This window comes from Stenotrophomonas indicatrix (genome assembly GCA_041545745.1).
In the GTDB taxonomy this organism is placed as follows: Bacteria; Pseudomonadota; Gammaproteobacteria; order Xanthomonadales; family Xanthomonadaceae; genus Stenotrophomonas; species Stenotrophomonas indicatrix_A.
In genome coordinates this window covers 769335-824035 of the sequence record CP168152.1, presented here as the reverse complement: position 1 = coordinate 824035, position 54701 = coordinate 769335, and the positions used below count along the sequence as shown (strand labels likewise).

Sequence of the window (54701 nt, the reverse complement as noted above, 5' to 3'; positions counted from 1 at the left end):
TCGGATAGGTCACCGGATGCTTGGTCAGGAACGCCTGCATCTCCGGCGCCTCGATGTCCTCGTAGGCCAGGCCAACCACTTCGATGTTGCTGCGCATGGCATGCAACGCCGACAGCTCGGGCATTTCCTTGCGGCAGGGCGCGCACCAGGTCGCCCAGAAGTTCACCACCACCCACTTGCCACGATGCGTGGCCAGATCGTAATCGCTGCCATCGACCGCCTTCATCTTCAGCGTCGGGAACTCGGCAGTGACACGCTCGGCGGGCGTGTCCTCCACCGGCGCCGGGGCGGCCGGGGTCGGAGCCTGCGCCGGCGGCTGGCTGCTGGCCGGGGTCGGCTCCTGCGCGGGTTTGCAGGCGGCCAGGGCCAACAGCACAGCCAGCAGCAACGGGGTCTTGCAGGTCATGGGGCGTCTCCAGAATCAAGGTAGATATCGCTGACGCGACGCTTGAGGCGTTCACGCAGCGGCAGGCGCAGCTCATCCAGCGCAGCCAGTGCGGCCCGGCCGAGGCTGTCATCGCGATAGGGCAGGTGTTGTTCGGCCACCGGAATACGCAGCTGCGTGCATTCGTACAGATCGCCCAGGCTGACCTGCTCCAGGTCGCGGGCCAGCAGCCATTCGCCGCGCTCATCGCGGCGCAGCAGGCCGATGCCCTCCAGGTTGCAGGCAAGGTCCTGCAGCAACGAGTCGGTCAACATCGGCTCCAATCGCAGGATCTCGTCGTCGGCCAGGCCCTTGCCTTTGGCGCGTGCGTGCTGGAAGCGCCCGAGCAGGCGCAGCAGGCCATAGAACTCGTAGCCCTGCGGCAGGCGCAGTTCCACCGGCTGGTAGCGGAAGGCCGCCATCGACGATGCCAGCGACGCGCCCAGCAGCACGGCCACCCAGCACAGGTAGATCCACAGCAGCAGGATCGGCACGAAGGCCACCGTGCCATACAGCTTCTGGTAGGACTGGAAGCTGCCCAGGTAAGCACCGATGCCCCACTTCACCAGCTCCAGGATCACCGCGGCGAGAATCGCGCCTGGAACCGCGTGGCGCCACTTCACGGTGTGGTGTGGCACCACCCGGAACATCAGGGTGATGCAGACGAATTCGATCAGGATCGGCGCCAGCCGCAGCGCGAGATCGGCCAGCCAGCGTCCCTCCTGCGTGCCGAACAGCGGCATCGCAAATACCCGCGCCGACACGGCCAGTGACGCGGCGGCGAGCATCGCGCCGAGGGTCAGCACCGTCCAGTAGACCAGGAAGCGGGTCAGCCGCGGCCGGCTGCTGCCGACGCGCCAGATCTGGTTGAAGGTCTCTTCAACACTGTTAAGGGTGATCAGCAGCGAGATGACCAGAGCGATGAAGCCGGCCGCAGTGAGCTGCCCCGCGCTGGCCGAGAACTGCCGCAGGTAGCCTTCGGCAGCGCGCGCGGCATTGGGCACGAAGTTGGAGAAGACGTAGTCGCTGAGCTGGTCGCTCCAACGATCGAACACCGGGAAGGCCGAGAGCACGCCGAATACCACGATCGCCAACGGCACCAGCGCGAACACCGTGGTGTAGGCCAGCGCGGCGGCAGCCTGGAACAGGCGGTCGTCGAGGAAGCGGCGCCACAGGAAGCGGCCGAAGCTGGCGGCGCGTGCGCGATCCCGCGCGCGCTCCATCCACAAATTGAGCGTATCCAAAGGTTCCATCGGCGAAAGGGTACCCGATGCGGAATCGATGCAGGATAGCCATACTGGCGTCCACACGATGAGGAGAGCTGGGCGCGATGGGCGAAATCCTGGTGCTTTACTACAGCCGCGGCGGTTCGGTGGCACGGCTGGCGCGCCAGATCGCGCGGGGCATCGGCGAGGTACCGGGCATGACTGCGCGGCTACGCACGGTGCCGCCGGTGGCCGCCGTCACCCAGACCGCGCAGCCGCCGGTGCCCGACGATGGCGCCCCGTATGTGAGCGTGCAGGACCTGGTGGAATGCCAGGGACTGCTGCTGGGCAGCCCCACCCGTTTCGGCAACATGGCCGCGCCGGTCAAGCATTTCCTCGACGGGCTCGGCGCGGAATGGGTGAACGGCACGCTGGCGGGCAAGCCGGCCGGGGTGTTCACGTCCACCGCGTCGATGCATGGCGGCCAGGAGTCGACCCTGCTGTCGATGCAGGTGCCGCTGCTGCACCACGGCTGCCTGATCGTCGGCATTCCGTTCACCGAGCCGGCGCTGAGCCACACCACCAGCGGCGGCACGCCGTATGGCGCCAGCCACGTGGCCGGTGCCGCCGACGACCCGCAACCAACCGACGATGAGGCGGTGCTGGCACGGGCGCTGGGCCGGCGCGTGGCCGACATCGCGCAGCGGCTGGCGCGATGAGCGCCGCGCCGCGCACCGTGCTGCTGCTGGCCTTGATGGGGCTGGCGGCGCTGTTTGCCGGCTGGTTCATCAACGACAGGCACTGGCTGGCCACCCAGCTGGTGTTCACGGCACCACCGCTGGCGCTGGCCATCGCCCTGCGGCTGGGCTGGCGCAAGGCCGGGTTCTGGGCGGCAGTGCTGGCCCTGGGCTGGTTCAGCCACGGCGTGATGAGCGCCTGGAGCCATCCCGAGACCCGCTGGCTGGCACTCGTCGAAATCGTGCTGGCGCTGCTGGTGATCTTCGCGGCCAGCCTGCCCGGCCTGCGCGCCCGTTTCGGGCGGCGGCGCTGACGCTGCGCCCGGTGGGCCGTATCATCTGCGTTCCCGGCCCCGCGCCGCTGTACCTGCCTTGGTTTCGCGCATGCACATGATGGAAGAGCTCCTGGTCGTCACCACCGGTGGCACGATCGACAAGATCTATTTCGACGACAAGTCGGACTACCAGATCGGCGACCCGCAGATCGGCATGATCCTGCGCGAACTGGGGGTCACGTTCCGTTTCAACGTGATTCCGATCCTGCGCAAGGATTCGCTGCACATCAACGACGACGATCGCGAGCTGATCCGCGCGACGATCGCTGCGCAGCCCACCCGCCACGTGCTGGTTACCCATGGCACCGATTCGATGGTGCAGACCGGCAAGGTACTGGCGACGATTCCCGACAAGACCATCGTGATGACCGGTGCACTGAGCCCGGCGCGTTTCCGTGGTTCGGATGCGGAGTTCAACATCGGCTGCGCGATCGGTGCGGTGCAGTCGCTGCCGTCGGGGGTGTTCATCGCAATGAACGGTCGGATCTTCGATCCGCAGCATGTGCGCAAGAACGTGGCGGCGAACCGGTTCGAGTCGGTTTGAGGGATTGAGGCGCGCTGTCGCGCGTCGGCGTTTCGGTTGCTGTAGTGGTGAGAGGCTCAGGCTCCCATCGCAGGACACGCCGTAAACCCATCCATGGGGGCTCGATGGCGCCATCCATGGCGCCAACGGTCCTGCGATGGGAGCCTGAGCCTCTCCAGACAGTTGCCGATGCGCGGCCAGCAAGGTCAAGCGCAGAGCAAGAGCAAATGCACTGCTGCACATTGCTTTCTTTGCTTCGCCGCCCCTTAAAAAAAACACCCCGGCCGAGACCGGGGCGTGCCCATGGAGAGGGGCTTGGGCTCAGTACTGGGCGTTGAGGCTCACGCCCGAGAAAGTGCTGTAGGCCTTCACCCGCACGTACCAGGTACCGGCAGCAGGGCTGTTGACGGTGCAGGTCTCGTTGTTGCCGCTCAGGTACGGGCGGCAGGTGTAGACGGTGTCGGTCGGGGCACTGCCCTGGCGCAGGTACAGGTCGGCATCACCGCTGCCGCCGCTGATCGCCACGCGCAGCTGCGAACGGCCTGCCGGTACGTTGACGGTGTAGCTGAGCGATGCACCACTGGCTGCACCCAGGCCCGTTACCGGCACGTTGTTCTGCAGCTCGTTGCCACCCGGGTTCGGATTGCCACCGCCATTGATCGCGGCTGCCACGGCGGCATCGGCGTCGATGATGCCGGCGCCGCAACCACCCGAGCAGGCCCCTGGCAGCGGACGCGCGGTGCTCTTGATGATGCTTTCCACCTGCGCCGGGCTGAGCGGGCTCGGTGCCACCGACTGCATCAGTGCCACCACGCCTGCCACGTGCGGCGCCGCCATCGAGGTGCCGTTGTAGGACGCGTAGCTGGCGCTGCCCGGGGTGGTAGTGCCGCTGTTGAGGGTGGACAGGATGCTCTGGCCCGGTGCGGAGATGTCGATGCCGGTGCCGTAGTTGGAGAAGCTGGCACGCGCCCCAGCCGAGGTGGTCGCCGCCACCGCGATCACGTTCGGGCAGTTCGCCGGTACCGCGCTGGAGACGTTGGTGTTGCTGTTGCCGGCAGCGACCACCACGGTGGTACCGCGGCCGACTGCGCCGTTGATCGCGTTCTGGTAAGTGGTCGAGCAGCTGCCGCCACCGCCCAGCGACATGTTGATGACCTCGGCCGGGTTGGCGTTGGCCGGCACACCGCTGACCGTGCCACCGGAGGCCCAGACGATGGCGTCGGCGATGTCGGAGGTATAGCCGCCGCACTTGCCGAGCACGCGCACCGGCACGACCTTGGCATTGAAGGCAGTACCGGCAACGCCGGTGCTGTTGTTGGTCACCGCGGCGACCGTGCCGGCCACGTGGGTGCCGTGCCAGCTGGAGTTCGAGCCCGGGTAACCGGCCTGGCACTCGTTGTCGCCGTACCAGTCACCCTCGTCGTTGGGATTGCTGTCCCGGCCACCACCATCGCGCGCCATCGCCGCGTCGCTGATGAAGTCATAGCCCGGCAGGATGTTGGCGTTGAGGTCGGCATGGTTGGTGATGCCGGTATCGATCACGGCCACGACCACGCCGGTGCCGGTGGCCTTGTCCCAGGCCGGGCGCACGTTGATCGACGCGTTGGACGTGCCGAAGCCCCACTGCTCGCTGAAACGGGTGTCGTTGGGGGTCAGCGTCGCGCGCATGATCTGGTCGACTTCGACGTATTCGACGTTCGGGTCGGCGGCAAGCTTGCGCATCAGCAGTTCGGATTCGGCCTGGTCCAGCGCACGGTCGGTCCTGACCACGGTGGAGCCGACGGCAAGCTTGCGGACCTGCTGCAGGCCCAGCGCGCGGCCCTGGCTGCTGGCGATGCCGGCAGCGGCAGTCTTCAGCGAAGAGGCGAGCGCGGTGGTGTTGGCCACCGGCGCACTGCCGTCGCGGTACTTCACGATGAACCGCTGATGGGTCGGCGCGGACTGCAGGCCGCTGAGCTGGACATCACCGGCCAGCGCAGGCGTAGCCAGCAGCAGCGATGACAGGACGGACGCGCCAAGGACCACCCACACACGACGCACACGCGGTTGCGTTACCTGGGACATCGGATTTCCCTTCTAATGGTAGGAATGCCGGAATCGGCAGAAGCACCGGCCTGAACCGTGGGCTGGCTTGCAATGGCGAGGTTCGGGTCCGGCGAGCCAGCGGATCCCCCTGACCATCCGCTGTGTTGATGACGCTAGTGGCTCAAACCGGACACCACAAGATTTTCAGCGTCTTTTCAGCAAGATGAAATGTTGGATCTGAGACTTTCCGGGTCGAGGGTTTGTGAAGGTGAAGGAACTTTCGCGTCACCTGCACGGACCTGACTGCGGAATGTCCTGTCCCGCCATGTCTTTGCCGACATCGGCGTCGGTAGATTGGGGTCAGATCCCTTTTCCTATGGAAAAGGGATCTGACCCCGGGCTCACAACGCAGAAAGCCCGTCACCAGGACGGGCTTTCCAGGAAGGCAGCCGGGCATGGCCCGGCTCCAACATCCAGCGCAGGCGATCAGCCCAGCTTGACCAGCCAGCCATGACGGTCCGGCAGGCGACCGTACTGGATGTCGGTCAGTTCCTTGCGCAGCGACATGGTCACTTCACCGGCCGGCGCATTGATGTCGCCCACCGAGAAGCCTTCGCCCTTGAGCTGGCCGATCGGGGTGACCACCGCAGCGGTACCGCAGGCGAACACTTCGGCGATCTCGCCGGAGGTCACGCCCTGCTTCCACTCATCGATGGTGACCTTGCGCTCTTCGACCTTCATGCCGCGGTCGCGGGCCAGCTGCAGGATGCTCTCGCGGGTGATGCCTTCAAGGATGCTGCCGGACAGTTCCGGCGTGACCAGCGTGCCGTCCTTGTAGACCAGGAACACGTTCATGCCGCCCAGTTCTTCCAGGTACTTGCCTTCGACCGGGTCCAGGAACAGCACCTGCGAGCAGCCCTGTGCCTGCGCCTTCTGCTGCGGCAACAGCGAGGCGGCGTAGTTGCCACCGCACTTGGCCGCACCGGTGCCACCCTTGGCCGCACGCGCGTATTCGGTGGACAGCCAGATCGACACCGGGGCGACGCCCTTGGCGAAGTACGGGCCGGCCGGGCTGGCGATCACGTAGTAGCCGGCCTTGTGCGCGCCGCGCACGCCAAGGAACGCCTCATCGCCGATCATGAACGGACGGAAATACAGGCTGGACTCGTCGGCCGACGGCACCCAGGCGCTGTCGACGGCGATCATCTGCTTCAGCGATTCGACGAAGATCTCCACCGGCAGTTCCGGCAGCGCCAGGCGCTGCGCCGAACGCTGCAGGCGACGGCCGTTGGCATCGGGGCGGAAGGTCCAGATCGAACCATCGGCATGGCGGTAGGCCTTGATGCCCTCGAAGATCTCCTGGCCGTAGTGCAGCACGGCCGCGGCCGGATCCAGCTGCAGCGGACCATAGGCACGCACGTTGGCGTTGTGCCAGCCGGTGTCCTTGTCCCAGCGCACTTCCACCATGTGGTCGGTGAAGTGCAGGCCGAAGCCCGGCTTCTCCAGGATCTGGGCGCGCTCTTCAGCGCTGCGCGGGTGGTCCGAACGGGTGACGGCGAAGCTGGGAATGGACTGGGACACCGGAGATTTCCTGTTCTGGTTGCGGGTAATGCCGGGCCCGCGTCACTGCGGGCCGTGGGTCAAAGCATGCCGGTTTCGAGGCGCGCAGCCTCGGACATCATGTGCTGGTTCCACGGCGGATCGAAGACCAGCTCGACGTCGGCCTCGGCCACCGTCGGGATCATTTCAAGCTTGCTGCGCACATCGTCGACCAGGATGTCGCCCATGCCGCAGGCAGGTGCGGTCAAGGTCATCTTCACGTCGATCTCGCGCTGCCCTTCGTCCAGGTGCTTGATCTCCACCTCGTAGACCAGGCCCAGTTCGACGATGTTCACCGGAATCTCCGGATCGAAACAGGTGCGCAGCTGCTGCCACACCAGTTGTTCCACCTGCTCGTCGCTGGCATCGTCGGGCAGCTCCAGCGGCGCCGGCGCCTCCTTGCCGATGGCATCGCCATCCTTGCCGGCGATACGGAACAGATTGCCCTCGACGAACACCGAATAGCTGCCGCCCAGCGCCTGGGTGATGTACCCATAGCTGCCGGCGGGCAGGGTCACGGTGTCGCCCTGCGGGACCATCACGGCCTCACAATCGCGTTCGAAGTGGACAGGTTCGCTGCTACGGGAATACATGGGGACCGATATGGGGCTGCGGCATAAGCCACGCAAGCGGCCATTCTAGCGTAGGCGCCCCGCCCTCGCCGGTGCACTGCGGCAAACCACAGTATCCTGTGGGCGACCTTCAGGAGCTTCGATGTCCTCCAATGCCGCACGCGCCAGGACCGTTACCTGGCTCTGGCCCTTCATGTTGTTGCTGGCGCTGGCCACCGCCCCCCTCGCCTGGATGCTGATCGCCCTGTTCACCGGCCGTCCGGTCGGCTGGATGGCCGTGCTGACCGCCCTGGAACTGGTGTTCATGCTGCGCTTGGGCACGCTCGGTCCCGGCAAGCTGCGTATCGCCTTGGTCGTGCTGGGCACGCTGCTGGTAACCGCAATCTCGAACTGGGCCATCGCCAGTGCCTGGATGGGCGGATCGATGGGTCTGAACCCTTGGGACGCCTCGCTGCGGATGGGACCGCATCTGGCCTGGACGCTGATCACCCTGGCCAACGGTGTGGTCGAATGGCTGTGGCTGGCGGTGGGCGTGGCCGTAGGCGCCTGGCTGGCGCGTTGATCGCGCCGGTGATGCCCTGGTAGATCCACGCCACGCGTGGATGGGGTGGTTGAATCCGGGGTCAGAGCCCTTTCCTGCAGAAAGGGATCCGACCCCAACCTTCAATGCCCGCCGTCGAGCGCCTTCAGCTCGCTGACCAGCGACGCCGCTGCCTCGGCACCATCTCCGTACAGCATGCGGGTGTTGTCGGCGTAGAACAGCGCATTCTCGATACCGGCAAAGCCGGTGCCCTTGCCGCGCTTGATCACCACCACGTTGCGCGCGTTGACCACGTCCAGTACCGGCATGCCGTAGATCGGACTGGCCGGATCGGTGCGCGCCACCGGATTGACCACGTCGTTGGCACCGATCACCAGCACCACGTCGGTGGTGGCGAATTCGGGATTGATGTCGTCCATGTCCGCGATCAGGTCATACGGCACACCCGCTTCGGCCAGCAGCACGTTCATGTGCCCGGGCATTCGCCCGGCCACCGGGTGGATGGCGAACTTCACCTTCACCCCGCGCGTGATCAACCGCTGCGCCAGCTCCCAGATCTTGTGCTGGGCCTGGGCCACGGCCATACCATAGCCGGGCACGATCACCACACGTTCGGCAAAGCCCATCATCGCGGCCACGTCGGCCGCTTCGATGGGCTTCTGCGAACCGGATATCGCCTGCGCTTCACCACCGGCGCCAGCGCCGAAGTTGGAGAACAGCACGTTGCGGATCGGCCGGTTCATTGCCTTGGCCATCAACCGGGTCAGCAGGATGCCCGCTGCGCCAACCATCATGCCGGCGATGATCAACGCCTCGTTGCCCAGCACGTAGCCTTCAAACGACACCGCCAGGCCAGTGAACGCGTTGTACAGCGAGATCACCACCGGCATGTCGGCGCCACCGATCGGCAGCGTCATCAACACACCCAGCGCGAGTGCCAGCACGAAGAAGGCGACGATGGCCCAGGTGCTGAGCGTGCTGGCAGCGATGATGCCCAGCACCACTACGGCCAGCGCCACCAGCAGGTTCATCACCTGCTGGCCCGGCCAGGTCACACGCTTGTCGAGGCGGCCATCGAGTTTGGCCCAGGCAATCACCGAGCCGGACAGCGACACCGCACCGATCGCTGCGCCGACCACGGCCAGCACCAGCACCGTGCCGGACGGCTGGCGCGCGGCCAGGTCGGCCAGCGCCTGCGCGCTCCAGTGGGTGGTATCGCGGTTGACCAGGAAGGCATAGCGCAGCAGTTCCACCGCACCGATGGCCGCCGCCGAGCCACCGCCCATGCCGTTGTACAGCGCGACCATCTGCGGCATGTCGGTGACCGCGACCTTGCCCGCCGACCACCAGGCCAGGCCGGCACCCAGCAGCAGTGCCACCAGGATCAGCGGCACGTTGTGCAGTTCGGGCAGGAAGAAGGTCGCCACCGTGGCCAGCAGCATGCCCAGCCCCGCCCAGCGGATACCGCTGCTGGCGGTCATCGGCGAGGCCATGCGCTGCAGGCCGAGGAGGAACAGCGTGGCGGCGACCAGGTAGCTGGTCTTGACCAGCCAATCGAGCAGTTCGACGGTGCTGATGTTCAAGCCTGCGGCTCCTTCGGTTCATCGTTGCCGGTCTTGCGCACGCTCGGCTTGAACATTTCCAGCATGCGCGCGGTGACCACATAGCCACCGGCTGCATTGCCGGCGCCGAGCACCACGGCAAGGAACCCCAGGATCTTCTCCAGCGGTGTCTGCGCGTGCCCCAGCACCACCATCGCGCCGATCAGCACGATGCCATGGATGAAGTTGGAGCCCGACATCAACGGGGTATGCAGGATCACCGGGACCCGGGAAATGATCACGTGGCCGGCAATGGCGGCCAGCATGAAGATGTACAGCGCCACGAACCCGTCACTCATCGGCAACGCTCCCGCTCTGTCTTCGTCGCCCCATCATAACCACGGGCTGAACCCCGCGCGCGTCCCGGTCAACCACGGCCGCGCTCACGCGTTGTCGATGGTGACCCCTGCCGAGGAACCGTACCCTGTGCTGGTGAGCAGCCCTGCCCCCTCAACCACCGATGCCGACGCCGTTCCGGCCTCGCTGGAAGCGTTCCTGGCCAGCGTCGGGCCGCGCGCCTTCCGCTTCGCCGAGGCCGGCCTGCGCCAGCGTGATGACGCGCTGGATGCGGTGCAGGACGCGCTGCTGCGCATGCTGGACTACGCCGACAAGCCGGCAGCCGAGTGGGCGCCGTTGTTCTGGAGCATCCTGCGCCGGCGGGTGATTGACCTGCAGCGCCGTCGCCGCTTCCGCCTGCCGTTCTGGCGCGACAACCAGGACGCCGACGGCGGCGAGATCGACTGGGCCGACCCCGGCCCGGACCCTTCTCAGGCACATGAGCAGCGCCAGCAGTACCAGCAGCTGGTGCAGGCACTGCGCGAACTGCCCGCCCGCCAGCGCGAAGCCTTCACCCTGCGCGTGCTGCAGGATCTGGACGGCGCTACCACCGCCCGCGCCATGGGCTGCAGCGAAGGCGCAGTGAAGACCCATCTGGCGCGCGCTCGACAGGCGCTGCAGAATCAACTGGAGATGCACCCGTGAACCGCCCTCTGCCATCCGATGACGCCCTGCGCAGCCTGCACGCGCAGTCGTTGCAGGCGCTGTCGCCGGCCACGCTGGCACGCCTGCGTAGTGCCCGTCACAGCGCTGTCAGGGCGCACGCCGGTCGCTGGCGCTGGTGGCTGGCCAGCGCCTGTTCGCTGGTGATCGCGCTGGGCATCGGCGTCCAGTTCGTCGGCCCGGACGAACATCAAGGCGCTGCCACCGCGCCGATCGTGGCGGCGGAAGAAGACAATGGCGTGCTGTACGACGAGAATCCCGATCTGTACCTGTGGCTGGGCGACAACGACCTGGCGATGGAGTGAACCATGTTGCGATACCCCTCCCTGCCCCTGCTGATCGCCCTGACCCTGCTGCCAGCTGCACCGACACTGGCGCAGGCCACCGCACCGGCGCCTGCCACGCGGCCGGCACCTGCTGCCGTGCCTCTGCCGAACTGGGAACAGCTGAGCCCGACCCAGCGCGAAGCACTGCTGGCTCCGTTGCGCGACCGCTGGAACAGCGCCGATCCCGCGCAGCGCCAGCGCATGCTGTCGCACGGCCAGCGCTGGCAGTCGATGAGCCCGGAGGAACGCGACAAGGCCCGCCGCGGCCTGCGCCGCTTCGAACACATGAGCCCGGAACAACGCGAGCAGGCCCGGGCGTTGTTCGGCCAGATGCGTGACCTCAGTCCGGCCCAGCGCGATGCCATGCGCGAGCGCTGGTCACAGATGACCGCGGACGAACGCAGGGAATGGGTGCGCGACAACCCGCCGCCGGCGAAGCCGCGGTAACCCGCTATATGCAGGCGAGACCGGGGTCAGATCCCTTTGCCTGCGGCAAAGGGATCTGACCCCATGCCGATCATGCCTGCCAGCGGGTCTTGGCCAGCAGTTCGTCTTCCCAGTCGAAGCCAAGCTGGCCTTCGCGCACGAACAGGGCGACGAAGTTCATCAGGTTGCGCGCATACATCTCGCTGGCCTGGGTTGCGCCCAGGCTGGCCAGGCCCAGCGGGCCGTCGATGGTCACACCCTGGTGCTCGATGCATTCGCCGGACTGGGTCAGTTCGCAGTTGCCACCACTCTCGGCGGCCAGATCGACGATCACGCTGCCCGCTGCCATGCCTTCGACCATCGCGGCGGTGACGATCGTCGGTGCCCGCCGTCCCGGCACGGCGGCAGTGCAGACCACCACGTCCACGCTGCGCAGATGGTCGCCGAGACGACGCTGCTGTTCGGCGCGCTCGTCATCGGTCAGCGCCCGCGCATAACCGCCCTCGCCCACCGCACTCACCCCGAGATCGAGGAAGCGCGCACCGAGCGACTGGATCTGTTCGCGGGTTTCCGGGCGCACGTCGAAGCCCTCCACCTGCGCACCCAGGCGGCGCGAAGTGGCAATGGCCTGCAGGCCCGCGACACCGGCGCCGATCACCAGCACCTTGGCTGGACGCACGGTACCGGCCGCCGTGGTCAGCATCGGAAAGAAACGCGGCGCACGTTCGGCAGCGATCAATGCCGCCTTGTAGCCGGCCATGCCCGCCTGCGAACTGAGTACGTCCATCGCCTGCGCGCGCGTGGTGCGCGGCAGCTGCTGCAGCGGGAACAGGTGCAGGCGGTCATCCGAAGCCAATGCGGCCAACGCCGGGTCAGCCGCCGGGGTCAGCAGGCCGACCACACTCGCGCCCGGCTTGAGCTGGGCCAGCACCTCGGCGGGTGGCGCCTGCACGCACAGCAGGATGTCGATCTCGGCCCAACGGGCGGCGTCGAAGGCGCGGGCACCTGCGTCGTCGTAGGCGGCATCGGTGAAGCCGGCGGCCTGACCCGCACCGGGCTGGTACCACACGGTGATGCCCAGCGCACCGAGCTTGCGCGCCGTCTCCGGCGTGAGCGCAACGCGTCGTTCGCCCGGCGCGGTCTCCTTGATCCCCAGCAACACCACGGCCATGCAGATTCCCGCTGATCGGTGAGTGGGTCCGATCCTAGCAGGCGTACGCGGCTCAGTGCAGCGTCGCACCACCCGGGTCGAGGCGGTCAAGCACGCCCTGCATGGCGCTGTCGAAGGCGCCATCGTCGATGTGGGGACGCAGGCGACCCAGCCGCACCATCACCGCCAGTTCCTCGGGCGAGGCCACGCAGAAGCGCACGCCACGACGGTTGACGAACAGCAGGCGTGCGGAAATCGGGCTGATCCAGGACAGCTTGCCGGCCTGCACCTTGCCGTCCTTGTCGACGAAGTCCAGCCAGTTGCCGATCTCCATCCGCCGGAAGCGATCGGCATCGGCGTTGTCGAAATCGTCGGTATTGAAGGTACTGCCCAGCTCCACTGCCGGCGTTTCCGGTGCCGGCGGCGCCGGCAGTACCACCTGCGGCAACTCGGGCAACGCGCGCTCCAGCTCCGGTCGCGATTCGGCGATGCCCTGCAATGTGTCGTGCAGCGCATCGACGGCTGCGGTGGCTGCATCGCCATGCACGCCGACGCTGGCAAATACCTTGGCCAGCAGCGGCTGCCAGGCCTGCAGCCACGGCTTGCCGACAATCTGCCGGCGCGCCTCGGCCACTTCCTCCAGCAGACCATCGGCCAGGGTCAGCGCTTCGGCCACCGAGGCACCCTCCTCGCCCTCGCGCAGCAGCGCCAGGGTCAGATGGTGCTGCCAGGGCTGGCGCAGGAATTCGGCGATCGCCGGCGGCAGGGTGGCGTCGCCGATGCGGCGATCCAGTTCTGCACCGGCACGGGTACGGGCCATTTCCAGCTTTTCCTGGCCGCGCTGGGTCTCGGCGGCCCGACGCTCGGCGATTTCCACGCGACGGCGGTGCTGTACCAGGAAATCGCGGAATTCTTCTTCCAGGGTCAGGAAGATCGCCAGGTTCTCGTTGAACTCGGCGACCAGCCGCTCGATGATTTCTTCGACCTTGGCCATCAGCATGCGTTCGGCCTGGCTTTCGCCGGTGTTGCCCTCGCAGGCCTCGGCCAGCGAGTTGAGCAGCTTGCGCGCCGGGTGGGTCTTCTGCACGAACATGCGGCGATCCAGCATCGCCACTTTCACGAACGGAACCACCAAGCGGCCGATCAGCTCACGCGAGCGGCCTTCCAGTTCACGCTCATCGAGCATCACGTCGAACAGCATGCCGACCAGGTCGATCGCATCCTCGTCCTGCGCGTCCAGCCGGGTCTGGCCCGGGTCGACACCCAACCGGGTGGCGCTGGACAGCACTTCGCTCTTCAAGCGCTGCGCCAGGGATTCGCCGTCCTCGCCGATCGCCGCGCGCAGGGTCGCACTGGGCGTGGCCTGCAGCAGCGACAGTACGGACATCATTTCGCGCTGGCTCAACGGGCGATGCTGGCCGACCGCGACCTGCGCCGCAGAGGTTGCGTCCTCGCGCACGTGGCGGGTCTGCTGCAGCAGTTCGTGCAGGGCTTCCAGCAGCATGCCCTGCTGGCCGGGATAGGCTTCACCGGACGGGTTCTCTTCGCCACCCGCGTGTTGCTGCATGTGGCCACGACGCTCCGACCAGCGCGCGGCAAACCGCTGCGCCCAGGCCGGTGCGGCCTGTTCGTCGTCATTGAATTCGTTGTCGAAGCCAGGTGCCGTGCGCTGCTCGACCAGATCATCCAGGCCATGCGCAACGTGCTGCGTCGGCGCCGGCGCCAGTGGTCGGCGCGGGGCACCCATCTGCGACATCACCCCAGCCGCGGCCAGGTGCTCGTCCAGCTTTTCGTAGATGCGGCCCACCGGTGCGCGCATGTCGCGCTCGCACAGTTTGATCAGCACCAGGTGCACTTCCGGGGCCAGCTCACAGCCGGCGAAGGCTTCGTGGATGGCCACGCCCAGATGCTCGGGGCTGATCGGGTTGCGGTCGGCGTCGAGGTCGATACCGCCGCCCAGCCAGCCCAGGCGACGGTCAAGCCGCGCCAGCACCGGCTTGAAGTCGCGCAGCAGCACGGTGGCGAAGTTGCGCACCGCCAACCGCGATTCCAGTACATGTTCCGGCACCAGGCTCAGGCCATCCTGGGCCTGTCCGGACAGGGTCAGCTCGGCAGAGACGGGCTCGCCTGCAGCCAGGCCGGCCCAGGCATGGCCAAGATGGCCGGCGAAGGCACCGGCAATCTCCTCACGGCGGCGGCGCAGCTCGCGCATCGCGTCCAGGAACAGCAACTGCGACGAGCCGGCATTGCCGGCACGGTCGAACAGGGCATCATCGAAGCGGGCCAGTGCCGCGCCAAAGGCCTGGCACAACGCCGGCAGGACGATGTCCCGGGCAAGCTGGAGCTGGGCCGGGTCACGGCCCGGCGATCCCATCGGAGTGGGCGCGCTCATCATTCGGGAAGGCTCCCCACCTTCTCTGGTGCGACAGACATCATGGACATCACGACGGCCGGTACACCCCATGCACCGGTCCCTCGATGGTAGGCCGGCCAGCCCATCACGGACAGTGAAACAGTCCTCACTTCAAACCTCATGAACGGCGGCCCGGCAATATTACGTATCGTAAGCCGTGCAGGGCCTGCGAGGCGAGGGGACGCGGGGCTCCGTGATCCGCCAGTGGCATGATGTTCATCACAGTTTGCTATTCAGGGGTCTGACGCGACACAAACGGCGTCATCTACCTCCCCGACTATAATCAGCGACCCGTGATGACCGGTTCAGACTCCATGCCCGACCCTGCTGCCCTGCTTGCCCTGGATGCCCGCCGCTCGGTGCCCTCGCGGCAGCTGGGCGAGCCCGGTCCAGACCCGGCCACCCTGCAGCGGATGCTGACCTCGGCGGTGCGCGTGCCCGACCACGGCAAGCGCGTACCGTTCCGCTTCCTGAAGATCGCCGGCGATGCACGTCACACTCTGGGCGACTTCCTGGCCACGCGCAGCCGCCAGCGCGACCCGCATGCCGGCGAGGCCGTGTTCGAGAAGGACCGCCAGCGCTTCAGCCATGCACCGCTGGTGATCGTGGTGGTGGCCAGCCCCCGCCCGGACCCGAAAGTGCCCGCGCAGGAACAGCTGATGACCGCCGGCTGCGTGTGCTTTGCCCTGTTGCAGGCCGCCCAGGCACTGGGCTTCGGCGCGCAGTGGCTGACCGCGTGGATGGCCTTCGATCCCGCCGTGCATGCCCATCTGGGGCTGACCGAGGGCGAAGGCATTGCCGGTTTCATCCACATCGGCACGCCCAAGGCCGAGGTGCCCGAACGCGAGCGCCCCGATGCCGCGGCCCTGCTGCAGGACTGGACCGGCCAGTGAGCGCCGTGATTCCCGTGGCGATACCGCCGCCGCTGTATCTGGTCGACGCCAGCATCTACGTGTTCCGCGCCTGGCATTCGCTGCCGGACGAATTCCAGGACAGCCAGGGCTGGCCGACCAACGCCGTGCACGGATTCGCCCGCTTCCTGCTCGACCTGCTTGAGCGCGAGCGCCCGCGGCACATCGCCATCGCCTTCGATGAAGCGCTCGACAGCGGCTTCCGCCACCGCCTGTACCCGGCCTACAAGGCCAACCGGGACCCGGCGCCGGAAGCACTCAAGCGCCAGTTCGTGCACTGCAAGGCGCTGTGCGCGGCACTGGGCCTGGCGGTGCTGGCCCACCACGATTACGAAGCCGACGACCTGATCGGCAGCGCCCTGCATGGCCACCGCAACAGCCATCGCGGCGTGATCATTTCCGCCGACAAGGACCTGTCGCAGTTGCTGCTCGACCATGACGAGCAATGGGACTACGCACGCAACCAGCGCTGGGACGTGGCCGGGGTAAAGGCCAAGCACGGCGTGCACGCGCACCAGATCGCCGACTACCTGGCGCTGTGCGGCGATGCGGTCGACAACATTCCGGGCATCAGCGGAGTCGGCGCCAAGTCGGCAGCCGTGCTGCTGGCCCATTTCGGCAGCATGGACGTGCTGTACGAACGCCTCGACGAAGTGCCGTTCCTGCGCCTGCGCGGTGCGGCGCAGATGGCGGTGCGCCTGCGCGAGCAGCGCGAGCACGCCCAGCTCTGGCGCCAGCTGACCACCATCGCCCTGGACGCTCCATTGGAAGGCTGCCAGCCCGGCATGCCGCGCCAGGTGGCCGATGCGGAGCTGCTCGGCGGCCTGTGCCAGACCCTGCGATTCGGCCCCATGACCCGTCGCCGGCTGTTCAATGCCGCCGGCATTTCCGACCCCGTTCCCACTTCTCCCACTTCCAGCGAGCCCGCATGAGCCAGCGCAACACCGAAGCACCGCGTGTCGTCTACGAAGGCAAATACCAGCGCATGGTCGTGCGCGGCAGCTGGGAGTACAGCGAACGCACCCACGCCGGGGGCCTGGCCGCGATCATCATTGCCGTCACCCCCGAGGACAAGGTGCTGTTCGTCGAACAGTTCCGCGTGCCGCTGCAGGCGCCGACCATCGAGATGCCGGCGGGGCTGGTCGGCGACATCGATGCGGGCGAGTCCATCGAAGTGTCCGCTGTACGCGAACTGGAGGAGGAAACCGGCTGGACCGCCGAGCACGCCGAAGTGCTGATGATCGGCCCCACCTCCTCCGGTGCCAGCAGCGAGAAGATCGCCTTCGTGCGTGCCACCGGCCTGCGTCGCATCGGCGAAGGCGGTGGTGACGAGAGCGAGGACATCACCGTGCATGAGATCCCGCGCACGCAGGCGGCTGCCTGGCTGGTGCAGAAGATGGCCGAAGGCTATGAAGCAGATGCCAAGCTGTGGGCCGGCCTGTGGATGATCGAGCACCACCTGGACGGCCGGCCCCGTGGCTGACGCCGGCCTGCACGCGCTGCCGGCACTGCTGGGCGCCGACGATCCGGCGATCTTCAGCGTGCACCGTGCGCAGGGCGCCTCACCGTTCCTGCTGCTGGCCGATCATGCCGGCCAACAGGTGCCGCGTGCACTGGCCGATCTTGGATTGCCGCAGACCGAACTGGACCGGCATATCGGCTGGGACATCGGCATCGGCGGCACCACCCGTGCCCTGGCCGATCGGCTGGATGCGTGGGCGATCGAGCAGACCTATTCGCGGCTGCTGATCGACTGCAACCGCCCGCTGGTTTCGCCCACGCTGATCCCCGAGGTCAGCGACCACACCGTGGTGCCGGGCAATGCCGGGCTGTCGCCAGTGCAGCGGCAGCAGCGTATCGATGCGATCCACGCGCCCTACCATGCACGCATCGACGCCGAACTGGATGCGCGCCGCGATGCGGCACGGCCGACGCTGCTGGTGATGATGCACAGCTTCACCCCGGTGATGAACGGCGTTGAGCGCCCTTGGCATGCCGGCGTGCTGTACCACCAGGACACCCGTTTTGCCCACGCCCTGCTGCAGGCGCTGCGCGATGAAGGCGATCTGGTGGTGGGCGACAACGAACCCTATTCCGTCAACAGCAACAGCGATTACGCGGTACCGGTACATGGCGAAGGCCGCGGTCTGGTGCATGTGGAACTGGAGATCCGCCAGGACCTGATCGCCGATGACGCCGGGCAGCAGGCGTGGGCGGAGCGGTTGGCGCGGATTTTCAGCGCGTTGCAGCCAAAGTTGTTGGCGTTCGGATGACGTCATCCACGCATGGCGTGGATCTACTGGGTAGTGCCGGCGCATCCATCCAAGGGAACGGCTTGTAACCGCGAACCTGCAGCGGTATGCCGATGCCGGCGAAATCATCCTTGATCGCCTGTGCTCGGCGCCGATCCAGCATCTCCCCCAGCACCAGCGGCAGCGCGCGGCAACGTGCCAGCGCTTCGCCCACCGGAATATCGAGCAGGCGCGCCACGCGCTGTGCCGCAACCTTGATCTGTTCGTCCGCACATCCCTCCAGCGTCAACCCGAATGCGGCGAAGATGCCCGGCCCGACACCGGCTGCGCACGCAGCGGCCTGTTCGGCAGCACCCGCTTCGCCCAATGCTTCATCGACACCGTCCACCTGCAGGAAGGCGTCGTACTCTGCGTAGTACGCCAACGCTTCGGCGTAATCGTGCAGGGAAGAAAGCGGGCGCTGGCGCTTCTGCACATCCAGGACGTCAGCGAACGTGGCCGGTTCCAGGTAGGTCGACAGCCCCAGCGCCTGCGCGGCCTCGGGCACCTCACCATCATCATCGAACGCGGCGTCTTCATCGGCCGGCAACCAGAAGCGCGCCTGCAGCAGGTCGTCGTCGGTGGCGTGCACCCAGCCGAAGGAGGCATACACCTCATCGTCATCGTTGCAGGCTGCGAACGCGTGCAGGGTCTGTTGCAGGTCCAGCAGCTCGATCATGCTTCGTTGCTCAGGCAAGCGGTCGTCGCCGAGTCTACCCGTGCCGGACGCAGGCCCAGCGCGATGACCACGCCGAGCGCGGCGAACAGCGCGGCGCCGTACTGTGCGTTGACCATACCCTGCAGGGCATCGGCACTGGTCGCTGCCTGCGTACCGCGCGCGGCATTGGCCACCATCACCAGTACCGCCAGCCCCAACGCGCCGCCGATCTGCTGTGCGGTGGCGGCCATGCCGGACGCGACACCCTGCTGTGGACCCGGCACGCCCTGCCCGGCCACGATCCACATCGCCGTCCAGCTCATGCCCTGGCCGACGCTGAGCACCACGATGCCCGGCAGCAGCGGCCAGTAGCCGGCGCCGTGCGGCATCGCCAGCGCCACTGCGGCGATGCCGACGGCACCGGCGGCGAAACCCCAGGCCAGCACCTGCCGTGGCGAACGGCGCTGCAGCATGCGCTCGGCAATGCGGATGCCGAAGGTGCACACCAGCGTCGGCAGCAGGAAGGCCATGCCAGCCTGCAGCGGGCTCCAGCCGTAACCATCCTGGAAATACAGCGCCAGGAAGTAGTACTGCACGCCATAGCTGCTCATGAACGCGAAGGTCAGGCCGAGTGCCGCACGCAGGCCAGGCAGGCGCAGCAGTGCGAATTGCATCAGCGGATCACGGCTGCGCTTTTCGATCTGCACGAAAACCGTCAGCAGTACCGCTGACAGCAGCAGGCAGATGAGCGTGGCCGGCGCCGTCCAACCCCACTCCGGCCCCTGTACCAGGGTGGTGACCAGCAGGCTGCCGCCGGCAGTGACGGTGAGGCAGCCGGCCAGGTCGAAGGAACGGCCGCGCACGCGCGGGCCATCGGCCGGCAGCCACGCGCCCGCAGCAACCGCACAGGCCGTGGCCAGTGGCACGATCACCGCCAGCACCGCCGGCCAGCCGAACGCCTGGGTCAGCACGCCGCCCAGCAGCGTGCCCAGCGCCAGGCCCGCGGCACTGGCCATGCTCCAGATCGCCAGCGCGCGGTTGCGCACCGGGCCTTCGGCATACAGGGTATTGATCAAGGCCAGGGTGGCCGGGAACAGCAGTGCCGCACCGATGCCCTGCGCCGCACGCGCCACGATCAGCAGCGTGGCATTGGGCGCCAGCGCGCCCAGCAGCGAGGCCAGCGCGAACAGCAGCATGCCCAGCCGGTAGAAGCGGCGCCGGCCCAGCAGATCGGCCGCACGCCCGCCCAGCAGCAGGCTGCCACCGAAGGCCACGGTGTAGGCGCTGACCACCCACTGCAGCTGCTGCGCATTGATCTGCAGCGCGCGGCCCATGTCGTGCAGGGCAACGAAGATGATGGTGGCGTCCAGGGCGATGATCAGCTGCGCGGTGGCCAGCAGGGTCAGCGCCCAGCGCGGGTATTTCAGGGGAGGCATGCGGCGCCCGGTTCGGAGGGGGGACGGCAGTCTCATTGATGCCGGTGCATCAATAAACCCCCTTCGCGCGATTTCTGTCATGATTTTTGGCATGAATGGATCCTCGATGGACCTCAATGCGGTGCGCATGCTGGTGCAGGTAGCCGAAGCGCGCAGCTTCACCGTGGCCGCCGGCCAGCTCGGCCTGAGCCAGTCCGGGCTGTCACGCGCGATCGGCCGGCTGGAAGCGTCGCTGGGAGTGAAGCTGCTGCAGCGGAACACCCGCAATGTCGCGCTGACCCCGGATGGCCAGCAGTTCGTCGAGCAGGTGGGACCGTTGCTGTGCGGCATGGAAGACGCCGAGCGGCTGCTGGCCGACCGCCCCTGCACGCCCTCGGGCGTGCTGAAAATCAGCGCGCCCTCCATGTTCGGGCGCAAGGTGCTGGTGCCGTTGCTGGGTCCGTTGCTGGAACGGCATCCGCAGCTGCAGGTGGAAGCGGTGCTCAGCGACCGCCTGGTGGATCTGGTGGAGGAAGGCTTCGATGCAGCGTTGCGCACTGGCACCATCGCTGACCAGCGGATGGTCGCGCGTCCATTGAAGCCACTGCGCTGGGTGACCGTGGCCAGCCCGGCCTACCTGGCCGCGCAGGGCGAGCCGGCCGATGTGGCGGCATTGCAGGACCATGCCTGCCTGGCGGTGCGCAACCTGCGCAGTGGCCGGTTGGTGGACTGGCAGTTTCTGCAGGACGGGCAGCTGCGCGAGGTCACGCCGCCGACGCGGATGGTGTTCGACTGCGGCGATCCGTTGGTCGAAGCAGCGATCGCGGGCATCGGCATCGTGCAGGTGATGGATTTCGCAGTGGCCGACGCGCTGGCCGATGGTCGCCTGCAGCGCGTGCTGCAGCCGTTCGAAGGCCGCAGCCGCGCGTTGTCGTTGATCTACCCGCCTTCGCGGCAGCATTCGCCGAAGCTGCAGGTGCTGGCCGAGGCGTTGCTCGCCGGGGATTGGTAGATCCACGCCGTGCGTGGATGAGGTTCAAGCGCAGGAGCAGCCAGGCATGGCCTGGCGCTACTGGCCGTTACTCGATTGCTCATGCACAAGGCCGCCGTGCATAGGCCGGCGCTCCCTGATTCAGCCCAATTGGAGGAAGAACGCCCCGGGGCGTGCTCCGAGAGCAAAATCAGGCTGATCCTGAATGAAGAGGTACGCCATGCCATCGGACAGGACGCCTTTGTGCGAATGCAGAATGTCATCGATGTCCGCCCCATAGAGCATCAGGCGACGACGGCCCCCCTTCCAAGTCAAGGGCGACTGCAGCCATGCGTCAATTCCATCCAGCTTGGAATCCAGGTTCTCGTCGTCGTCAGGCTCCAGACACTCGACACGCTCGATCCGACCGCGCTCAAGGGAGTCGCTCATGCATCGACTTCTCGATGCAGCGCCACGGCGGTATGCGAGTACAACAGCCTCACTGGTTCCCTCCCCAGCCCGTAGCTGACGGAGGTGCGTGTGACGCTGGACATCGACCGGAATGAAGATGGAGAACCAGAAGTCTTCGGCGATCTCCTGCGAATAGAACCAATGGGCCGGAATTGCCATCAAGTGAAAGAGCGCACGACCTTCAGCGCAGGTTGGCCAAGGAATGTGCTCTGGAAGAAAAGCACCACCGCCAACATACGCATCTGTGCGAGATGGCTTTTCCGTGGTCAACAGCAGGCGGGTGTACATGGTGGTGTGGCCGAGGGATGCACGGGCATCCACGGTGCCAGCCACCCTCCTCGCGGTTCAAGGTTAATAGCGTCAGCCTTGAACAATGGAGAAGGCCGGTGCACCCATCCCATCATCGTGGCGGCAGAACGGAATGCCGCCGGGCATGGCCCGGCGCTACCGGTAAGGCGTTGCCGGCCAGCGGCCGGCACTACCAGCGATCAGGCGAAGCTATCGGTGGCGCGCACCAGCGCGTCGACGTTCTCGGCTTCGAACGCCGAATGCCCAGAGGCCGGGGTGATCTCCAGCTTCGCCTTCGGCCACACCTTGGTCAGGTCCCAGGCGTTGGCCAGCGGGCAGACCACGTCGTAACGGCCGTGCACGATCACGCCCGGGATGTCGGCGATGCGGTGCGCGTCGCGCAGCAGCTGGTCTTCCACTTCGAAGAAACCGCCGTTGACGAAGTAGTGGTTCTCGATGCGGGCGAACGCCAGCGCGAAATGCGGGTCTTCATGGCTGTTGATGAAGTCGTCGTCCACGTGCAGGAAGCTGGTCGCGCCTTCCCACACCGCCCAGGCCTTGGCCGCATCCAGGCGCGTTGCTTCGTCTTCGCTGGTCAGGCGGCGGTGGAAGGCCGAGATCAGGTCATGACGCTCCACCGCCGGAATCGGCTTGAGGTAGTGCTCCCACGCATCCGGGAACAGGCGGTTGGCGCCTTCCTGGTAGAACCATTCCAGTTCCCAGCGGCGCAGCATGAAGATGCCGCGCAGCACCAGTTCGGTCACGCGCTGCGGATGGGTTTCGGCATAGGCCAGCGCCAGGGTCGAGCCCCAGCTGCCACCGAATACCTGCCAGCGATCGACCTTCAGGTGCTCGCGCAGCGTCTCGATGTCGGCCACCAGGTCCCAGGTGGTGTTGTCCACCAGATCGGCGTGCGGGGTGGAACGACCGGCGCCGCGCTGGTCGAACAGGATGATGCGGTACTTGGCCGGGTCGTGGAACTGGCGCATCTTGTCGCTGCAGCCGCCGCCGGGCCCACCATGCAGCATCACCACCGGCTTGCCGTCCGGGTTGCCGCACTGTTCGAAGTACAGCGTATGGCGGTCATCGACTTTGAGGGTGCCGACGTCGTAAGGGGTGATGGCGGGGTACAGCGTACGCATGCTTGCAGCTCCGTGGTGGTGCCCTGCCCTTGGCAGGAGAACCTCCATTCTAGGCCGGTCGCCGGCCCAGGGTGACCCGGTCGCGCTGCTCCAGGTCCTGCACGGTCTGCACGTCGCTGTAGCCGGCCTGCTCGAACAGCGCGCCGATGGCATTCCCCTGGTCCCAGCCGTGTTCGATCAGCAGCCAGCCGCCGGGCTGCAGATGGTCGCCGCCGCCGGCGACGATGCGGCGGATGTCGTCCAGCCCATCAACGCCGGACGCCAGTGCAGTGGCCGGCTCGAAGCGCAGGTCGCCCTGTTCCAGGTGCGGGTCAGCGCTGGCGATATAGGGGGGATTGCTGGCGATCAGATCGAAGCGTTCGCCACGCAGCGGCGCATACCAGTCGTCGCCCCCTTCGGCAAAACGCACGTTGCCCAGTTCGTGGCGCGCGGCGTTGCGGGCCGCCACCGCCAGCGCAGCGGCACTGGCGTCGGTGGCCAGTACCTGCGCCTGCGGCCGCTCGCTGGCCAGGGCCAGCGCGATGGCACCGCTGCCGGTACCGAGGTCGGCCAGCTGCAGCGCGCGGTCCGATGGCAGGCGATCCAGCGCCAGTTCCACCAGCAGTTCTGTCTCCGGGCGCGGAATCAGGGTGGCCGGGTCGACCTCCAGGTCCAGCGTCCAGAAGCCACGGCGGCCAGTCAGATAGGCCACCGGTTCACCCGCAAGGCGGCGGTCCAGCAGGGCCGCGAAAGCGCCCTGTTCGGCGGCCGGCAACGGATCGGTGGCATGCGCGAACAACCAACTGCGTGGCCGCTCCAGCACATGCAGCAGCAGCAGCTCGGCTTCATGGCGTGCCTCGGCGCCCGGCAGGCGGGCGCTGGCGTCTGCCACGACCTGGCGCAGGGACGGTTGGGAATCGGCGGGCATCGCAGGTACTGGCACGGGCGGTGGGGCCGCAATTGTAGGGTGTGGAGACCGTTCAGGTACGCGTGGACGGGATAAGGGCGGGCTATCGACCCGTTTCCGCAGCCAATGGCGATTTCCCTTGTCATACAGCGGGTTGCAGGATGCGGGCGGCATGATTCATTGCCGGCTCAGCGCACATCAATAGACTGTATCTATCAAATAGATGCAATCAATGCATTGTCCTTATCGAAACGGAACCAGTAACCTAGGTCCTGTCGATTCACCCACTCCCCTTCACCCAGAGGAAAAACGATGTCCCTGATCAACACCCAGATCCAGCCGTTCGAAGCCAACGCTTACCTGAATGGCGAGTTCATCAAGGTCTCCGACAGCACCCTGAAGGGCCAGTGGTCGGTCCTGATCTTCATGCCGGCAGCCTTCACCTTCAACTGCCCGACCGAGATCGAAGACGCCGCTGACCATTACGCCGAGTTCAAGAAGGCCGGCGCCGAGGTCTACATCGTCACCACCGACACCCACTTCTCGCACAAGGTCTGGCACGAAACCTCGCCGGCCGTCGGCAAGGCCCAGTTCCCGCTGGTCGGCGACCCGACCCACCAGCTGACCCGCGCCTTCGGCGTGCACATTGAAGAAGAAGGCCTGGCCCTGCGCGGCACCTTCATCATCAACCCGGAAGGCGTGATCAAGACCCTGGAGATCCACTCCAACGAGATCGCCCGTGACGTCTCCGAGACCCTGCGCAAGCTGAAGGCTGCCCAGTTCACCGCCGCCAACCCGAACCAGGTCTGCCCGGCCAAGTGGAAGGAAGGCGAAAAGACCCTGACCCCGTCGCTGGACCTGGTCGGCAAGATCTAAAGCAGTACCGGCCTGCCGCAGCCCCACGCTGCGGCGCGCCCTTCATCCCCGTGCCGGTCCCCCCGCCGGCGTGGGGGTGAACCCAAGACAGCCAACGCGCGCCAGCCTTGGCCAGCCAGCCCCTTCCACGGTCGCTGTCTTGGGTTCACCCCTACCCCCTGCTGGTCCGCTACCTTCTACAGCGGTGCCACGCCCTCGTTTTGCCTGAAGCCAGGAGAAGACCATGTTGGACGCCAACCTGCAGTCGCAGCTGAAGACCTATCTGGAGCGCGTGACCCGCCCGATCCAGATCACCGCGCATGCCGATGACGGTGCCAAGTCGCAGGAGATGCTGGACCTGCTGCAGACCCTGGAAAGCCTGTCGGACAAGATCTCGCTGCAGGTGCTGCGTGATGGCCAGGGCCGCGTGCCGTCCTTCGACCTTGGCGCGCCGGGCCAGGACATCCACCTGACCTTCGCCGGCCTGCCGATGGGCCACGAGTTCACCTCGCTGGTGCTGGCACTGCTGCAGGTCGGCGGGCATCCGTCCAAGGCCACCGCCGAGCTGATCGAGCAGGTGCAGAACCTGGAAGGCGACTACAGGTTTGAAACCTACTTCTCGCTGTCCTGCCAGAACTGCCCGGACGTGGTGCAGGCGCTGAACCTGGCTGCGGTGCTCAACCCGCGCATCCAGCACGTGGCCATCGACGGTGCGCTGTTCCAGCAGGAAGTCGAGCAGCGCGAGATCATGTCGGTGCCCACCGTCTACCTCAATGGTGCGGTGTTCGACCAGGGCCGCATGACGCTGGAGCAAATCGTGGCCAAGCTGGACACCAACGCCAGCAAGCGCGATGCCGAGAAGATCGCCGCCAAGGAGGCCTTCGACGTGCTGGTGGTCGGCGGTGGCCCGGCCGGTGCCGCTGCAGCGATCTACGCTGCGCGCAAGGGCATCCGTACCGGCATCGCCGCCGAGCGTTTCGGTGGCCAGGTGCTGGACACCATGGCGATCGAGAACTTCATTTCGGTGAAGGAGACCGAAGGCCCGAAGCTGGCTGCGGCGCTGGAGCAGCACGTGCGCGAATACGAGGTCGACATCATGGACCTGCAGCGCGCCAGCGCGCTGGTGCCGGCCGGTGAAGATGGCCTGGTGCAGGTGCAGCTGGAAAACGGCGCGGTGCTGAAGTCGCGCTCGGTGATCCTGTCCACCGGCGCCCGCTGGCGGCAGATGAACGTGCCCGGCGAAGACCAGTACCGCAACAAGGGCGTGGCCTACTGCCCGCATTGCGATGGCCCGCTGTTCAAGGGCAAGCGCGTGGCAGTGATCGGTGGTGGCAATTCCGGCGTTGAAGCCGCCATCGATCTGGCCGGCATCGTGTCGCATGTGACCCTGCTGGAATTCGATTCCAGCCTGCGTGCCGACGAAGTGCTGCAGAAGAAGCTGCGCAGCCTGGCCAACGTCACCGTGCTGACCAGTGCGCAGACCACCGAAGTGCTGGGCGACGGCAGCCGTGTCACCGGCCTGGTCTACAAGGACCGTGTCGGCGGCGACTCCCATCGCGTCGAACTGGAAGGCATCTTCGTGCAGATCGGCCTGCTGCCGAACACCGAATGGCTGAAGGACACCGTGGCTCTTTCGCCGCGTGGCGAGATCGTCATCGATGACCGCGGGCAGACCAATCTGCCGGGTGTGTTCGCCGCGGGTGATTGCACGACGGTACCCTACAAGCAGATCATCATCGCGATGGGCGCCGGTTCGACCGCCGCACTGAGCGCTTTCGATCACCTGATCCGCTCCTCGGTTCCCAAGAGCAGCGGTGCGGTGGCCGAAGCGGCCTGATCCAACGTTCCCAGGCCATCGGGAGCACCATCAACCGGCCGGGCAACGCCACGCCGGTGCAGTACCCCGAGAGGTCTGAGGATGAACCTGCGTGACCTGAAATACCTGGTGGCCCTGGCCGATCACAAGCACTTCGGTCGGGCCGCCGCCTCCTGCTTCGTCAGCCAGCCGACGCTGTCGACCCAGATCCGCAAGCTGGAAGAGGAACTGGGCCTGCCGCTGGTGGAACGCGCGCCGCGCAAGGTGATGCTGACCCCCGCCGGCCATGAAGCGGCCGCGCGGGCGCGGGTGATCGTGGCCGAAGTGGAGCAGTTGAAGGAAGCAGCGCGACGCAGCCGCGATCCGGAAGCGGGTACCGTGCGCCTGGGGATCTTCCCCACCCTGGGCCCGTACCTGTTGCCGCACGTGATTCCGCGCCTCCGCACGCGCTTCCCCGAGCTGGAACTGCTGCTGGTGGAAGAAAAGAGCGATGTGCTGCTGGAGCGCCTGCGCGAGGGCAGGCTCGACGCCGCACTGTTGGCGCTGCCGGTGATCGACGACCAGCTGCATGCCGAATTCCTGTTCGAGGAGCCTTTCCTGCTGGCCGTGTCCGGCCGCCATCCGCTGGCCACGCGCGAGCATCTGGACGTGCAGGAACTGGCCACGCAGAAGCTGCTGCTGCTGGAAGACGGCCACTGCCTGCGTGACCAGGCGCTGGAAGTGTGTCGCCTGTTCGGCGCCAATGAAAAATCCGAATTCCGTGCCACCAGCCTGGAAACGCTGCGACAGATGGTCGCCGCCGACGTGGGCATCACCCTGCTGCCCAGCCTGTCGGTACAGCCGCCGGTGCCGCGCTCGAACAACATCCGCCTGATCGACTTCGTCGGCGAGGGCCGTCCCAGCCGTCGCATCGCCATGATCTGGCGCCGCAGCTCGGCGATGAACGAGTTCCTGATGGAGCTGGCCGAGCAGTTCAAGCGCCTGCCCGATGCGCTGTTCACGCTGGAGGCGTTGGCCCCGGCAAACGGCGATGCTGCCACCCCGTCCACGCCGGTGCTGAACGGCTGAGACACCGCAGCCGGGCCTCGAAACCGCCGGGAGTCGATTCCGGCCGCATTTGTCCCCACAATACAGTCAGGCGGCGCCAGCAGGTGCCGCCTTTTGCATGGCTTTCAACCAAGGAGCGTCACCATGAACACCGCCAGCGGCCTGCCGCCGTCGATCACCGTTTCCACCCTAGACATGGACCGCCTGGACGCCATGCTCGAATCTCCGACAAACAGCCAGACGCCCGCCGCGCGTGCGCTTGCCGACGAACTCAACCGGGCGACCGTGTTGCCGCCAGACCAGATTCCCGAAGGCATCGTCATGATGCATTCGCGCGTGGAGTGCGAAGATGAAGTGTCGGGCGAGAAGCATGTCCTGACCCTGGTCTTCCCCCGCGAAGCCAATGTCGATGAAGGCAAGGTGTCCGTGCTGGCGCCCGTCGGCAGTGCCCTGCTTGGCCTGGCCGTGGGCCAGAGCATCGACTGGACCGCCCCGGGCGGCCGCAAGCTGCGGCTGCGCGTGAGCGCGGTCCACAACGACCGTCCCTGATCTGCGCTGCGTACCGCGCGCGATCGGATTCCCCGCAATTCCCCGCACCAGGAGCCGTAATGAGTACCCCGTCCAAACTGTCCCAGCTGCGCGAACTGTCCGTGGTGGTTGCCGATACCGGTGACTACGAGGCGATCAAGCGCCTGCAGCCGGTGGATTGCACCACCAATCCGACCCTGGTGAAGAAGGCGCTGGACCTGCCGGTCTATGCGGAACTGATCGAGCGCGAACTGGCCTGGGGTCGCCAGCAGGGCGGTGACCGCGAGGCCGTGGTGCACGCGGTGGCCGACCGCCTGACCATCGGCGTCGGCGCGCTGCTGAGCACGCTGGTACCGGGCCGCGTGTCCACCGAAGTGGACGCCGACCAGGCCCACGACACCACCGCGACCGTGGCCAAGGCCCGTCAGTTCATCCAGATGTACGCCGATGCCGGCGTGCCGCGCGAGAAGATCCTGATCAAGATCGCCGCGACCTGGGAAGGCGTGGAAGCCGCGCGCGTGCTGCAGGCCGAAGGCATCGACTGCAACCTGACCCTGATCTTCAACCCGACCCAGGCGCTGGCCTGCAGCGAAGCGGGTGCGTTCCTGATCTCGCCGTTCGTCGGCCGCATTCTTGACTGGTACGTGGCCAACGGCCAGACCCCGGCGAACATCGACGAGGACCCGGGCGTGGTGTTCGTGCGTGGGGTGTATGCCGAATTCAAGCGCCGCGGTTCGCCGACCGTGGTGATGGGCGCCTCGTTCCGTTCGACCGCGCAGATCGAAGCGCTGGCCGGCTGCGACCGCCTGACCATTTCGCCGGACCTGCTGGAGAAGCTCGACGCCGACCACGGCGCGCTGCCGCGCAAGCTGGTGGCCGGTGCTGCTGAGGCGGTGCAGGTGACGCCGATCGACGCGGCGACGTTCGCTGCCGACCTGGCGGCCGATCCGATGGCAACCGAGAAGCTGGCGACCGGTATCGATGCGTTTGCCAAGGATCTGGAAGCGCTGCGTCAGCGGATCCGCGAGGCACTGTGAGGGTTCCAGCCAACGGCTGAGCCCCTCGTGGCGGGGGGCTCAGAGCAAAAGCCGCGCTTGGCCGGGCGGGTTGGGTACGCGGGGGACGCCGTGAATCCGTCCCTGGAGGCTTGGCCGCCGCATCCATGCGGCGGACACCCCCGCGAACCCAACCCGCCCGACCTCTGACAGTTTCCTGCGGCGGTCCGCCACGGAAGAAAGAAAAGAAGTGCAAAAGCGGGTCGCGCGCTACGCGTGCTCACAAACAAAAAGGACGCGGCGAATGCCGCGTCCTTTTTGTTTTCTTTCAGGTCGTCAGTAACCCATGCTCTTACCCACCGTCACCGGGAAACTGTCGGGGGCGGGGCGGTGTGGGTTGGCAGGACCGTTGGCGCCATGGATGGCGCCATCGAGCCCCCAGGGACGGGTTTACGGCGTGTCCTGCCAATCCACACCGTCCCGCCCAACCCACAGAAACCCAGAGCCGCTTTGGCTCTGGCTTTGGATTTCAGCCGTTGACGTTGCCCGCCGCAGGCGGACCACCGCGCGTCAGCGCGGCACCTCCATATCCAGCCCGATCGGGCAGCTCACGCCGGTACCGCCAATGCCGCAGTAGCCGTTCGGATTCTTCGCCAGATACTGCTGGTGATAGTCCTCGGCGTAGTAATACGCCGGTGCCGGATACACGATCTCGGTGGTGATCGGGCCATAGCCGGCCGCAGCCAGCTGCGCCTGGTAGGCCTCGCCGCTGGCCAGCGCCGCCGCGTACTGGGCCTCGTCAGTAGCGTGAATCGCTGAACGGTACTGGGTGCCGGTGTCGTTGCCCTGGCGCATGCCCTGGGTCGGATCATGGCTTTCCCAGAACAGCTGCAGCAGGCGCTCCAGACTCACCACCGCCGGGTCGAACACCACCTGCACCACCTCGGTGTGGCCGGTCAGGCCCGAACAGACCTCTTCATAGGTGGGGTTCGGGGTGATACCGCCGGCATAGCCCACCGTGGTGCTGTACACACCCGGCTCGCTCCAGAACTTGCGCTCGGCACCCCAGAAGCAGCCCAGCGCGAAGCGGATCTGCTGCAGGCCGGCGAAACGGTCCTTCAGCGGATGGCTGTTCACAAAGTGCTGGTTGCTGTGCAGCGGCAGCGGTTGCTCGCGGCCCGGTAATGCCTCTTCCAGGCGCGGCAGGCGCTGCTTGAAGGCCCCGATGCCGAGGATGCCCTGTCCGATTCCCAACATGATGCGCTCCTACGCCGGAAGGCCGGCAATGTCGTCGGCATCTGAAATGGGGTCGCCGGGGGCGTGGCCCAAGTCCAGCGCGGCGACGATGTCCTCGGCCTGTGGCCGCGCGGCGTCGGGGATACCGACCCGCAGCACCCCGAACAGCGGCAGCTCGCCCATGCCGCCCAGCAGCGACTCGCCGAACACGAAGGCCGGGATGCCGGCGTCTTCCAGTGCGTGCTTGACCAGGTGGGCGTCGAACAGATTGTCGGCCTTGTACACAATGTGCATGGGGCGGCTCCGTGGGACAGGATTCCAGCATACGCCCGGGGGCTGAATGGGCCGCTGCGCTCGCCGGGCATGGCCCGGCGAGCGTAGCGGCAACCCGGGCAGCCCTTCCCGGTAAGCGTTAGACTGGCAATCTTTCTGCCTTACTTTCGCCGACTCATGTCAGAGCACACCCCCGCCAGCCCCGAGACCCCCGCCGACAGCCACGAAAAGCGCGATTTCATCCGCCAGATCGTGCGCGAGGACCTGGCCAGCGGAAAGCACCAGGCGATCAAGACCCGCTTCCCGCCGGAGCCGAACGGCTACCTGCACATCGGTCATGCCAAGTCGATCTGCCTGAACTTCGGCGTCGCCGGTGAGTTCGGCGGCGTCTGCAACCTGCGTTTCGACGACACCAACCCGGCCAAGGAAGACCCGGAGTACGTGGCCGCGATCCAGGACGACGTGCGCTGGCTGGGCTTTGAGTGGAACGAGCTGCGCCACGCTTCGGACTACTTCCAGACCTATTACCTGGCCGCCGAGAAGCTGATCGCCGACGGCAAGGCCTATGTGTGCGACCTGTCGGCCGAGGAAGTGCGCGCCTACCGCGGCACCCTGACCGAACCAGGTCGTCCCTCGCCGTACCGCGACCGCAGCGTCGAGGAAAACCTCGACCTGTTCCGCCGCATGCGTGCCGGTGAATTCCCCGATGGCGCGCGCACCGTGCGCGCCAAGATCGACATGGCCAGCGGCAACATCAACCTGCGTGATCCGGCGCTGTACCGCATCAAGCACGTCGAGCACCAGAACACCGGCAATGCCTGGCCGATCTACCCGATGTACGACTTCGCTCACGCGCTGGGCGATTCGATCGAAGGCATCACCCACTCACTGTGCACGCTGGAATTCGAAGACCACCGCCCGCTGTACGACTGGTGCGTGGACAACGTCGACTTCGCCCACGATGACGCGCTGACTCAGCCGCTGGTCGACGCCGGCCTGCCGCGCGAAGCAGCCAAGCCGCGCCAGATCGAGTTCTCGCGCCTGAACATCAACTACACGGTGATGAGCAAGCGCAAGCTGATGGCGCTGGTCACCGAACAGCTGGTGGATGGTTGGGAAGACCCGCGCATGCCGACCCTGCAGGGCCTGCGTCGCCGTGGTTACACCCCGGCTGCGATGCGCCTGTTCGCCGAGCGCGTGGGCATCAGCAAGCAGAATTCGCTGATCGATTTCAGCGTGCTGGAAGGCGCGCTGCGCGAAGACCTCGACAGCGCCGCACCGCGCCGCATGGCCGTGGTCGACCCGGTCAAGCTGGTGCTGACCAACCTGGCCGAAGGCCACGAAGAGCAGCTGACCTTCAGCAACCACCCGAAGGACGAGAGCTTCGGTACCCGCGAAGTGCCGTTCGCACGTGAGGTGTGGATCGACCGCGAGGACTTCGCCGAAGTGCCGCCGAAGGGCTGGAAGCGCCTGGTTCCCGGTGGCGAAGTGCGCCTGCGCGGCGCCGGCATCATCCGCTGCGATGAAGTGATCAAGGATGCCGACGGCACCATCACCGAACTGCGCGGCTGGCTGGACCCGGAGTCGCGTCCGGGCATGGAAGGCGCCAACCGCAAGGTCAAGGGCACCATTCACTGGGTCAGCGCGGTGCACGGCGTGCCGGCCGAGATCCGCCTGTATGACCGCCTGTTCTCGGTGCCGAACCCGGACGACGAATCGGAAGGCAAGACCTACCGCGACTATCTCAATCCGGAATCACGCCGCACCGTCACCGGCTATGTCGAGCCGGCTGCTGCCACCGCTGCGCCGGAACAGTCGTTCCAGTTCGAGCGCACCGGCTACTTCGTTGCCGACCGTCGCGACCACACCGAAACCAAGCCGGTGTTCAACCGCAGCGTGACCCTGCGCGACACCTGGTCGGCCTGAGGACCTGCGCGGGCGCCAGGACGGCGCCCGCACGACCGCGACCATGATCACCGCCCTGTCCACCCTGCTCTGGTTCATCTCACAGCATCCGCTGCTGACGTTCTTTGCAGCGATGGTGCTGGCGGGGCTGGTCTCGTGGTGGCGGCGCTTTCCGGGCTACGCCATCGTGGTGTTCCCGCTGGCGATGCTCAACATCTTCCTCGGCAGCTTCCTCAACGCCACCTTCCTCAATGCGGTGGGCGAGCGTGGTGAAGCGGTGATCGTCAAGGCCGAGGAAACCAACTCCACGCTCAACGAACAGTACATCTGGCGCTACGAAGCGGTGCTGCGTACCGCCGAGGGCCGCGATGTGGAAGTGGTGTTCCACACCAACACCGCCTCGCTGTGGCCGCTGGAGAACGCGATCCGGATTCCGGCACAGGACCAGCCGTTCGTGGTGAAGTACACGCCGGGCTTCCCGCGCAACTTCGTCATCCTTACCAACGAATCCCCGCACGGCATCGCCCAGGCCCGTGCCAGCGCGCGCGCGCGCGTGGAAGTGGCAGCACGCAAGCTGCATTTCAGCCCGGGCAATGCCGATTTCCGCGCGGACTATCGTCGCGAGCTGGAAAGCTGGCTGCGCGACCACGGCAATGATCCGCAGCAGCAGTCCGATGCGCAGCGATATCGCGCCGAACTCGACGCACTGTAGCGCCAGCCCTGCCTGACAGGTGTGTTCCTCCCCTGCAAACCAAGTGCCTCCGATGACCAAGACCGCGTCTCCCCTTCTGCCGCTGCTGCAACAGGTCCTGCTGGGCCGTGACATCGCCTGCACCGTCGAGGGCGACGATCTGCTGCTCGACAGCGGCCTGCACCTGACGCCGCACAGCGTCTCCAGCAACGAACGCGACAACGGCGGCTGGCAGACCTCCACGGTCATCGAGACCCGTCACGCCGGCCTGTTCGCCGATGGCCTGTTCGAATACCAGCACGCCAATGGCGCGACCGAACAGGAGGCGTTGCTGTCCGGCTTCGACACCTGGGTACGGGTGGATCTGGCGACCCTGCAGGCCGCTGTCGGTGCCGAAGACGCGCCGGATCTGCCGATGATGGGGTTGACCTACCCGACCGGCGACGAAGGCGAAGAACACGAGCGCACCGTGGTGCTGGGGCCGCTGGCCCATTACCGCGCCAGTGAACTGGACGGCGCTGCCGCGTGCAGCGAGGACGACCACGGCTCCTGCCCCTGCTGCCTGTTCACCAAGAGCATCGATGCTTTCGACGACCTGCTGAAGGCCCACCACTTCCTGGCCATCCGCCTGTTCGCGTCGCGCGACGAGCAGGGCCAGTGCGAAGCCGACTGCCGGGTCAACGGCCATGACTTCGCCCCTGCCCTGCCGCTGCTGCGCGCCTATGCAGCACGCTGGCCGCAGGCGGGGCTGGAATTCCGCAAGGAGTACGTGGTGATCCGCACCGGCTCACCCTCGCCGGCCTGAATCCAGCGCGCACGCCCGGTACATGCCACTGCCGCTACACTGCGCGCCGACATCTGTTGCACCTGTTCCTTTCACTCCCAACGAGGCACCCCCGCGATGCTGTACGCGCAAGTCCACCTGACCCTTCCCGCCTGGATCCACGACCAGATCGACCTGGATCGTCGATATCCGGGCGACGAGGCCAAGGTCGCGCTGGCGATCGAGCTGTCGCGGCACAACGTTGACCACGCCAGTGGCGGCCCGTTCGGCGCCGTGGTGTTCGGGCCGGATGACAAGGTGATCGCTGCCGGCGTGAACCGGGTGATGCCGCACTCGACCTCGCTGGCGCACGCCGAGAACATGGCCTACATGCTGGCCCAGCAGCGCCTGCAGACCCCGCGTCTGAACGCGGTGCTGTCGCCGATCACCCTGGCCACCAGTTCGCAGCCGTGCTGCCAGTGCTACGGCGCGACCGTGTGGGCCGGCATCGATCGCCTGCTGATCGGCGCCAGTTCGGCCGACGTGGAAGAACTGACCCCATTCGATGAAGGCCCGCTACCGGCCGACTGGGTGGGCGAACTCAACAAGCGCGGCATCGAAGTGGTGCAGGGTCTGAACCGCGATGCTGCGCGCAGCGTGCTGCGTGCCTATGGGGAAAGCGATGGCGCCCGTTACTGAGGCCGGCATCGGCCTGCTGTGCCTGTGCCGGCAGGGCTTCGAGCCCGAGCTGGCCGGCGAACTGCAGTTCCGCGCAGGTGCCGCCGGTTTTGCCGGTTACGCCCGTACCCAGCGCAATGATGGCTATGTGCTCTTCATGTGCGACCAAGCCGCGGCGCTTGCACCGCGACTGCCGTGGCGCGAGCTGATCTTCGCCCGCCAGAAGCTGGTGGTGCTGGCCGAGCTGCCGCAGCTTGACCCGGCCGACCGCATCACCCCGATGTTGGAGGTGCTGGCCGATGCGCCGCGCTTTGGTGATCTGTGGGTGGAGCATCCCGATTCGGACGCCGGCAAACCGCTGTCCGGGCTGGCGCGTGCGTTCGGCAATGCCCTGCGCCCGGCGCTGCGCAAAGCCGGCAAACTCAGCGACAAACCCAACGCACGCCTGCCGCGCCTGCACGTGGTGTTCGTCGACGGCACCCATGCCTTTGTCTGCGTGGCCAACCCGGACGACAGTGCACCGTGGGCATTGGGCATTCCGCGTCTGAAGCTGTTGCCCGACGCACCCTCGCGCTCGGCATTGAAGCTGGACGAGGCACTGCTGACCCTGCTTGCCCCGGAAGAACGCGAAGCGCTGGTTCGTCCGGGCATGCGCGCGGCAGACCTCGGCGCGGCGCCGGGCGGCTGGACCTGGGTTTTGACCCGCCAGCACGTGCATGTGCTGAGCATCGACAACGGCCCGCTGCGCCAGCATGTACTGGACACCGGCCTGGTCGAGCACCTGCGCGCCGATGGCTTCCATTGGCATCCGGAGCAGCCGCTGGACTGGATGGTCTGCGACATGGTCGAGCAGCCGCGTCGCGTCGCCGAACGCATGGCCACCTGGTTCCGCGAGGGCTGGTGCAGGCACGCGATCTTCAACCTGAAGCTACCGATGAAGAAGCGCTGGGACGAGACGCGCCTGTGCCTGGACCTGTTCCAGGACCAGGCCGGCAAGCCGCTGGTGGTACGTGCCAAGCAGCTGTACCACGACCGTGAGGAAATCACGGTGCTGGCGTCGCCGCTGCGCTGATGAACGCCACGCGCATTTTCCTGCTGCTGTGTACCGCGTTGCTGGCCTCGCCCGCACTGGCACAACCGGTGCGCCCGCAACCGGCACAGAGCGCTCCGCTGCGCGATGACAGTGGCGTGGTCCGCCAGCAGTCACTGTCGGCCGGCCGCGTGACCGGCAGCGTCGACATCGTGGTGCCGCTGGGCGAAACCCCGGTAACGGTGCGTTCGGTGGCGCCGGCCAGCGTGGTCGGCCAGTACCGCATCCATTTCGCCGAGCTGGACGTGGACGGTAATGGTTCCATCAGCCGTGAGGAGGCGCAGGTGAATCCAGCGCTTTCCGATGAGTTCAACGCCTTGGACGCCAAGCGCCGCGGCAAGCTGGACCGCGCCGACCTTGCCGGTTGGCTGGTGGATTGACGCCGCTGCGGTAACGGTATCCACGCATGGCGTGGATCTACCGACGGCGGTAGCGCCGGGCCATGCCCGGCGGGATCCATGAACCGCGCTGCGCGCTCGCCGGGCCTGGCCCGGCGCTACCGGCGGATGATCCGGGGCACGCGCGCCAACCAAGGTTGGCGTCTACCAGAAGCGATTCGGCGCGGGCCCGCATCACCCGTGGTTGGTAGTTGCCAACCTTGGTTGGCACCCAGCGGTCATACCCCTGCGGCGCGCTTCCAGAACGCCTGTACGAGCGGCGGCCACTTGCCCACGCAGCCCAGCGCGCGGCCACGCGCCAGCGTCAGGTGCATCTCGTCGTTGGAGAACAGACGGTTGATCGCTTCGAAGCTGTAGGCGGCGATCTGGTTGTCGCTGCGACGCTCGCGCGCCCAGCGCTGCACGCGCTGCGGCGACAACCGGGGTTGCCCTCGCCGTTCGGCAGACGGCGCCAGCCAGTGCTGCAGGGCGGCGACGTCGCGCAGGCCGAGGTTGACGCCCTGCCCGGCCAGCGGATGCACCACGTGGGCCGCATCGCCCAGCGCCAGCACGCGACCGGCCACGTAGTGGCGGGCCAACTGCCGGCGCAGCGGGAACGCCGCGCGCGGCGAGGCCAGCCGCAGTTCGCCCAGGCGCGCGGCGAAGGCGCGGGTCAGTTCACGATTGAATGCGTCTTCGTCCAGAGCCAGTACGCGTGCCGCCTCGTCGTCTGGCAATGTCCAGACGATGGAGCTGCGGCGCTCGGCCACCGGCAACAACGCCAGCGGGCCGGTCGGCAGGAAACGCTGCCAGGCCGTGGCCTGGTTGGGCAGCTCGCTGTCCACATAGGCGACCACACCGCGCTGCAGGTAGTCGTGGCGTTCGACGTCGATCCCGGCCAGTCCGCGCAGGGTCGATTCAGCGCCGTCGGCAGCTACGGCCAGTGCGGCTTCGATGCGACGACCATCATCCAGGCGCAGGCGCACACCGTGCTCGTCCTGTTCAAGCGCTTCCACGCGCGCCGGGCAATGCAGCTCCACGCCAGCTGCCGGCAGCGCCGCCCACAGGCGATCCTGCAGCAAGCCGTTCTCGACGATGAAACCCAGCTCGCGACGGCCGAAGCGGTCCGCGTCGAACAGCAGGTCGTCGCCACCGGCCGCGTCCCACACCTGCATGCGCCGGTACGGCCAAGCGCGCGCCTGCGCGATCGTCGGCCACACGCCGAGTCGCTGCAGCAACTGCACGTTGTCGGCGGCGAAGGCGAACACCCGCAGATCCGGCTGTGCGGCCTGCCACGGTGCAGGCTCGCGTCCCTCGACCAGCGCCACAGCAAGGCCGACATCGGCCAGAGCCAATGCACAGGCGGCACCGACCACACCGCCACCCACAATGACCACGTCCAGGCGTGCGCGCCGGTTCATGCGGCTTCTCCGCGGCACAGGCGCGGCACGTCGCCACGGAAGCCCATCGCACCACCAACCAGCATCGACTGCACCGAGGCACGCTGTGCGGCCACCAGGCCCAGGCTGCGCAGGGGGCGCAGCAACGGCGTCGGATTGCTGGTCAGCCGGGCAAGGCCGCCGGAGAACGCCACCGTCTGTCGTCGATCTTCTTCGCGGCGGGCCACGTAGGACCGCAGCAGTGCGTCGCTGCCGGCATCGCCCTCCACTTCCAGCAGTTCGGCCAACGTCAATGCATCGCGCAGGCCGAGGTTGAAACCCTGCGCACCCAGCGGGTGGATGGTCTGCGCGGCGTTGCCCAGCAGCACCGTGCGCTCCCCCACCAGCGCGCGCGCCAGTACCTGGATCAGGGGATAGGCGCTGCGCGGACCAGAGTCGAGCAGGCGACCCGCACGCCAGCCGATGGCCTGCTGCAGGCGCTGCAGCCAGGCGGTGTCGTCCAGCGCCATCACTGCCTCGGCCTGGTCACGGGCGACGCCGTGCACGGTGCCGAAATGACGGTCGCCACGTGGCAGCAACGCCGTCGGCCCGGTATCGGTGAAGCGTTCCCACGCGGTGCCGTCGGGCGCACGCTGGCTGCGCACGCGGGCCACGAACAGCGTCTGCTGGAAATCATGGCGATCAACTTCGATGCCCAACGCATCGCGCACGCCGCTGCTGGTCCCGTCGGCACCGACCACCAGCCGTGCCAGCAGCACACGCTCGCCGCTGTCATCGGCCACCCGCACCTGGCGGTAACCGTCAATCACATCGCCCATACCCAGGAAACGCATCGGCCGGTAGCGGCGCAGTCGTGGCAGTTCCTGCAGCCGGCTTTCCAGCGCCTGGCCGAAATCACGCGCGACCACCACCTGGCCGAACCATGGCCGGTCGTAATCTGCTGCATCGAGCTGGACGCGGCCGAAATCACCGGCGCGGCTGACATGGATGCGACGGATCGGGCCAGGCGCCATCGACAGTTTCTGCATGACCCGCAGCGCGGTCAGCGCGTTGATCGTGGCGGCGGCAAAACTGAGGTTGCGCTGGTCGAACACCGCCGGTAGTTCCCCGGCCGGGCTGGCTTCGAGCAGGCCCACGTCGCGGCCCAGGCGGTCCAGGGCGATGGCCAGGCTGGCCCCCACCAGACCGCCACCGACGATCAGCACGTCATGTCGTTCACTCATGGGCGCATGATACGCGCTCGCCGCGCCGGCATGCCCCACGCCGCCCCGCCTGCGCCAAGCCCCGCGCCGGGCTAGAATGAAACCTGAATCCGCTCCGGCCCACCGCCATGTCCGACTCCGCCCCCCGCGCCTTCGTCCTGTCAGTGCTCGTGCTGTTGCTGGCGGCGACCCGCGTCAATCACTTCGCGGCAATCCCGGACGCGTCTTGGGCGGTGTTCTTCATCGGCGGCTTCTACCTCGCCCGCTGGACCCGCTGGGCGTTCCCGCTGCTGATGGTGTTCGCGGTGCTGGTCGACTGGATCGTGATCCGCAGCAGCGGCCTCGATTTCTGGCAACACTACTGCGTGTCGCCGGGCTACTGGCTGCTGTTGCCGGCCTACTTCGCCATGTGGGCCGGTGGCATGCTGCTGGGCCGCAACTACCGCAGCGCGCAGTGGTCGGTGCTGGGCAAAGGGGCCTTGCTGCTGTTGGCGTCGGTGGCGCTGTGCCATCTGCTGGCACAGGGCGGTTTCTACTGGACCAGCCAGAACGTGGCCGAGCCGACCGTGGCCGGCTGGGCACAGAACTACGCCCAGTGGTTCGGCCCCTACCTGCGCACCACCGCGATCTACGTGGCCCTGGCCGCCGCACTGCAGCTGGCCGTGGAGCAGGTGCTCAAGCTCCTGCAGGCCCGCCGCGACATCCATCACTGAGCCACGCCATGGGTCATCGCCTCTCGCGCATCTACACCCGCACCGGCGACGACGGCAGCACCGGCCTGGGTGACGGCAGCCGGGTCGGCAAGGATGACCTGCGTGTTGCGTCCTACGGCACCGTCGATGAAGCCAATGCCACGCTCGGCCTGTTGCTGGCCGTGCCGCTGCCGGAGGACGTCCGCGCGCTGGTCGTGCATCTGCAGCACCAGCTGTTCGACCTGGGCGCCGAACTGTGCGTTCCCGGCCATGCCGCGATCCACGCCGCCGATGTGTCGGCGCTGGAACAGCAGTTGGACCACTACAACGCCGACCTGCCGATGCTGAAGGAATTCATCCTGCCGGCCGGTGGCGAGGCCGCCGCGCGCTGCCACCTGGCGCGCACCGTGGTCCGCCGCGCCGAGCGCGACACGGTGGCCCTGGCCCGCGTTGAACCGGTGCGCAGCGAAGCGCTGCAGTACCTCAACCGGCTGTCGGACCTGCTGTTCGTGCTGGCCCGGGTGCTGGCACGGGCCGATGGCCACGGCGAAGCGCTGTGGCAACCACAGCATCGCCAGCGCTGAGCCGCCATGCTGGTCTTCACCCACCCCGCCTGCCTGCTGCACGATCCGGGCCCTGGCCATCCTGAATGCCCGCAACGCCTGCAGGTAGTGCTCGATGCGCTGTACGAGGCCTTCCCCGGCCAGCTGGAGTGGCGTGAAGCGCCGCCAGCCAAATTCGGTGAACTGACCCGGGTCCACGACAGCGCGCTGCTGGATCTGGTGCTGCAACCGCAGACCGCACCGCTGCGCCAGCTGGACATGGACACCTGGACCTCGCCGGGTTCGGCCAGTGCCGCGGTGCATGCCGCCGGCGCAGGTGTCGCGGCCGTCGATGCAGTGATGCTGGGTGAGGATCCGCTGGCCTTCTGCGCGGTGCGCCCGCCTGGCCACCACGCTACCAGCAGCACCGCGATGGGCTTCTGCCTGCTCAACAACATCGCCATCGCCGCCGCCTACGCACGCGACCGCCACGGCCTGGAGCGGATCGCGGTGGTCGACTTCGATGTCCACCATGGCAACGGCACCCAGGACATCTTCCAGCACGACGCCCGGGTGTCCTACTACAGCACCCACCAGGCCGGCCTGTTCCCCGAGTCCGGCCTGCGCCGTGACCGCGGCGCCGGCAACCTGATGAACATCCTGCTGCCGCCGGGTAGTGGTGGCTTCCGCTTCCGTAATGTCTGGGCCGACGAGATGCTGCCGGCGATCGACGACTTCCGCCCCCAGCTGCTGCTGATCTCGGCCGGCTTCGACGCCCACCTGCGCGATCCGCAGGCCGACCTGATGCTGGAGACCGACGATTTCGCCTGGATCACCCGCGAACTGCACGCACTGGCACGCCGCCATGCCGCCGGTCGGGTGGTATCGATGCTGGAGGGGGGATACGACCTGCAGGCCCTGGCCGAGTGCAGCGTGGCCCATCTGCAGGCACTGATGGCGACGCCTTCCGGCAACGGGCCTGGATGAACCCGAACCGGCAATCGGGGGAGGCCTTCATTGCCCCTATGCAAGGGATGGGGCAAGCTACCGTCCGTTTTCGCCCGAATCCGAACCGCGTGCGCCGAGCCCTCCGCCTGCTTCCCCTGCCCCTGAGCATCGCCGTCTGCCTTCCGGCATGGGCTGATGACAAGCCGCTCAACTGGGGCCTTTGCCCGGCCACGGACGTGATCCCTGCGTTCACCGACGCGCCGACGCCGGTGCCCGGCCAGGACAAGGCTGCCGCCAGCGCTGCGCGCGAACAGCAGCCCACCGACATCGAGGGCGACCAGCTGCTGGGCACCACCACCGTGCCGCAGTACCAGGGCAACGTGGCGCTGCGCCGGGGCGACCAGTTCGTGGGTACCGACAAGCTCAGCTTCGATACCGAAAGCGGCAACTACGTCGCCGACGGCAACGTCCGCTACCAGGATGCCTCGATCCGGATGGTCGCCAAGCGCGCCGAGGGCAACCAGGAAAGCGACACCCACAAAATCACCGACATCCAGTACCAGCTGGTGTCCCGCCGCGGCAATGGCGAAGCCGAATCGGTCGACCTGCAGGGCGCGGTCGGGCAGATGCACCGCTCCACCTACACCACCTGCGACCCGTCGCAGCCGGTATGGCGGCTGACGGCGCCGGAAATCGAAGTCGACAACGACGAAGGCTTCGGCACCGCCCGCAACGCGGTGCTGCGGATCGGCAAGGTGCCGATCCTGTGGGCACCCTACTTCAAGTTCCCGATCGATGACCGGCGCAAGACCGGCCTGCTGTTCCCGCAGCTGGGCATGTCCGGCCGCAACGGTTTCGATTACGCACAGCCGATCTACTTCAACCTGGCGCCGAACTACGACGACACGTTGACCCCGCGCTACATGAGCCGGCGCGGCCTGATGCTCGACAACGAGTTCCGCTACCTCTACGAAGGTGGCCGTGGCGAACTGCTGACCGCGTTCATGCCCAACGACAAGCTGCGCGACCGCGACCGCGGCCGGGTGATGTTCGGCGGCTACCACAACCTGGACGACCACTGGCAGGCCCGCGCCAACCTGGCCTGGGTCAGCGACGAGCGCTACGTGGAAGACTTCGCCAACCGCCTGGTGGGCGTCACCGCGTCGAACCTGCAGAGCACCGTGGGCCTGTACGGCACCGGCAAGAACTGGACGGCCGGGATCATGGCCGACCGCTGGCAGCTGACCGACTACACCCTCAACGAGAGTGCGCTGGCCTACAACCGCCAACCGCGCCTGTACTTCAACTGGGACAAGTCGGTGCTGCCGTGGCTGGAGACCGGTGTCTACGCCGAGGCCGTGCGCTTCACCCACGATGACATCAATTTCAAGTACGGCGCCGATGCGGGACCCGACCTGCAGTACACCCGCAATGGCAGCCGGCAGACCGACGGCATCGGTGTCAGCGGCGGCTCGCGACTGGACCTGAAACCCTACGTGTCGTTCCCGATCAGCGGCGCGGCCTGGTATGTCACGCCGACGCTGGCCTACCGCTATACCGGTTACCAGCTGGACCGCGGCCTGGTTGATGGCGTGAACGGCATCCGCGGCCAGATCCTGCGCTCGCAGGGAATCGACCCGGCCACCGCCACCCCCGAACAGCTGCGCGGCAACACCTCGCCCAGCCGCAGCCTGCCGATCGCCAGCCTCGACGCCGGCCTGTTCTTTGATCGTGAGACGAAGATCGGTGGCAAGTCGTTCCTGCAGACCCTGGAACCGCGCCTGTTCTACCTGCGTACGCCCTACCGCGATCAGGACGAGCTGCCGATCTTCGATACCCGCGACTTCACCTTCAGCTGGGGCCAGCTGTTCCGCGATTCGCGTTATACCGGCGCGGATCGCCAGAACGACGCCAACCAGCTGACCATGGCCCTGAGCACCCGCTTCATCGACCAGACCACCGGCAAGGAACGCTTCTCGGCCTCCATCGGCCAGATCCAGTACTTCGACGAATCGCGGGTGAGCGTGGTCCCCGGTGGCGCGCCGGTGGAGAAGGGCAAGTCGGCGTGGATCGCCGACGGCAACTACATGATCAACGACCGCTGGACGTTGGGCGCCACCTACCAGTGGGACCCCAAGTACAAGCGCGAGGATCTGGCCAGCGTGCGTGCGCGCTACCTGATGTCCAACGACGGCGTGGTCAACCTGACCTACCGTTACCGCATCAATTCCGGCGCCCCGGCCAATGCCAACAAGCACGACCGTACCCTGCTGGAACAGGCCGACCTGTCGTTCCTGTACCCGCTGAACGAGCGTTGGAGCCTGGTCGGCCGCTACTACTACTCGATCCAGGACAAGGAACCGCTGGAGATCATCGGTGGCGTACAGTGGGACAGCTGCTGCCTGGCCGTGCGCGCCGTGGCCCGCCGCTACGTGCGCAACCGCGAAGGCGAAATGAACAACTCCATCCAGCTTGAGTTCGTGCTCAAGGGCTTGAGCTCTCTTGGCCAGGACACGGACCGCACTTTGCGCCGTGCTATCCTCGGCTACAACCGTGATGACCTCTATCTTGTGCCGCCCAGCAACACCGGAGCGACCCGCGATGACTACGATCCGAATCTGATCCCATGACCAAGAGCTTCCCCGTTCTCCTCGCATCGCTTCTGGCGGTGTCCAGCGTGTCCGCCCCCCTGCAGGTTCTTGCGCAGGAGGCCCAGCCGTTGGACCGCATCGCTGCTGTCGTCGATGAGGACGTGATCCTGCAGAGCGAGCTCCAGCGTGCGATCGCCAACATCAAGGCGCAGTACGCCGGCCGCGAGGCCCAGCTGCCCCCTGATGACGTGCTCAGCCGCCAGGTGCTCGAGCGCCTGGTGCTGGTCAAGCTGCAGGTGGCCCGTGCGCAGGGCAGCGGTATCCATGTCGGCGACCAGGAACTGACGCAGGCGATGAATGCCATCGCCCAGCAGAACGGTTCGACCCTGGATGCCCTGCGTCAGCGCCTGGCCAATGACGGCATCGACTTCAACGATTTCCGCGCCTCGGTGCGTGACGAGATCACCGTGCAGCGCCTGCGCCAAAGCTTCGCGCAGAGCCGCATCAGCGTCAGTGAAGGTGAAGTCGATGCTGCCCTGAAGCAGCAGGCCGATGCCGGCAACCAGTTCCACCTCGCACACATCCTGGTCGCGCTTCCCGACGGCGCCACCGCCGAGCAGATCGCCACCGGCCAGAAGAAGGCTGACGGCGTGAAGGCGCTGCTGGACAAGGGCGAACTGGACTTCAATGCGGCGGCCGTTCGCTATTCCGACAGCCCCAATGCACTGGAAGGCGGCGACCTCGGCTGGCGCACCCTGGATGAAATCCCGGCGGCGTTCGCACAGACGATGCAGCAGATGAAGGCCGGCGAAGTGGTTGGCCCGATCCGCGGCCCCAGCGGCTTCCAGCTGCTGAAGCTGGTGGAAGTGCGTGACGCCAGCGCGGCGGCAGGCACCCACACCGTCACCGAGTACCACGGCCGCCATATCCTGGTGCGCGTGGACGATGCCCAGTCCGACGCGGCCGCCAAGGCCAAGATCGATACGCTGCGCGCCCGCGTTGTCGGCGGTGCCGACTTCCAGCAGGTGGCCAAGGAATCGTCCGAGGACACCAACAGCAAGGGCCAGGGCGGCGATCTGGGCTGGTTCCCGGCCGACGCATTCGGCCCGGCCTTCGGCCAGCAGGTGGAAGGCATCCAGGACGGTGGCGTCAGCCAGCCGTTCCGTACCGATGCGGGCTGGCACATCGTGCAGCGCGTTGCCACCCGCCAGACTGATGCGGGCAGTGACAACCAGCGCGCCCAGGTCCGCGAGACCATCGGTCGCCGCAAGCTGGAAGATGAGTACAACCGCTTCCTGCAGGAGCTGCGTGGCGAAGCCTTCGTCAGCTTCCGCAGCGGTGACCGGGCGGAAAATACCGCCACGCCTCCGCAGTCCTGAGCCATGCTCCCCGAGCTCGCTCTGGTACCGGGCGAGCCCGCCGGGATCGGCCCGGAGCTGTGTGTCCGACTGGTCCAGCAGCCGCGCGATGATTGCCGGCTGCTGGCATTCGCCGACCCGGACACCCTGCGCGCGGCCGCTGTCGCGCTGAACCTGCCCCTGCAGCTGCTGCCCGAGGACGCGCATGCCCGCGTCCCAGGCGACCTGCGCCTGCGCGCCGTCGCCAACAGCACCCCCAGTCGTTTCGGCCATACCGACCCTGCCAACGCAGGCGCAGTGATTGCTGCCCTGCTGGGTGCTGGCCAGGCCTGCCTGTCCGGTGAACTGCACGGCGTGGTGACCGGCCCGGTGCACAAGGCGGTGATCAACCAGGGCGGTATCGCCTACAGCGGCACCACCGAACTGCTGGCCGACCAGGCCGGGGTGAAGGTGGTGATGATGCTGGCCAACGACATCGTCCGCGTTGCCCTGGCCACGACCCACCTGCCGCTGCGTGAGGTCGCCGATGCGATCACCGCCCCCGGTCTGGAACACACCCTGCGCACCGTGCATGCTGCGCTACGCCGCGAGTTCGGCCTGGCCGCACCGCGCATCGCCGTGCTTGGCCTGAACCCGCATGCCGGCGAAGACGGCCATCTCGGTCGCGAGGAACTGGATCTGGTCATCCCGCTGCTGCAGCGCCTGCGCAGCGAGGGCATGGACCTGATCGGTCCGCTGCCGGCCGATACCGCGTTCCTGCCAGCCAAGCTGGCCGGCTTCGACACCGTGCTGGCCATGTACCACGACCAGGGCCTGCCGGTGCTGAAGTACTCCGGCTTCGAGCAGGCGGTGAACCTGACCCTGGGCCTGCCCTATCCGCGCGTGGCGGTGGACCACGGCACCGCGCTGGATCTTGCCGGCCGCGGCATTGCCGATCCTTCCAGCCTGCAGGCCGCCACGACGCTGTGTGCGCGGCTGGCGCGGCAACGTACACTGAGCACATGACTTCCCCGCATTCCCCCTCCGGCCCGGTGTTTTCCGCCCCGGCCAAGAAGCAGCTCGGCCAGCACTTCCTTGCCGACCGCTACTACATCGACAAGATCGTGATGGCGGTCAATCCCAGGGACGGCGACCGTCTGGTCGAGATCGGCCCGGGCCAAGGCGCCATCACCCTGCCGCTGCTGCGCGTGCACCCGAAGATGACGGTGATCGAGTTCGACCGCGACCTGATCGCGCCGTTGACCGCCGCCGCCGAACCGCTGGGCGAGCTGACCATCGTCAACCGCGACGTGCTGCGGGTGGATTTCACCGAGCTGGCCGACGGGCAGCCGATCCGCCTGGTTGGCAACCTGCCCTACAACATTTCCTCGCCCATCCTGTTCCATGCGCTGGAACACGCTGCGGTGATTTCCGACATGCACTTCATGCTGCAGAAGGAAGTGGTCGATCGCATGGCCGCCGGTCCCGGCAGCAAGGTGTTCGGCCGCCTCAGCGTGATGCTGCAGGCCTACTGCGAGGTGACCTCGCTGTTCGTGGTGCCGCCGGGTGCGTTCAGGCCGCCGCCGAAGGTCGATTCGGCCGTGGTGCGTCTGATACCGCGCGACCCGGCCAGCATCAACATCAAGGACCACAAGCGCTTCGCCGACGTGGTCAGGGCCGCCTTCGGCCAACGCCGCAAGACCCTGCGCAATGCCCTGAACAACGTGGTCAGCGCCGAGCAGTTCGTGGCCGCCGGCGTGCGTCCCGATGCCCGCGCCGAACAGCTGGACGTGGCTGAATTCATCGCTTTGGCCAATGCCACCTGATTACACTGCCGGTATGGAAGACGCTGACGTTTATGCCATCTCCGTCGAAGTCGCGCCGCGCTTCCTCGACGACCAATCCGCGCCGGAAGACGGTCGCTATGCGTTCGCCTATACGATCCGCATCCACAACCAGGGCCGCGTTGCCGCGCGCCTGGTCGCACGCCATTGGCGCATCACCGATGCCAATGGCCGCGTCGAGCATGTCGATGGCGATGGCGTGATCGGCGAACAGCCGCGACTGCGTCCGGGTGAAGACTTCCATTACACCTCAGGTGTCATGCTCGGCACCGAGCACGGCACGATGCAGGGCCATTACGACATGGTGGCCGACGATGGCACTGAATTCGCCGCGCCGGTCGCACCCTTCGTGCTGGCCATCCCGCGCACCCTGCACTGACACGGAGGCCGAACGATGAGTGTATGGGCGATCGGCGACCTGCAAGGCTGCTATGACGTAACCCAGCGCCTGCTGGAAAAGATCCGGTTCGATCCGGCGCAGGACACCCTGTGGTTCTGCGGCGACCTGGTCAACCGCGGCGGACAGTCACTGGAAACGCTGCGGCTGGTGCATTCGCTGCGCGAACACAGCGTGGTGGTGCTCGGTAACCACGATCTTTCCCTGCTGGCCGTCGGTGCGCGTACCGAAGAGGAACAGCGCAAGGTCAACCCGGATCTGCTGCGCATCGTCCAGGCCGAAGACCGGGATGTACTGCTGGACTGGCTGCGCCTGCAGAAACTGGTGCACGTGGACCGCGAACTGGGCTGGATGATGGTGCATGCCGGCCTGGCGCCGAAGTGGACCACGCAGATGGCCGAGAAGCATGCGGCCGAAGTCGAGGTGCAGCTGCACGGCGCCGGCTACCGCAAGCTGTTCCGCAACATGTACGGCGACAAGCCCAGCTGGGCGCCCAACCTGACCGGCTACGAGCGCTCGCGGGCAATCATCAACGTGCTCACGCGCATGCGCTACTGCACCTCGCGCGGCCGTATCGGCATCGAGGACAAGGGCACGCCGGGCACCCAGGAACAGGGGCTGTATCCCTGGTTCGAAGTGCCGGGCCGGGTCGAGCGCGACCTGAAGGTGGTCTGTGGTCACTGGTCCGCGCTCGGCCTGACCATCACCCAGGGCATCCACGCGATCGACACTGGCGCTGTATGGGGTGGCAAACTCACCGCGATCCAGCTCGACACCGATGAGCTGCGCGTGGTGCAGGTACCGGGACGCGACGTGCCGGCACCCGTCGCCAACGCGCGGCCGCCTGCGCGGCCCGCACACGAGCGCACTGCAGGGCAAGGCAAGGACGGCGGCCAGGGCAACGGCAACGCTGCAACGGCTGGCGCCCCCGGCAACCGTGGTCCGCGCCGGCGCCGCCGCCGTGGTGGTGGTAGCGGTGGCGGCAACAACAACAACGGCGCGCCTCCTTCGGCATGAAGCCGGGCAACCGCGCACCATGGACGGTGCTGCTGCTGACGCTGGCCCTGGCCAGCGGCTGCAAGCCAACGTCGTCGCCAGCGACCGCCGGCGCTGACAAGTCCGCCGCCTCTGCAACGGCACCGACACTCTCGCCACCGTTGGTCGCAGCCGCGCGCGCGCAGATCGGCATCACCACCCGCTACGACCCTGCCTATCAGGTGCTGGCCTACCCCGGTGGCGACGTGCCCGCTGATCGCGGCGTATGCACCGACGTAGTGGTCCGCGCCCTGCGTACGCAAGGGCTGGACCTGCAGGTCCGCGTCAACGAAGACATGCGCGCTGATTTCAGCGCCTATCCGGCGCTGTGGGGACTTTCACGACCGGACCGGAACATCGACCATCGACGCGTGCCCAACCTGATGCGCTGGTTCGATCGCCAGGGCTGGCAGCAACCGATCAGTGCCCGCGCCAGCGATTTCGCTGCCGGCGACATCGTGGCCTGGAAGCTCAACGGCAACGGCCTGCTGCACGTGGGTATCGTCTCCGACCGGCACCTGGCCGATGGCACCCCGCTGGTACTGCACAACATCGCGCGCGGTACGCGGGAAGAGAACCTGCTGTTCCAGCACGCGATCATTGGGCATTACCGGATGCCGCAAACGATCCTGTAGCGCCGTGATCAGCGGCGCACGTAATGTACGAAGCGGAACGCGTAGGCGTGGCGTTCGTCAGTCGGGTGCGGCTCGCTGCTCACTTCCTGCCAGTCCTGCGCGTCCACCTCGGGGAAATGGGTGTCGGCGGGGACTTCGGCGTCGACCCAGGTCAGATACAGGTCGCTGGCCTGGTCCAGCAGCTGATGGAAGATCTCACCACCGCCGATGATGCACAGTTCGCTGGCACCCTCGCCTTCCGCAATCGCTTTCGCCTCGTCCAGCGAGGCCACCGCACGCATGCCCTCGAACGGCACCTGGCCGCTGCGGGTCAGCACCAGGTTGGTCCGCCCCGGCAGCACGCGGCCGATCGATTCGGCGGTCTTGCGCCCCATCAGGATCGGCTTGCCCAGGGTCAGTGCCTTGAAGTGCTTGAAGTCGTCCGGCAGATGCCAGGGCATGGCATTGCCCTGGCCGATGCCGCGATTGCGATCCAGTGCAACGATCATTGAAAGTTTCATGGTGCGGCCTCCTCAGCCGGCATCGATCTGCAGGCGTCTACAGGCCTCGTTGGCGGCACCGGCCGCGCGCAGCGCCGCAGCCAGCGCCGGGTTCGACGTGGAATTCTCGTCCAGGCCTTCGAGGATCTTCTGCATCTGCGCGTCCTCGATCTCCTTCAGGCCCGGTCCCGACAGGATGTCGCTGGACAGCGTGGCAACGTCGGTGCTGCCGCTGCGCGCCAGGAATCGCTGCAGATCCTTGCTGGAATAAACCATCGCCAGGCGCTGCTCGAGCTCATGCTGGTAGGCGGGCTCTTCGATGCCAGCCTTCAGGTGCTCGGCCATCGCCGCGTACATGCCGGTCACCGCCTCGCGCGCCTGCGCCTGGCAGCCGGCCGGCATGTCGCCAGGCAATGGGGCGCTGCCATCAAGCGTCCGGACGAAGGCCTGCAATTCCCCGCGCATGTGCTGGTGCACGATCTGCTCGTTGACCTGCCGGGCCAATGCGAGGGTGTCTGCAGGCGCCGCCTGGGCCAGGCTCAGCGGCGCCAGACCGGCCAACGCCAGCAGCGCCGCAAGGCGTGGGCGCGCACTCATACCGCCACCGGCGCCTTGATCGCCGGATGCGGATCGTAGCCATCAATGCGGATGTCGTTGAACTGGAAGCCGAACAGATCGGTCACCTCCGGGTTCAGCCACAACTTCGGCAGCGCGCGCGGTTCACGCGACAGCTGCTCGCGGGCCTGCTCGAAGTGGTTCGAATACAGGTGCGCATCGCCCAGCGTGTGCACGAAATCGCCGACGCCCAGACCGGTGGCCTGCGCCACCATGTGGGTCAGCAGTGCGTAGCTGGCGATATTGAACGGCACGCCGAGGAAAATGTCGCCACTGCGCTGGTACAGCTGGCAGCTGAGCTTGCCGTCGACCACGTAGAACTGGAACAGGTTGTGGCACGGCATCAACGCCATCTGCGAAAGCTCGCCCACGTTCCAGGCACTGACCACCAGCCGCCGCGAATCCGGATTGCGCTGGATCTCCTCCACCAGCCACTGCATCTGGTCGATCTCGCCGCCGTTGGCCGTGGCCCAGCTGCGCCACTGCTTGCCGTATACCGGGCCGAGGTCACCGTTCTCATCGGCCCACTCGTCCCAGATGCGCACCTGGTTGTCCTTCAGGTAACCGATGTTGGTATCGCCCTTCAGGAACCACAGCAGCTCGTGGATGATCGAGCGCAGGTGCAGCTTCTTGGTGGTGACCAGCGGGAAGCCGTCGTTGAGGTTGAAGCGCATCTGCCAACCGAACACGCTGCGGGTGCCGGTACCGGTGCGGTCGCTCTTCTCCGCGCCGTGTTCGAGCACATGCGAGAGCAGGTCCAGGTAGGCCTTCATGCCTTGCCCTCCGCCGCCACCAGCGGCTGCGGCTGCAGCACCGGCGCGCGGCGCGACATCACCAGCAGCACCAGGCCGAAGGCGATCAGCGGCACGCACAGGATCTGGCCCTTGGTCAGCCAGCCGAAGGCCACATAGACGCCGTTGTCGGGCATGCGCACGAACTCGACGGCGAAGCGGAAGATGCCATACAGCAGCGCGAACAGGCCGCCGATGAGATAGCGATGGCGCGGCTTGGCCGACACCGTCCACAACACCGCGAACATCACCAGCCCTTCCAACAGCGCTTCATACAACTGCGAGGGATGGCGGGCGAACTGGTTGAGCGCACCACTGGCGAACTGCGACTGCAGGGTGGCGTGGTCGAGCTGGTTCAGCGGCGCCGGCAGGCCGGACGGGAACACCACGCCCCAGCTGCCGCCGGTGTACTTGCCCCACAGTTCGGCACCGATGAAGTTGCCGATGCGGCCAAAGCCCAGGCCCAGCGGTACCAGCGGCGCCATGAAATCCATGGTGTCGAAGAAATGCAGCGCATGCTTGCGCGACCACCACCAGCAGGCCGCGATCACGCCGAGCAGGCCGCCGTGGAAGCTCATGCCGCCATCCCACACCTTGAACAGCAGCAGCGGGTTGTGCAGGAAATCGCCCAGCGCGTAGAACAGCATGTAGCCGATGCGGCCGCCCAGCACCACGCCGAGCATGGCGTAGAACAGCAGGTCGGAGAAGCCGTTGGCATCGACGCCCGGGAGGCGCCCGTCGGCGATCCGCTTGCGCCCCAACAGCCAGGCAGCGGTGAAACCGAGCAGGTACATGATGCCGTACCAGTGCACCTTGATCGGTCCCAACGAGAGGGCGATGGGGTCGATGTCGTGGAAATAGATCATGAAGGGCGCCTTGCAGGGATGCCGATATTCTAGCGCCGCCCGGGAGCGGCCTCGTGGTGGCCGCCGTCGCCCGATTGCCGGGCTTCAGCCCAGGATCTGCGGCGTGTCCGGCAGGCCGTTCTGATCGGACCGCGCCGAGGCCGGAAAGTGCCCTTCCAGCAGGGAGGAGACCTCGTCGATGGCATCGCGCAGCGCCGCCACCGGCTGCGAGCCGCGCAGGCCTTCGCGCAGATGCGTGCAGACCCGCTGCCATTGCTCGGGCGCGACCCGCCCCTGCAGGCCGCGGTCGGCGACGATCTCGATGGCATGGTCGGCCAGCAGCAGGTAGATCAGCACGCCGTTGTTGTGCGCGGTATCCCAGGTGCGCAGGCGCGCGAAGGCATGCTCGGCCGCCTGCCGCGGGGTGACCTTGTGCCACAGTGCGTGCAGCGGCAGATCGGCCTCGACCGCGAACATCACCTGGCCACCATGGCGCTGCTCGCCGGCGGCGATCGCCTCGGTGATCGCCTGCAGCGTGGCCGGCGGGAACGCCCGCCGTACCGATGGCGAAAACAGATGCCTGCACAGACGTTGGATCATCACCAGCCTCCCGAGGCGCCGCCGCCGCCGGAACGGCCCCCCCCGCCGCCCCAGCCGCCGCCACCGCCGAAACCGCCGCCACCCCAACTGCCTCCGCCCCAACCGCCACCGCCGGCGAAGCGCCCCGGATGGCCGGACAGCATCGCCACCACCAGGCCAACCACGCCGGCCAGGCCACTGGCCAGCAGTGTGGAGGTGAACAGGAAGGCAGCAACGGCCGCACCGGCGCCACCGAGCAGGCCGCGCAGCGGACGCGGTACCCGCGAGAACACGCCACGCAGGATGCTGCCGGCGAACACGCCGATGAACAACGCCAGGAACCAGGTATCGCCGCCGCCGTCGGGGGCGCGTCCCTGCTGGCTGCTGACCGGCGCCGGCAGCGGCTCGCCGTCGATGATCTTCACCAGCATCGCCGTGGCGTCGGTGATGCCACCGGCATAGTCGTTGGCGCGGAAGCGTGGCACCAGGTATTCCTGGATCACCCGGTTGGCGATCGCATCGGGAATGGCGCCTTCCAGGCCATAGCCCGGTTCAATGCGCACCCGCCGATCGTCCTTGGCCACTACCAGCAGCACGCCGTCATCCACGCCCTTGCGACCGATCTGCCACTGGTCGAACACCCGGGTGGTGTACTGGGCGATGTCTTCCGGCTGCGTGGTCGGCACCACCAGCACCTGCATCTGGCTGCCCTTGCGCTGCTGCAGGTCCAACGCCTGCTCCACCAGCGCCTGCTTCTGTGCGGCGTCCAGGGTGCCGGTGGTATCGACCACCGGCGAATCCAGCGCCGGGATGGGCGCCAGCGTCTGCGCCTGCACGCCCAACGGCAGCCACAACAGCAGGGCCAGCAGTGTGGCGGCCAGGCGCATCGGTCAGTGGCCCGGGGCCGGGGCTGGCTGCTGCGGCGCGTTGCCGAAATCAACCGCCGGCGCGTTGGAGATCTGCGCTTCGTTTTCCACGGTGAAGTTCGGCTTGGGCTGGTAGCCGAAGATCTTGGCGGTGATCAACTGCGGGAACGAGCGGATGTAGGTGTTGTAGTCCTGCACCTGCTGGATGTAGCGGCCACGGGCGACGGTGATGCGGTTCTCGGTACCTTCCAGCTGCGCCTGCAGATCGCGGAAGTTCTGGTCGGACTTCAGCACCGGGTAGTTCTCGGTAACCACCAGCAGGCGCGACAGCGCGCTGCCCAGTTCACCCTGGGCCTGCTGGAACTGCTTGAGCGAGGCTTCATCGTCGGCGTTGACGTTGATCTGGCCCACACGCGAACGGGCGTTGGTGACTTCAGTCAGCACGCGCTCTTCCTGGCTGGCAAAACCCTTCACGGTCTGCACCAGGTTGGGCACCAGGTCGGCGCGGCGCTTGTACTGGTTGAGCACTTCGGACCAGCTGGCCTTGACCGCTTCGTCCTTCTGCTGGATGGCGTTGTAGCCGCAGCCGGACAGCAGGGAGGCCAGCAGCAACAGGGGAATGAGGCGGGTCAACAGGCGCATGGCCAAGGCTCCGGGTGGACTGAGCGCCGAGCATGCCATGGTCGGTGTTAACGGGCGTGTGGAGAGTGTCGGCCGTCGTCGGCCATCGGGCGCCGCCCCCTCCGCGTGGTTATGTCTGCTGGATATCGGGGTGGGCCGGGAGGGTGAGTGGGCTGGGGGACGCCGTGAATACGTCCTTGTAGGCTCGGGCGCGCCATCCTTGGCGCTTACGCCCCCAGCCAACCCACCCTCCCGGCCACGGACAATTTCCTGCGCACCGCGGGAAGATCAAAAGAAAAAAATCAAAAGCGAAAACCGATTCTTCAGACATTTGTGTCGACCAAGGTCGACACCTACCAACAGCACAGAACGCCGTCCCGACAGGTCGCGGAAATCTGTCGAAGGCGGGGTGGGTCAGCTTGCGGGGGCATGAGCGCCATGGATGGCGCGACCGAGCTTACAGGGACGTACTTGCAGCGTCCCCCGCAAGCTGACCCACCCCGCCATCCCACAGCAAACCCGCTTTTGACGTTGCTCTGGCTGTTGCTCCGGCCTGCGGGTGCAGGGCGCAGCCCTGCCGGAACACATCTCTCAGCAAGCCTCAGCCGCCGGCACGCGTGCACGCCCCAGCCACGCCAGCAGCAGCGCCGACGCCGCCAGCAGGCCACCGGCCACCGGAATCGCCGCGTACCCCAGCCCCAGGCTGATCACCGCACCACCCAGCGCCGCGCCCAGTGCATTGCCGAGGTTGAACGCACCGACGTTGATCGACGACGCCAGCCCCGGCGCCTCGCTCGCCGCCTGCATCACCCGGATCTGCAGCGGCGGCACGATGGCGAAGGTCGCTGCACCGAACAGCAACACGCCAAGCGCTGCGGTGGCGTGATTCATGAAGGCCAGTGGCAGCACGAACATCAGCGCCGCCAGAACCGCCAGCAGGATGCGGGTCGAACCGTCCAGCGACCAGTCGGCCATGCGTCCGCCGATGCCGTTGCCGAAGGTAAAACCAATGCCGATCAGTGCCAGCGACAACGCGATGAAGGCGTTGGACGCGCCGGTCAACTCGGTCAACACCGGCGCCACGTAGGTGTAGAGGGTGAACATCGCGCCTGCGCCCAGC

59 protein-coding genes (2 of these 59 cut by a window edge) are annotated in these 54701 nt (G+C 67.0%); 33 read left to right on the top strand and 26 right to left on the bottom strand.

The genetic code is table 11. The features are described 5' to 3' along the window. Together ACEF39_RS03700 and ACEF39_RS03695 are read right to left on the bottom strand one after the other, a co-directional pair. Nucleotides 1-406: the 5' portion of a TlpA family protein disulfide reductase gene (locus ACEF39_RS03700; RefSeq protein ID WP_500287022.1), read on the bottom strand. 158 nt of this gene lie to the left of the window's left edge; 406 of the gene's 564 nt are visible here — the first part of the coding sequence; it begins with the start codon at nucleotides 404-406; the stop codon falls past the left edge of the window. Beyond that, nucleotides 403-1677: a YihY family inner membrane protein gene (locus ACEF39_RS03695; protein ID WP_500287021.1), complete on the bottom strand. Its 1275-nt coding sequence runs from the start codon at nucleotides 1675-1677 to the stop codon at nucleotides 403-405. Before ACEF39_RS03695 ends, ACEF39_RS03700 begins: the two co-directional genes overlap by 4 nt. Before the next feature lie 77 nt (nucleotides 1678-1754). Here ACEF39_RS03695 and wrbA point away from each other — a divergent pair, with 77 nt between their 5' ends. From wrbA to ACEF39_RS03680, 3 genes are all read left to right on the top strand, one after another. Continuing rightward, nucleotides 1755-2348, top strand: a complete 594-nt coding sequence (gene wrbA / locus ACEF39_RS03690) for an NAD(P)H:quinone oxidoreductase (protein ID WP_100463139.1) — start codon at nucleotides 1755-1757, stop codon at nucleotides 2346-2348. Continuing rightward, on the top strand, nucleotides 2345-2680 hold the full coding sequence (locus tag ACEF39_RS03685) for a DUF2069 domain-containing protein (protein ID WP_500287020.1): 336 nt from the start codon (nucleotides 2345-2347) through the stop codon (nucleotides 2678-2680). Before wrbA ends, ACEF39_RS03685 begins: the two co-directional genes overlap by 4 nt. Nucleotides 2681-2759: 79 nt before the next feature. After that, nucleotides 2760-3245: an asparaginase domain-containing protein gene (locus ACEF39_RS03680; RefSeq protein WP_500287963.1), complete on the top strand. Its 486-nt coding sequence runs from the start codon at nucleotides 2760-2762 to the stop codon at nucleotides 3243-3245. A gap of 300 nt (nucleotides 3246-3545) precedes the next feature. Here ACEF39_RS03680 and ACEF39_RS03675 read toward each other — a convergent pair whose 3' ends face one another. The 3 genes from ACEF39_RS03675 to sufT form a co-directional block, all read right to left on the bottom strand. Next, nucleotides 3546-5288: a S8 family peptidase gene (locus tag ACEF39_RS03675; RefSeq protein ID WP_500287019.1), complete on the bottom strand. Its 1743-nt coding sequence runs from the start codon at nucleotides 5286-5288 to the stop codon at nucleotides 3546-3548. A gap of 447 nt (nucleotides 5289-5735) precedes the next feature. Beyond that, nucleotides 5736-6830, bottom strand: coding sequence for a branched-chain amino acid aminotransferase (locus ACEF39_RS03670; protein ID WP_447944678.1), 1095 nt, complete (start codon nucleotides 6828-6830; stop codon nucleotides 5736-5738). A 59-nt stretch (nucleotides 6831-6889) separates the two neighbouring features. Beyond that, a complete protein-coding gene (gene sufT / locus ACEF39_RS03665; RefSeq protein ID WP_025877975.1) occupies nucleotides 6890-7441 on the bottom strand; it encodes a putative Fe-S cluster assembly protein SufT in 552 nt (183 codons plus the stop codon). Nucleotides 7442-7562: 121 nt separating this feature from the next. Between sufT and ACEF39_RS03660 the strand changes: the two genes are divergently transcribed. After that, nucleotides 7563-7982, top strand: coding sequence for a hypothetical protein (locus ACEF39_RS03660; RefSeq protein ID WP_500287018.1), 420 nt, complete (start codon nucleotides 7563-7565; stop codon nucleotides 7980-7982). Between the two features lie 101 nt (nucleotides 7983-8083). On the opposite strand, the gene ACEF39_RS03655 is transcribed toward ACEF39_RS03660, so the two are convergent. Continuing rightward, on the bottom strand, nucleotides 8084-9544 hold the full coding sequence (locus ACEF39_RS03655; protein WP_500287017.1) for an NAD(P)(+) transhydrogenase (Re/Si-specific) subunit beta: 1461 nt from the start codon (nucleotides 9542-9544) through the stop codon (nucleotides 8084-8086). Continuing rightward, a complete protein-coding gene (locus ACEF39_RS03650) occupies nucleotides 9541-9861 on the bottom strand; it encodes an NAD(P) transhydrogenase subunit alpha part 2 (RefSeq protein WP_089238935.1) in 321 nt (106 codons plus the stop codon). Before ACEF39_RS03650 ends, ACEF39_RS03655 begins: the two co-directional genes overlap by 4 nt. A gap of 97 nt (nucleotides 9862-9958) precedes the next feature. Here ACEF39_RS03650 and ACEF39_RS03645 point away from each other — a divergent pair, with 97 nt between their 5' ends. From ACEF39_RS03645 to ACEF39_RS03635, 3 genes are read left to right on the top strand one after another with little or no spacing between them, the layout of a single operon-like run. Then, a complete protein-coding gene (locus tag ACEF39_RS03645; protein WP_500287016.1) occupies nucleotides 9959-10543 on the top strand; it encodes an RNA polymerase sigma factor in 585 nt (194 codons plus the stop codon). Continuing rightward, nucleotides 10540-10866, top strand: coding sequence for a hypothetical protein (locus tag ACEF39_RS03640; protein WP_500287015.1), 327 nt, complete (start codon nucleotides 10540-10542; stop codon nucleotides 10864-10866). Before ACEF39_RS03645 ends, ACEF39_RS03640 begins: the two co-directional genes overlap by 4 nt. Nucleotides 10867-10869: 3 nt before the next feature. Next, nucleotides 10870-11334, top strand: coding sequence for a DUF3106 domain-containing protein (locus tag ACEF39_RS03635; RefSeq protein WP_500287014.1), 465 nt, complete (start codon nucleotides 10870-10872; stop codon nucleotides 11332-11334). Nucleotides 11335-11404: 70 nt separating this feature from the next. On the opposite strand, the gene ACEF39_RS03630 is transcribed toward ACEF39_RS03635, so the two are convergent. Together ACEF39_RS03630 and pacR are read right to left on the bottom strand one after the other, a co-directional pair. Beyond that, nucleotides 11405-12484 carry an NAD(P) transhydrogenase subunit alpha gene (locus tag ACEF39_RS03630; protein WP_500287013.1) on the bottom strand — a complete coding sequence of 360 codons (1080 nt, stop codon included), beginning with the start codon at nucleotides 12482-12484 and terminating at the stop codon, nucleotides 11405-11407. Between the two features lie 52 nt (nucleotides 12485-12536). Beyond that, the gene (pacR, locus tag ACEF39_RS03625) at nucleotides 12537-14858 is read right to left on the bottom strand and encodes a PacR family protein (RefSeq protein ID WP_500287012.1); all 2322 of its coding nucleotides are present in this window, start codon (nucleotides 14856-14858) and stop codon (nucleotides 12537-12539) included. Nucleotides 14859-15190: 332 nt separating this feature from the next. Here pacR and ACEF39_RS03620 point away from each other — a divergent pair, with 332 nt between their 5' ends. Genes ACEF39_RS03620 through ACEF39_RS03605 form a run of 4 tightly spaced genes read left to right on the top strand, consistent with a single transcriptional unit; the run spans nucleotide 15191 to nucleotide 18060 of the window. Then, nucleotides 15191-15769 carry a nitroreductase family protein gene (locus ACEF39_RS03620; protein ID WP_500287011.1) on the top strand — a complete coding sequence of 193 codons (579 nt, stop codon included), beginning with the start codon at nucleotides 15191-15193 and terminating at the stop codon, nucleotides 15767-15769. Between the two features lie 5 nt (nucleotides 15770-15774). Beyond that, on the top strand, nucleotides 15775-16719 hold the full coding sequence (locus tag ACEF39_RS03615; protein WP_500287962.1) for a 5'-3' exonuclease: 945 nt from the start codon (nucleotides 15775-15777) through the stop codon (nucleotides 16717-16719). Then, nucleotides 16716-17270, top strand: a complete 555-nt coding sequence (locus tag ACEF39_RS03610; protein ID WP_089238921.1) for an NUDIX hydrolase — start codon at nucleotides 16716-16718, stop codon at nucleotides 17268-17270. Before ACEF39_RS03615 ends, ACEF39_RS03610 begins: the two co-directional genes overlap by 4 nt. After that, nucleotides 17263-18060 carry an N-formylglutamate amidohydrolase gene (locus ACEF39_RS03605; RefSeq protein WP_500287010.1) on the top strand — a complete coding sequence of 266 codons (798 nt, stop codon included), beginning with the start codon at nucleotides 17263-17265 and terminating at the stop codon, nucleotides 18058-18060. Before ACEF39_RS03610 ends, ACEF39_RS03605 begins: the two co-directional genes overlap by 8 nt. Here the strand turns inward: ACEF39_RS03605 and ACEF39_RS03600 are convergent. Both ACEF39_RS03600 and ACEF39_RS03595 read right to left on the bottom strand, forming a co-directional pair. Beyond that, nucleotides 18023-18757, bottom strand: a complete 735-nt coding sequence (locus ACEF39_RS03600; RefSeq protein WP_500287009.1) for a DUF7716 domain-containing protein — start codon at nucleotides 18755-18757, stop codon at nucleotides 18023-18025. The two genes, ACEF39_RS03605 and ACEF39_RS03600, sit on opposite strands and share 38 nt — an antisense overlap. After that, the gene (locus ACEF39_RS03595) at nucleotides 18754-20172 is read right to left on the bottom strand and encodes an MFS transporter (RefSeq protein ID WP_500287008.1); all 1419 of its coding nucleotides are present in this window, start codon (nucleotides 20170-20172) and stop codon (nucleotides 18754-18756) included. Before ACEF39_RS03595 ends, ACEF39_RS03600 begins: the two co-directional genes overlap by 4 nt. A 106-nt stretch (nucleotides 20173-20278) precedes the next feature. Between ACEF39_RS03595 and ACEF39_RS03590 the strand changes: the two genes are divergently transcribed. Next, nucleotides 20279-21163, top strand: coding sequence for a LysR family transcriptional regulator (locus ACEF39_RS03590; protein ID WP_191078612.1), 885 nt, complete (start codon nucleotides 20279-20281; stop codon nucleotides 21161-21163). Nucleotides 21164-21283: 120 nt separating this feature from the next. Here the strand turns inward: ACEF39_RS03590 and ACEF39_RS03585 are convergent, their stop codons facing one another. From ACEF39_RS03585 to prmC, 3 genes are all read right to left on the bottom strand, one after another. Continuing rightward, a complete protein-coding gene (locus ACEF39_RS03585; RefSeq protein ID WP_500287007.1) occupies nucleotides 21284-21913 on the bottom strand; it encodes a hypothetical protein in 630 nt (209 codons plus the stop codon). A 167-nt stretch (nucleotides 21914-22080) separates the two neighbouring features. Beyond that, nucleotides 22081-23022 carry a prolyl aminopeptidase gene (pip, locus tag ACEF39_RS03580; RefSeq protein ID WP_230112927.1) on the bottom strand — a complete coding sequence of 314 codons (942 nt, stop codon included), beginning with the start codon at nucleotides 23020-23022 and terminating at the stop codon, nucleotides 22081-22083. Nucleotides 23023-23071: 49 nt separating this feature from the next. Further along, the gene (gene prmC / locus ACEF39_RS03575) at nucleotides 23072-23929 is read right to left on the bottom strand and encodes a peptide chain release factor N(5)-glutamine methyltransferase (RefSeq protein WP_500287006.1); all 858 of its coding nucleotides are present in this window, start codon (nucleotides 23927-23929) and stop codon (nucleotides 23072-23074) included. A 291-nt stretch (nucleotides 23930-24220) separates the two neighbouring features. Here prmC and ahpC point away from each other — a divergent pair, with 291 nt between their 5' ends. The 5 genes from ahpC (at nucleotide 24221) to ACEF39_RS03550 (ending at nucleotide 29191) form a co-directional block, all read left to right on the top strand. Then, the gene (ahpC, locus tag ACEF39_RS03570; protein WP_025877950.1) at nucleotides 24221-24784 is read left to right on the top strand and encodes an alkyl hydroperoxide reductase subunit C; all 564 of its coding nucleotides are present in this window, start codon (nucleotides 24221-24223) and stop codon (nucleotides 24782-24784) included. Nucleotides 24785-25007: 223 nt separating this feature from the next. Beyond that, a complete protein-coding gene (gene ahpF, locus ACEF39_RS03565) occupies nucleotides 25008-26600 on the top strand; it encodes an alkyl hydroperoxide reductase subunit F (protein ID WP_500287005.1) in 1593 nt (530 codons plus the stop codon). Nucleotides 26601-26681: 81 nt separating this feature from the next. Further along, nucleotides 26682-27647: a LysR substrate-binding domain-containing protein gene (locus ACEF39_RS03560; protein WP_500287004.1), complete on the top strand. Its 966-nt coding sequence runs from the start codon at nucleotides 26682-26684 to the stop codon at nucleotides 27645-27647. A 123-nt stretch (nucleotides 27648-27770) separates the two neighbouring features. Beyond that, nucleotides 27771-28175: a nucleoside diphosphate kinase regulator gene (gene rnk, locus ACEF39_RS03555; RefSeq protein ID WP_500287003.1), complete on the top strand. Its 405-nt coding sequence runs from the start codon at nucleotides 27771-27773 to the stop codon at nucleotides 28173-28175. Nucleotides 28176-28234: 59 nt separating this feature from the next. Beyond that, complete coding sequence (locus ACEF39_RS03550) at nucleotides 28235-29191, top strand: transaldolase (RefSeq protein ID WP_500287002.1); 957 nt, start codon at nucleotides 28235-28237, stop codon at nucleotides 29189-29191. 528 nt (nucleotides 29192-29719) lie between these two features. Here ACEF39_RS03550 and msrA read toward each other — a convergent pair. Further along, entirely contained in the window at nucleotides 29720-30385 is a 666-nt protein-coding gene (gene msrA / locus ACEF39_RS03545) for a peptide-methionine (S)-S-oxide reductase MsrA (RefSeq protein ID WP_500287961.1), read from the bottom strand. 30 nt (nucleotides 30386-30415) lie between these two features. After that, nucleotides 30416-30679, bottom strand: coding sequence for a putative signal transducing protein (locus ACEF39_RS03540; RefSeq protein WP_089238899.1), 264 nt, complete (start codon nucleotides 30677-30679; stop codon nucleotides 30416-30418). Between the two features lie 156 nt (nucleotides 30680-30835). On the opposite strand from ACEF39_RS03540, the gene ACEF39_RS03535 reads away from it, so the two are divergent. From ACEF39_RS03535 to ACEF39_RS03510, 6 genes are all read left to right on the top strand, one after another. Beyond that, nucleotides 30836-32584: a glutamine--tRNA ligase/YqeY domain fusion protein gene (locus ACEF39_RS03535; protein ID WP_500287001.1), complete on the top strand. Its 1749-nt coding sequence runs from the start codon at nucleotides 30836-30838 to the stop codon at nucleotides 32582-32584. Between the two features lie 43 nt (nucleotides 32585-32627). Continuing rightward, nucleotides 32628-33275 (top strand): hypothetical protein, encoded by a 648-nt coding sequence (locus ACEF39_RS03530; protein WP_500287000.1) that lies wholly within the window; start codon nucleotides 32628-32630, stop codon nucleotides 33273-33275. A 52-nt stretch (nucleotides 33276-33327) separates the two neighbouring features. Beyond that, nucleotides 33328-34059: a DUF6348 family protein gene (locus ACEF39_RS03525; RefSeq protein WP_500286999.1), complete on the top strand. Its 732-nt coding sequence runs from the start codon at nucleotides 33328-33330 to the stop codon at nucleotides 34057-34059. A gap of 96 nt (nucleotides 34060-34155) precedes the next feature. Further along, nucleotides 34156-34716, top strand: coding sequence for a nucleoside deaminase (locus ACEF39_RS03520; RefSeq protein ID WP_500286998.1), 561 nt, complete (start codon nucleotides 34156-34158; stop codon nucleotides 34714-34716). Further along, nucleotides 34700-35767: a 23S rRNA (cytidine(2498)-2'-O)-methyltransferase RlmM gene (gene rlmM / locus ACEF39_RS03515; RefSeq protein ID WP_500286997.1), complete on the top strand. Its 1068-nt coding sequence runs from the start codon at nucleotides 34700-34702 to the stop codon at nucleotides 35765-35767. Before ACEF39_RS03520 ends, rlmM begins: the two co-directional genes overlap by 17 nt. After that, a complete protein-coding gene (locus tag ACEF39_RS03510) occupies nucleotides 35767-36165 on the top strand; it encodes an EF-hand domain-containing protein (RefSeq protein WP_500286996.1) in 399 nt (132 codons plus the stop codon). Before rlmM ends, ACEF39_RS03510 begins: the two co-directional genes overlap by 1 nt. Nucleotides 36166-36401: 236 nt before the next feature. Here ACEF39_RS03510 and ACEF39_RS03505 read toward each other — a convergent pair whose 3' ends face one another. Both ACEF39_RS03505 and ubiH read right to left on the bottom strand, forming a co-directional pair. Further along, complete coding sequence (locus ACEF39_RS03505; RefSeq protein ID WP_500286995.1) at nucleotides 36402-37583, bottom strand: UbiH/UbiF family hydroxylase; 1182 nt, start codon at nucleotides 37581-37583, stop codon at nucleotides 36402-36404. Further along, entirely contained in the window at nucleotides 37580-38785 is a 1206-nt protein-coding gene (gene ubiH / locus ACEF39_RS03500; RefSeq protein WP_500286994.1) for a 2-octaprenyl-6-methoxyphenyl hydroxylase, read from the bottom strand. The genes ACEF39_RS03505 and ubiH overlap by 4 nt, the downstream gene beginning before the upstream one ends. A 107-nt stretch (nucleotides 38786-38892) precedes the next feature. On the opposite strand from ubiH, the gene ACEF39_RS03495 reads away from it, so the two are divergent. The 10 genes from ACEF39_RS03495 to ACEF39_RS03450 all read left to right on the top strand — a co-directional run bounded on the left by ACEF39_RS03495 (nucleotide 38893) and on the right by ACEF39_RS03450 (nucleotide 48785). Further along, complete coding sequence (locus tag ACEF39_RS03495) at nucleotides 38893-39477, top strand: hypothetical protein (RefSeq protein ID WP_108265165.1); 585 nt, start codon at nucleotides 38893-38895, stop codon at nucleotides 39475-39477. Nucleotides 39478-39485: 8 nt separating this feature from the next. After that, nucleotides 39486-40040: a cob(I)yrinic acid a,c-diamide adenosyltransferase gene (locus ACEF39_RS03490; protein ID WP_089238883.1), complete on the top strand. Its 555-nt coding sequence runs from the start codon at nucleotides 39486-39488 to the stop codon at nucleotides 40038-40040. Nucleotides 40041-40046: 6 nt separating this feature from the next. Beyond that, nucleotides 40047-40985, top strand: a complete 939-nt coding sequence (locus ACEF39_RS03485) for a histone deacetylase family protein (protein ID WP_500286993.1) — start codon at nucleotides 40047-40049, stop codon at nucleotides 40983-40985. A gap of 89 nt (nucleotides 40986-41074) precedes the next feature. After that, on the top strand, nucleotides 41075-43576 hold the full coding sequence (lptD, locus tag ACEF39_RS03480; protein WP_500286992.1) for an LPS-assembly protein LptD: 2502 nt from the start codon (nucleotides 41075-41077) through the stop codon (nucleotides 43574-43576). Continuing rightward, nucleotides 43573-44916, top strand: coding sequence for a peptidylprolyl isomerase (locus ACEF39_RS03475; RefSeq protein WP_500286991.1), 1344 nt, complete (start codon nucleotides 43573-43575; stop codon nucleotides 44914-44916). The genes lptD and ACEF39_RS03475 overlap by 4 nt, the downstream gene beginning before the upstream one ends. 3 nt (nucleotides 44917-44919) lie before the next feature. Next, on the top strand, nucleotides 44920-45900 hold the full coding sequence (gene pdxA / locus ACEF39_RS03470) for a 4-hydroxythreonine-4-phosphate dehydrogenase PdxA (RefSeq protein ID WP_500286990.1): 981 nt from the start codon (nucleotides 44920-44922) through the stop codon (nucleotides 45898-45900). Then, nucleotides 45897-46700 (top strand): 16S rRNA (adenine(1518)-N(6)/adenine(1519)-N(6))-dimethyltransferase RsmA, encoded by an 804-nt coding sequence (rsmA, locus tag ACEF39_RS03465; protein ID WP_500286989.1) that lies wholly within the window; start codon nucleotides 45897-45899, stop codon nucleotides 46698-46700. The genes pdxA and rsmA overlap by 4 nt, the downstream gene beginning before the upstream one ends. A gap of 13 nt (nucleotides 46701-46713) precedes the next feature. Then, nucleotides 46714-47097 carry a Co2+/Mg2+ efflux facilitator ApaG/CorD gene (apaG, locus tag ACEF39_RS03460; RefSeq protein ID WP_025877914.1) on the top strand — a complete coding sequence of 128 codons (384 nt, stop codon included), beginning with the start codon at nucleotides 46714-46716 and terminating at the stop codon, nucleotides 47095-47097. Between the two features lie 15 nt (nucleotides 47098-47112). Beyond that, entirely contained in the window at nucleotides 47113-48132 is a 1020-nt protein-coding gene (locus ACEF39_RS03455; protein WP_500286988.1) for a symmetrical bis(5'-nucleosyl)-tetraphosphatase, read from the top strand. After that, the gene (locus ACEF39_RS03450) at nucleotides 48129-48785 is read left to right on the top strand and encodes a DUF1287 domain-containing protein (RefSeq protein WP_500286987.1); all 657 of its coding nucleotides are present in this window, start codon (nucleotides 48129-48131) and stop codon (nucleotides 48783-48785) included. Before ACEF39_RS03455 ends, ACEF39_RS03450 begins: the two co-directional genes overlap by 4 nt. Nucleotides 48786-48793: 8 nt before the next feature. Here the strand turns inward: ACEF39_RS03450 and ACEF39_RS03445 are convergent, their stop codons facing one another. From ACEF39_RS03445 to ACEF39_RS03410, 8 genes are all read right to left on the bottom strand, one after another. Then, on the bottom strand, nucleotides 48794-49285 hold the full coding sequence (locus ACEF39_RS03445) for a dihydrofolate reductase (protein ID WP_500286986.1): 492 nt from the start codon (nucleotides 49283-49285) through the stop codon (nucleotides 48794-48796). A 12-nt stretch (nucleotides 49286-49297) separates the two neighbouring features. Then, entirely contained in the window at nucleotides 49298-49861 is a 564-nt protein-coding gene (locus ACEF39_RS03440; RefSeq protein WP_500286985.1) for a hypothetical protein, read from the bottom strand. Continuing rightward, nucleotides 49858-50652, bottom strand: coding sequence for a thymidylate synthase (locus ACEF39_RS03435; RefSeq protein WP_500286984.1), 795 nt, complete (start codon nucleotides 50650-50652; stop codon nucleotides 49858-49860). The genes ACEF39_RS03440 and ACEF39_RS03435 overlap by 4 nt, the downstream gene beginning before the upstream one ends. After that, nucleotides 50649-51536: a prolipoprotein diacylglyceryl transferase gene (lgt, locus tag ACEF39_RS03430; RefSeq protein WP_500286983.1), complete on the bottom strand. Its 888-nt coding sequence runs from the start codon at nucleotides 51534-51536 to the stop codon at nucleotides 50649-50651. The genes ACEF39_RS03435 and lgt overlap by 4 nt, the downstream gene beginning before the upstream one ends. 84 nt (nucleotides 51537-51620) lie before the next feature. After that, complete coding sequence (locus ACEF39_RS03425) at nucleotides 51621-52115, bottom strand: TPM domain-containing protein (protein ID WP_500286982.1); 495 nt, start codon at nucleotides 52113-52115, stop codon at nucleotides 51621-51623. After that, a complete protein-coding gene (locus ACEF39_RS03420) occupies nucleotides 52115-52981 on the bottom strand; it encodes a TPM domain-containing protein (protein WP_500286981.1) in 867 nt (288 codons plus the stop codon). Before ACEF39_RS03420 ends, ACEF39_RS03425 begins: the two co-directional genes overlap by 1 nt. Before the next feature lie 3 nt (nucleotides 52982-52984). Further along, nucleotides 52985-53602: a LemA family protein gene (locus ACEF39_RS03415; protein ID WP_100463009.1), complete on the bottom strand. Its 618-nt coding sequence runs from the start codon at nucleotides 53600-53602 to the stop codon at nucleotides 52985-52987. A 570-nt stretch (nucleotides 53603-54172) separates the two neighbouring features. Next, nucleotides 54173-54701: the end of an MFS transporter gene (locus tag ACEF39_RS03410; protein ID WP_500286980.1), read on the bottom strand. 632 nt of this gene lie beyond the right edge of the window; the window shows 529 of its 1161 coding nt (coding positions 633-1161); the start codon falls outside the window, past its right edge; the stop codon is at nucleotides 54173-54175.

Coding starts and splice junctions, on each gene's coding strand:
- wrbA (WP_100463139.1), top strand. CDS start 1,755: ATGGGCGAAATCCTGGTGCTTTACTACAGCCGCGGCGGTTCGGTGGCA.
- sufT (WP_025877975.1), bottom strand. CDS start 7,441: ATGTATTCCCGTAGCAGCGAACCTGTCCACTTCGAACGCGATTGTGAG.
- ACEF39_RS03560 (WP_500287004.1), top strand. CDS start 26,682: ATGAACCTGCGTGACCTGAAATACCTGGTGGCCCTGGCCGATCACAAG.
- ACEF39_RS03685 (WP_500287020.1), top strand. CDS start 2,345: ATGAGCGCCGCGCCGCGCACCGTGCTGCTGCTGGCCTTGATGGGGCTG.
- ACEF39_RS03425 (WP_500286982.1), bottom strand. CDS start 52,115: ATGATCCAACGTCTGTGCAGGCATCTGTTTTCGCCATCGGTACGGCGG.
- ACEF39_RS03635 (WP_500287014.1), top strand. CDS start 10,870: ATGTTGCGATACCCCTCCCTGCCCCTGCTGATCGCCCTGACCCTGCTG.
- ACEF39_RS03610 (WP_089238921.1), top strand. CDS start 16,716: ATGAGCCAGCGCAACACCGAAGCACCGCGTGTCGTCTACGAAGGCAAA.
- ACEF39_RS03455 (WP_500286988.1), top strand. CDS start 47,113: ATGAGTGTATGGGCGATCGGCGACCTGCAAGGCTGCTATGACGTAACC.
- ACEF39_RS03525 (WP_500286999.1), top strand. CDS start 33,328: ATGACCAAGACCGCGTCTCCCCTTCTGCCGCTGCTGCAACAGGTCCTG.
- ACEF39_RS03490 (WP_089238883.1), top strand. CDS start 39,486: ATGGGTCATCGCCTCTCGCGCATCTACACCCGCACCGGCGACGACGGC.
- ACEF39_RS03450 (WP_500286987.1), top strand. CDS start 48,129: ATGAAGCCGGGCAACCGCGCACCATGGACGGTGCTGCTGCTGACGCTG.
- apaG (WP_025877914.1), top strand. CDS start 46,714: ATGGAAGACGCTGACGTTTATGCCATCTCCGTCGAAGTCGCGCCGCGC.
- ACEF39_RS03675 (WP_500287019.1), bottom strand. CDS start 5,288: ATGTCCCAGGTAACGCAACCGCGTGTGCGTCGTGTGTGGGTGGTCCTT.
- lgt (WP_500286983.1), bottom strand. CDS start 51,536: ATGATCTATTTCCACGACATCGACCCCATCGCCCTCTCGTTGGGACCG.
- ACEF39_RS03440 (WP_500286985.1), bottom strand. CDS start 49,861: ATGAGTGCGCGCCCACGCCTTGCGGCGCTGCTGGCGTTGGCCGGTCTG.
- ACEF39_RS03630 (WP_500287013.1), bottom strand. CDS start 12,484: ATGGCCGTGGTGTTGCTGGGGATCAAGGAGACCGCGCCGGGCGAACGA.
- ACEF39_RS03645 (WP_500287016.1), top strand. CDS start 9,959: ATGGTGACCCCTGCCGAGGAACCGTACCCTGTGCTGGTGAGCAGCCCT.
- pdxA (WP_500286990.1), top strand. CDS start 44,920: ATGCTCCCCGAGCTCGCTCTGGTACCGGGCGAGCCCGCCGGGATCGGC.
- ACEF39_RS03510 (WP_500286996.1), top strand. CDS start 35,767: ATGAACGCCACGCGCATTTTCCTGCTGCTGTGTACCGCGTTGCTGGCC.
- ACEF39_RS03495 (WP_108265165.1), top strand. CDS start 38,893: ATGTCCGACTCCGCCCCCCGCGCCTTCGTCCTGTCAGTGCTCGTGCTG.
- rnk (WP_500287003.1), top strand. CDS start 27,771: ATGAACACCGCCAGCGGCCTGCCGCCGTCGATCACCGTTTCCACCCTA.
- ACEF39_RS03595 (WP_500287008.1), bottom strand. CDS start 20,172: ATGCCTCCCCTGAAATACCCGCGCTGGGCGCTGACCCTGCTGGCCACC.
- ACEF39_RS03415 (WP_100463009.1), bottom strand. CDS start 53,602: ATGCGCCTGTTGACCCGCCTCATTCCCCTGTTGCTGCTGGCCTCCCTG.
- ACEF39_RS03535 (WP_500287001.1), top strand. CDS start 30,836: ATGTCAGAGCACACCCCCGCCAGCCCCGAGACCCCCGCCGACAGCCAC.
- ACEF39_RS03475 (WP_500286991.1), top strand. CDS start 43,573: ATGACCAAGAGCTTCCCCGTTCTCCTCGCATCGCTTCTGGCGGTGTCC.
- ACEF39_RS03600 (WP_500287009.1), bottom strand. CDS start 18,757: ATGATCGAGCTGCTGGACCTGCAACAGACCCTGCACGCGTTCGCAGCC.
- ACEF39_RS03695 (WP_500287021.1), bottom strand. CDS start 1,677: ATGGAACCTTTGGATACGCTCAATTTGTGGATGGAGCGCGCGCGGGAT.
- prmC (WP_500287006.1), bottom strand. CDS start 23,929: ATGCCCGCCGATTCCCAACCGTCCCTGCGCCAGGTCGTGGCAGACGCC.
- ahpF (WP_500287005.1), top strand. CDS start 25,008: ATGTTGGACGCCAACCTGCAGTCGCAGCTGAAGACCTATCTGGAGCGC.
- rsmA (WP_500286989.1), top strand. CDS start 45,897: ATGACTTCCCCGCATTCCCCCTCCGGCCCGGTGTTTTCCGCCCCGGCC.
- ACEF39_RS03550 (WP_500287002.1), top strand. CDS start 28,235: ATGAGTACCCCGTCCAAACTGTCCCAGCTGCGCGAACTGTCCGTGGTG.
- ACEF39_RS03620 (WP_500287011.1), top strand. CDS start 15,191: ATGCCCGACCCTGCTGCCCTGCTTGCCCTGGATGCCCGCCGCTCGGTG.
- ubiH (WP_500286994.1), bottom strand. CDS start 38,785: ATGAGTGAACGACATGACGTGCTGATCGTCGGTGGCGGTCTGGTGGGG.
- ACEF39_RS03420 (WP_500286981.1), bottom strand. CDS start 52,981: ATGCGCCTGGCCGCCACACTGCTGGCCCTGCTGTTGTGGCTGCCGTTG.
- pip (WP_230112927.1), bottom strand. CDS start 23,022: ATGCGTACGCTGTACCCCGCCATCACCCCTTACGACGTCGGCACCCTC.
- ACEF39_RS03660 (WP_500287018.1), top strand. CDS start 7,563: ATGTCCTCCAATGCCGCACGCGCCAGGACCGTTACCTGGCTCTGGCCC.
- ACEF39_RS03530 (WP_500287000.1), top strand. CDS start 32,628: ATGATCACCGCCCTGTCCACCCTGCTCTGGTTCATCTCACAGCATCCG.
- ACEF39_RS03680 (WP_500287963.1), top strand. CDS start 2,760: ATGGAAGAGCTCCTGGTCGTCACCACCGGTGGCACGATCGACAAGATC.
- ACEF39_RS03590 (WP_191078612.1), top strand. CDS start 20,279: ATGGACCTCAATGCGGTGCGCATGCTGGTGCAGGTAGCCGAAGCGCGC.
- ACEF39_RS03505 (WP_500286995.1), bottom strand. CDS start 37,583: ATGAACCGGCGCGCACGCCTGGACGTGGTCATTGTGGGTGGCGGTGTG.
- ACEF39_RS03650 (WP_089238935.1), bottom strand. CDS start 9,861: ATGAGTGACGGGTTCGTGGCGCTGTACATCTTCATGCTGGCCGCCATT.
- ACEF39_RS03435 (WP_500286984.1), bottom strand. CDS start 50,652: ATGAAGGCCTACCTGGACCTGCTCTCGCATGTGCTCGAACACGGCGCG.
- ahpC (WP_025877950.1), top strand. CDS start 24,221: ATGTCCCTGATCAACACCCAGATCCAGCCGTTCGAAGCCAACGCTTAC.
- ACEF39_RS03520 (WP_500286998.1), top strand. CDS start 34,156: ATGCTGTACGCGCAAGTCCACCTGACCCTTCCCGCCTGGATCCACGAC.
- ACEF39_RS03445 (WP_500286986.1), bottom strand. CDS start 49,285: ATGAAACTTTCAATGATCGTTGCACTGGATCGCAATCGCGGCATCGGC.
- ACEF39_RS03540 (WP_089238899.1), bottom strand. CDS start 30,679: ATGCACATTGTGTACAAGGCCGACAATCTGTTCGACGCCCACCTGGTC.
- pacR (WP_500287012.1), bottom strand. CDS start 14,858: ATGATGAGCGCGCCCACTCCGATGGGATCGCCGGGCCGTGACCCGGCC.
- ACEF39_RS03485 (WP_500286993.1), top strand. CDS start 40,047: ATGCTGGTCTTCACCCACCCCGCCTGCCTGCTGCACGATCCGGGCCCT.
- rlmM (WP_500286997.1), top strand. CDS start 34,700: ATGGCGCCCGTTACTGAGGCCGGCATCGGCCTGCTGTGCCTGTGCCGG.